Source organism: Roseburia rectibacter (genome assembly GCF_014287515.2).
Classification (GTDB): domain Bacteria; phylum Bacillota; class Clostridia; order Lachnospirales; family Lachnospiraceae; genus Roseburia; species Roseburia rectibacter.
The window spans coordinates 540,001-597,671 of the sequence record NZ_CP092473.1 but is presented as its reverse complement, the minus strand read 5'-3'; the positions used below and the strand labels follow the sequence as shown (position 1 = coordinate 597,671).

Annotated in this window: 43 protein-coding genes, 9 tRNA genes, 1 rRNA gene and 2 pseudogenes (2 of these 55 only partly in view); 9 read left to right on the top strand and 46 right to left on the bottom strand. The window is 43.5% G+C overall.

The window, feature by feature from the left end; translation table 11 throughout:
- A protein-coding gene (secA, locus tag H8S51_RS02830; RefSeq protein ID WP_186900049.1) for a preprotein translocase subunit SecA crosses the window boundary here: on the bottom strand, positions 1–381 show its 5' portion. Its footprint begins 2,190 nt before the window's first position; 381 of the gene's 2,571 nt are visible here — the first part of the coding sequence; the start codon lies at positions 379–381; its stop codon lies beyond the left edge, outside the window.
- A 313-nt stretch (positions 382–694) separates the two neighbouring features.
- Here secA and H8S51_RS02825 point away from each other — a divergent pair, with 313 nt between their 5' ends.
- The gene (locus H8S51_RS02825; RefSeq protein ID WP_117920732.1) at positions 695–955 is read left to right on the top strand and encodes a TIGR03905 family TSCPD domain-containing protein; all 261 of its coding nucleotides are present in this window, start codon (positions 695–697) and stop codon (positions 953–955) included.
- 129 nt (positions 956–1,084) lie between these two features.
- Here the strand turns inward: H8S51_RS02825 and H8S51_RS02820 are convergent, their stop codons facing one another.
- The 6 genes from H8S51_RS02820 to H8S51_RS02795 form a co-directional block, all read right to left on the bottom strand.
- Positions 1,085–1,669, bottom strand: coding sequence for a dipicolinate synthase subunit B (locus tag H8S51_RS02820; protein WP_117920731.1), 585 nt, complete (start codon positions 1,667–1,669; stop codon positions 1,085–1,087).
- Positions 1,669–2,520 carry a dipicolinate synthase subunit DpsA gene (locus H8S51_RS02815; protein ID WP_117920730.1) on the bottom strand — a complete coding sequence of 284 codons (852 nt, stop codon included), beginning with the start codon at positions 2,518–2,520 and terminating at the stop codon, positions 1,669–1,671. The genes H8S51_RS02820 and H8S51_RS02815 overlap by 1 nt, the downstream gene beginning before the upstream one ends.
- A gap of 788 nt (positions 2,521–3,308) precedes the next feature.
- Entirely contained in the window at positions 3,309–4,628 is a 1,320-nt protein-coding gene (locus H8S51_RS02810) for an aspartate kinase (RefSeq protein WP_022112681.1), read from the bottom strand.
- A 193-nt stretch (positions 4,629–4,821) separates the two neighbouring features.
- Positions 4,822–5,646, bottom strand: a complete 825-nt coding sequence (locus tag H8S51_RS02805; protein ID WP_022112682.1) for a metallophosphoesterase family protein — start codon at positions 5,644–5,646, stop codon at positions 4,822–4,824.
- Positions 5,636–6,541, bottom strand: a complete 906-nt coding sequence (locus H8S51_RS02800) for a DUF4474 domain-containing protein (RefSeq protein ID WP_241070866.1) — start codon at positions 6,539–6,541, stop codon at positions 5,636–5,638. The genes H8S51_RS02805 and H8S51_RS02800 overlap by 11 nt, the downstream gene beginning before the upstream one ends.
- A gap of 87 nt (positions 6,542–6,628) precedes the next feature.
- Positions 6,629–8,236: a mannitol dehydrogenase family protein gene (locus H8S51_RS02795; protein ID WP_117920726.1), complete on the bottom strand. Its 1,608-nt coding sequence runs from the start codon at positions 8,234–8,236 to the stop codon at positions 6,629–6,631.
- Between the two features lie 179 nt (positions 8,237–8,415).
- On the opposite strand from H8S51_RS02795, the gene H8S51_RS02790 reads away from it, so the two are divergent.
- Complete coding sequence (locus tag H8S51_RS02790) at positions 8,416–9,291, top strand: helix-turn-helix transcriptional regulator (RefSeq protein WP_006856715.1); 876 nt, start codon at positions 8,416–8,418, stop codon at positions 9,289–9,291.
- A 3-nt stretch (positions 9,292–9,294) separates the two neighbouring features.
- On the opposite strand, the gene H8S51_RS02785 is transcribed toward H8S51_RS02790, so the two are convergent.
- Genes H8S51_RS02785 through H8S51_RS02775 form a run of 3 tightly spaced genes read right to left on the bottom strand, consistent with a single transcriptional unit; the run spans position 9,295 to position 12,447 of the window.
- A complete protein-coding gene (locus H8S51_RS02785) occupies positions 9,295–10,131 on the bottom strand; it encodes a creatininase family protein (protein WP_117920725.1) in 837 nt (278 codons plus the stop codon).
- 56 nt (positions 10,132–10,187) lie between these two features.
- Positions 10,188–11,057 (bottom strand): amidohydrolase family protein, encoded by an 870-nt coding sequence (locus tag H8S51_RS02780; RefSeq protein ID WP_117920724.1) that lies wholly within the window; start codon positions 11,055–11,057, stop codon positions 10,188–10,190.
- A gap of 16 nt (positions 11,058–11,073) precedes the next feature.
- Positions 11,074–12,447 carry an MFS transporter gene (locus H8S51_RS02775; RefSeq protein ID WP_186900052.1) on the bottom strand — a complete coding sequence of 458 codons (1,374 nt, stop codon included), beginning with the start codon at positions 12,445–12,447 and terminating at the stop codon, positions 11,074–11,076.
- A gap of 200 nt (positions 12,448–12,647) precedes the next feature.
- On the opposite strand from H8S51_RS02775, the gene H8S51_RS02770 reads away from it, so the two are divergent.
- On the top strand, positions 12,648–13,619 hold the full coding sequence (locus H8S51_RS02770; RefSeq protein WP_241070865.1) for an AraC family transcriptional regulator: 972 nt from the start codon (positions 12,648–12,650) through the stop codon (positions 13,617–13,619).
- Between the two features lie 164 nt (positions 13,620–13,783).
- Here the strand turns inward: H8S51_RS02770 and uxuA are convergent, their stop codons facing one another.
- From uxuA to H8S51_RS02740, 6 genes are all read right to left on the bottom strand, one after another.
- Positions 13,784–14,863, bottom strand: coding sequence for a mannonate dehydratase (gene uxuA / locus H8S51_RS02765; protein WP_334294387.1), 1,080 nt, complete (start codon positions 14,861–14,863; stop codon positions 13,784–13,786).
- 283 nt (positions 14,864–15,146) lie between these two features.
- Positions 15,147–15,959 (bottom strand): LysM peptidoglycan-binding domain-containing protein, encoded by an 813-nt coding sequence (locus H8S51_RS02760; RefSeq protein WP_241070864.1) that lies wholly within the window; start codon positions 15,957–15,959, stop codon positions 15,147–15,149.
- A gap of 137 nt (positions 15,960–16,096) precedes the next feature.
- Positions 16,097–16,789, bottom strand: a complete 693-nt coding sequence (locus H8S51_RS02755; RefSeq protein WP_118210553.1) for an LrgB family protein — start codon at positions 16,787–16,789, stop codon at positions 16,097–16,099.
- Complete coding sequence (locus H8S51_RS02750; RefSeq protein WP_118210552.1) at positions 16,786–17,151, bottom strand: CidA/LrgA family protein; 366 nt, start codon at positions 17,149–17,151, stop codon at positions 16,786–16,788. The genes H8S51_RS02755 and H8S51_RS02750 overlap by 4 nt, the downstream gene beginning before the upstream one ends.
- Before the next feature lie 144 nt (positions 17,152–17,295).
- Complete coding sequence (locus H8S51_RS02745; RefSeq protein ID WP_117920717.1) at positions 17,296–17,952, bottom strand: YkgJ family cysteine cluster protein; 657 nt, start codon at positions 17,950–17,952, stop codon at positions 17,296–17,298.
- A 103-nt stretch (positions 17,953–18,055) separates the two neighbouring features.
- The gene (locus H8S51_RS02740; RefSeq protein WP_186900053.1) at positions 18,056–19,237 is read right to left on the bottom strand and encodes an alpha/beta hydrolase; all 1,182 of its coding nucleotides are present in this window, start codon (positions 19,235–19,237) and stop codon (positions 18,056–18,058) included.
- Positions 19,238–19,883: 646 nt separating this feature from the next.
- Between H8S51_RS02740 and trkA the strand changes: the two genes are divergently transcribed.
- The 3 genes from trkA (at position 19,884) to H8S51_RS02725 (ending at position 23,612) form a co-directional block, all read left to right on the top strand.
- On the top strand, positions 19,884–21,242 hold the full coding sequence (gene trkA / locus H8S51_RS02735; RefSeq protein ID WP_117920715.1) for a Trk system potassium transporter TrkA: 1,359 nt from the start codon (positions 19,884–19,886) through the stop codon (positions 21,240–21,242).
- Between the two features lie 6 nt (positions 21,243–21,248).
- Positions 21,249–22,688: a TrkH family potassium uptake protein gene (locus H8S51_RS02730; RefSeq protein ID WP_117920714.1), complete on the top strand. Its 1,440-nt coding sequence runs from the start codon at positions 21,249–21,251 to the stop codon at positions 22,686–22,688.
- 63 nt (positions 22,689–22,751) lie between these two features.
- Positions 22,752–23,612 carry a class I SAM-dependent methyltransferase gene (locus H8S51_RS02725; protein WP_117920713.1) on the top strand — a complete coding sequence of 287 codons (861 nt, stop codon included), beginning with the start codon at positions 22,752–22,754 and terminating at the stop codon, positions 23,610–23,612.
- Positions 23,613–23,703: 91 nt separating this feature from the next.
- Here H8S51_RS02725 and H8S51_RS02720 read toward each other — a convergent pair whose 3' ends face one another.
- The 9 genes from H8S51_RS02720 to H8S51_RS02680 form a co-directional block, all read right to left on the bottom strand.
- The gene (locus H8S51_RS02720) at positions 23,704–24,645 is read right to left on the bottom strand and encodes a magnesium transporter CorA family protein (RefSeq protein WP_186900054.1); all 942 of its coding nucleotides are present in this window, start codon (positions 24,643–24,645) and stop codon (positions 23,704–23,706) included.
- Positions 24,646–24,723: 78 nt separating this feature from the next.
- Complete coding sequence (locus H8S51_RS02715; protein WP_241070863.1) at positions 24,724–25,224, bottom strand: GNAT family N-acetyltransferase; 501 nt, start codon at positions 25,222–25,224, stop codon at positions 24,724–24,726.
- A 128-nt stretch (positions 25,225–25,352) separates the two neighbouring features.
- On the bottom strand, positions 25,353–26,015 hold the full coding sequence (locus H8S51_RS02710; protein WP_186900055.1) for an HAD family hydrolase: 663 nt from the start codon (positions 26,013–26,015) through the stop codon (positions 25,353–25,355).
- Positions 26,006–26,644 (bottom strand): thiamine phosphate synthase, encoded by a 639-nt coding sequence (gene thiE / locus H8S51_RS02705; protein WP_186900056.1) that lies wholly within the window; start codon positions 26,642–26,644, stop codon positions 26,006–26,008. The genes H8S51_RS02710 and thiE overlap by 10 nt, the downstream gene beginning before the upstream one ends.
- A complete protein-coding gene (thiM, locus tag H8S51_RS02700) occupies positions 26,631–27,458 on the bottom strand; it encodes a hydroxyethylthiazole kinase (RefSeq protein WP_118210548.1) in 828 nt (275 codons plus the stop codon). The genes thiE and thiM overlap by 14 nt, the downstream gene beginning before the upstream one ends.
- 542 nt (positions 27,459–28,000) lie before the next feature.
- Positions 28,001–28,729: a TraX family protein gene (locus H8S51_RS02695; protein WP_186900057.1), complete on the bottom strand. Its 729-nt coding sequence runs from the start codon at positions 28,727–28,729 to the stop codon at positions 28,001–28,003.
- A gap of 83 nt (positions 28,730–28,812) precedes the next feature.
- Positions 28,813–29,511 carry an orotidine-5'-phosphate decarboxylase gene (gene pyrF / locus H8S51_RS02690; RefSeq protein ID WP_117920785.1) on the bottom strand — a complete coding sequence of 233 codons (699 nt, stop codon included), beginning with the start codon at positions 29,509–29,511 and terminating at the stop codon, positions 28,813–28,815.
- Positions 29,512–29,643: 132 nt separating this feature from the next.
- Entirely contained in the window at positions 29,644–31,761 is a 2,118-nt protein-coding gene (locus H8S51_RS02685) for a methyl-accepting chemotaxis protein (RefSeq protein ID WP_186900058.1), read from the bottom strand.
- Between the two features lie 177 nt (positions 31,762–31,938).
- A tRNA-Pro gene (locus H8S51_RS02680) sits at positions 31,939–32,012 on the bottom strand.
- A gap of 246 nt (positions 32,013–32,258) precedes the next feature.
- Here H8S51_RS02680 and ymfI point away from each other — a divergent pair.
- Positions 32,259–32,990: an elongation factor P 5-aminopentanone reductase gene (gene ymfI / locus H8S51_RS02675; RefSeq protein WP_186900059.1), complete on the top strand. Its 732-nt coding sequence runs from the start codon at positions 32,259–32,261 to the stop codon at positions 32,988–32,990.
- A gap of 65 nt (positions 32,991–33,055) precedes the next feature.
- Here ymfI and H8S51_RS02670 read toward each other — a convergent pair whose 3' ends face one another.
- The gene (locus H8S51_RS02670; protein WP_118210543.1) at positions 33,056–35,170 is read right to left on the bottom strand and encodes a glycogen debranching protein; all 2,115 of its coding nucleotides are present in this window, start codon (positions 35,168–35,170) and stop codon (positions 33,056–33,058) included.
- Complete coding sequence (locus H8S51_RS02665) at positions 35,167–35,913, bottom strand: class II aldolase/adducin family protein (RefSeq protein ID WP_118210542.1); 747 nt, start codon at positions 35,911–35,913, stop codon at positions 35,167–35,169. Before H8S51_RS02665 ends, H8S51_RS02670 begins: the two co-directional genes overlap by 4 nt.
- A gap of 142 nt (positions 35,914–36,055) precedes the next feature.
- Between H8S51_RS02665 and H8S51_RS02660 the strand changes: the two genes are divergently transcribed.
- Both H8S51_RS02660 and H8S51_RS02655 read left to right on the top strand, forming a co-directional pair.
- Entirely contained in the window at positions 36,056–37,090 is a 1,035-nt protein-coding gene (locus H8S51_RS02660; RefSeq protein ID WP_186900060.1) for a pectinesterase family protein, read from the top strand.
- Between the two features lie 104 nt (positions 37,091–37,194).
- The gene (locus H8S51_RS02655) at positions 37,195–37,347 is read left to right on the top strand and encodes a hypothetical protein (RefSeq protein WP_186900061.1); all 153 of its coding nucleotides are present in this window, start codon (positions 37,195–37,197) and stop codon (positions 37,345–37,347) included.
- A gap of 145 nt (positions 37,348–37,492) precedes the next feature.
- Here H8S51_RS02655 and H8S51_RS02650 read toward each other — a convergent pair whose 3' ends face one another.
- The 19 genes and pseudogenes from H8S51_RS02650 to H8S51_RS02560 all read right to left on the bottom strand — a co-directional run.
- Positions 37,493–38,554 (bottom strand): CPBP family intramembrane glutamic endopeptidase, encoded by a 1,062-nt coding sequence (locus H8S51_RS02650; protein WP_186900062.1) that lies wholly within the window; start codon positions 38,552–38,554, stop codon positions 37,493–37,495.
- Positions 38,555–38,643: 89 nt separating this feature from the next.
- A complete protein-coding gene (locus H8S51_RS02645) occupies positions 38,644–39,174 on the bottom strand; it encodes a helix-turn-helix domain-containing protein (protein ID WP_186900063.1) in 531 nt (176 codons plus the stop codon).
- Positions 39,175–39,302: 128 nt separating this feature from the next.
- Positions 39,303–39,965 (bottom strand): annotated as a pseudogene (locus H8S51_RS18365) (endo alpha-1,4 polygalactosaminidase); the annotation flags it as partial.
- Between the two features lie 204 nt (positions 39,966–40,169).
- Positions 40,170–41,084 (bottom strand): annotated as a pseudogene (locus H8S51_RS18360) (DMT family transporter); the annotation flags it as partial.
- Positions 41,085–41,220: 136 nt separating this feature from the next.
- Positions 41,221–42,408, bottom strand: coding sequence for an elongation factor Tu (tuf, locus tag H8S51_RS02630; protein WP_006859046.1), 1,188 nt, complete (start codon positions 42,406–42,408; stop codon positions 41,221–41,223).
- 179 nt (positions 42,409–42,587) lie between these two features.
- Complete coding sequence (gene fusA / locus H8S51_RS02625; RefSeq protein WP_055195251.1) at positions 42,588–44,705, bottom strand: elongation factor G; 2,118 nt, start codon at positions 44,703–44,705, stop codon at positions 42,588–42,590.
- Positions 44,706–44,876: 171 nt separating this feature from the next.
- Positions 44,877–45,347, bottom strand: a complete 471-nt coding sequence (gene rpsG / locus H8S51_RS02620) for a 30S ribosomal protein S7 (protein WP_207635613.1) — start codon at positions 45,345–45,347, stop codon at positions 44,877–44,879.
- Between the two features lie 339 nt (positions 45,348–45,686).
- Positions 45,687–46,106, bottom strand: coding sequence for a 30S ribosomal protein S12 (rpsL, locus tag H8S51_RS02615; RefSeq protein ID WP_006859047.1), 420 nt, complete (start codon positions 46,104–46,106; stop codon positions 45,687–45,689).
- A gap of 295 nt (positions 46,107–46,401) precedes the next feature.
- The gene (rpoC, locus tag H8S51_RS02610; RefSeq protein ID WP_006859048.1) at positions 46,402–50,073 is read right to left on the bottom strand and encodes a DNA-directed RNA polymerase subunit beta'; all 3,672 of its coding nucleotides are present in this window, start codon (positions 50,071–50,073) and stop codon (positions 46,402–46,404) included.
- A gap of 19 nt (positions 50,074–50,092) precedes the next feature.
- Entirely contained in the window at positions 50,093–53,989 is a 3,897-nt protein-coding gene (gene rpoB / locus H8S51_RS02605) for a DNA-directed RNA polymerase subunit beta (RefSeq protein WP_186900064.1), read from the bottom strand.
- 204 nt (positions 53,990–54,193) lie between these two features.
- Positions 54,194–54,267, bottom strand: a tRNA-Arg gene (locus tag H8S51_RS02600).
- Positions 54,268–54,301: 34 nt separating this feature from the next.
- A tRNA-Leu gene (locus H8S51_RS02595) sits at positions 54,302–54,385 on the bottom strand.
- A 22-nt stretch (positions 54,386–54,407) separates the two neighbouring features.
- Positions 54,408–54,480 (bottom strand) — tRNA-Val (locus H8S51_RS02590).
- Positions 54,481–54,635: 155 nt separating this feature from the next.
- Positions 54,636–54,709: transfer RNA gene (locus tag H8S51_RS02585), tRNA-Asp, on the bottom strand.
- 12 nt (positions 54,710–54,721) lie between these two features.
- Positions 54,722–54,795, bottom strand: a tRNA-Ile gene (locus H8S51_RS02580).
- A 10-nt stretch (positions 54,796–54,805) separates the two neighbouring features.
- Positions 54,806–54,878, bottom strand: a tRNA-Thr gene (locus tag H8S51_RS02575).
- A gap of 101 nt (positions 54,879–54,979) precedes the next feature.
- Positions 54,980–55,051: transfer RNA gene (locus tag H8S51_RS02570), tRNA-Glu, on the bottom strand.
- A gap of 26 nt (positions 55,052–55,077) precedes the next feature.
- A tRNA-Asn gene (locus H8S51_RS02565) sits at positions 55,078–55,150 on the bottom strand.
- A gap of 112 nt (positions 55,151–55,262) precedes the next feature.
- A 23S ribosomal RNA gene (locus tag H8S51_RS02560) occupies positions 55,263–57,671 on the bottom strand; it runs 484 nt beyond the window's last position.

Sequence of the window (57,671 nt, the reverse complement as noted above, 5' to 3'; positions counted from 1 at the left end):
TACGATGCACACACCCTTGCCCTCTAAGGCGTTCAAGTATGCAGGAAGCGTAGAAACAAGTGTCTTACCTTCACCAGTCTTCATCTCTGCGATACGACCCTGATGTAAGATAATACCACCAATGATCTGTACACGGTAGTGTTCCATTCCAAGTACACGCTTTGCTGCTTCACGGACAGTTGCATATGCCTCCGGAAGAAGATCATCAAGTGTCTCTCCTTTTTCCAGTCTCTCTTTATATTCTTTCGTCTTGTCTCTTAATTCTTCATCGGACAGCGCTCCCATAGCGTCACGGTATGACTCCACTTTATCAACGAGTGGATAAATTCTTTTTAACTCGCGTTCGCTGTGCGTTCCGAATAACTTTGTAAATGCGCTCATAAAAACTCCTATTCCTGGCTATTTCTCAAATTTGCAAGTCCTTTTGCAGGCTAAACCTTGCACAATATTGTCATTGTAACACTTTTCCCGTATTACCACAACCAAAATAGGGGTAAACGTTTTGTGAATTTTTTATTAACGTAAGAAAGAATCCTGCCTGAAGGGCTTTTTTATGTAAGCGGGAATTTCAACGAATTTTCCGCTTACATAAAAAAGTCCTTGCACTGCTGCACACTTGTGTTTATACTCTTACTGAATCGCAGTTTCTGCGACGGCACACAGACTATGATCTATAACAAAGGAGGAATCTGATATGACTTATTCTTATAAAACAAAAGGAACCTGCTCCACACAGATCGACTTAGAACTTGATGGAAATGTTGTCCACAACGTAAAGTTTACCGGAGGATGCAACGGTAATCTGCAGGCAATCCCAAAATTAGTGGAAGGTCTTACCGTTGAACAGGTAGAAGAAAAAATCGGCGGCATCCGCTGTGGCGGACGTCCTACTTCCTGTGGCGACCAGCTTGCAAAAGCATGCCGTGAGGCATTAGAGGCATCCAAAAACGCATAAGACCTCCGATATACCTTTCTGTTATCTGGTATGAATATAAGAGAATGCCACAAATATTCTATAGTCATGAATAAGCTGGCACTTTTATGATGAAACAACTCATAAATGTGCCAGTTTTTTTATATTCTTTTACGGCTCCTGCAGCACCGGCTGGATCTGTCTGCCCTGCAATGCCGCCTCAATTGTTTCCGGAAGCAGTTCCATCTTCGCAACCATGGAATTTGGTTTGCTCTTATAATTATCCTGTCCAAACGGCACAAAATAAATATTTTTCATATTCATCAACATACCGATATTTTTAAAACCTGCTCCAAGGGCATCATTTGTGGAAATCGCAATGACAAGCGGTTTTCCGTTCCGCATATGTGCCTTTGCCGCCATCAGTACCGGTGTATCAATGATTCCTCCGGTCAGTTTTGCTGCGGTATTGCCGGTACAGGGTGCGATCACCATAATATCGAGAAAATTGTTCGGTCCGATCGGCTCTGCGGCACAGATAGAGCGTATCCCTTCATTTCCGGTAATCTCACATATTTCTTCCACATATTCTTTTGCACTTCCAAATCTGGTATCACAGGTCTGTGCCTGAAATGAGAAAATCGGGATCACATTTGCTCCCATCCCGCAAAGAAACTCCACCTCTTTTTTCGCTTTTGCAAATGTACAGAAGGAACCTGTGATCCCAAAACCAATATTATATTTATCAAAATCCATCAAATCTTTTCCCCCTGTTTTTGCTGTAAAATAAAACGTTCCACAGAACGCTCTAATATATATGCACTCTCTTTTGGCGCATATTTTCCTGGGATTCCAAGCACATGATCTGCATGGATACCATATTCCCTTGCACAAGCAAAATCCGTGCCGCCCTCCCCCGATGCAATATCCACAATATAAGCATCTCTTGGAAGTTCTTTTATGATCTTTTCTGTGATGACAAGCGCCGGAACCGTATTGACAACCATTGCAGCTCCCATTGCCTCCTCCGGCCCAAATGCAAAATCTACCGCATAGAAACCATCTTCTTTTGCTGCCTTTCGTACTTCCCTCCTTCTTGCAAGCACCGTCACACGCGCTCTGAGTGCTCCTAGTCTTTTCGCGATCGCCTTTCCGCAATATCCGTACCCGGTCACAAGCACTTTTGCCTCATCAATATTATACGGACTTTTTTCCACCAGTTGTGCGATCGTTCCCTCTGCTGTTGCCACGGCATTCTCCTCTGTCACAACTGTATCTTCCATAAAATCCAGAAAATGAATATCTCTTCCTGTTAATAGCGCTCTCTGCTCTTTCGAAAAACATCCTCCCATCACAAGTGTTTTCTTTTGCAGATTTTTATTTAATATATCATAAAAAAGTTCCTGTTCCGGTACCTTCTGCACCGGGATTGGAAGAATCAGTACATCTGCCTTATCCAGAAAACGTTTCAGCTTCTCTAACTGCTGCAATGCCGTCTCACGATTTCTGATATCAAGGCAGCGCACGTTATAACCCTTTTTTGTCAATATCTCAGCAAGATAAACCTGACGCATATCACTGATCAGAAGAATTGTCTGTCCGTCCATGCAAACTCCTTTACGCTCCCTTTACATTATTATATGAACCATTTGTTCCTGCTGTTCCTTGTTGTTTTCTTTCTTCTGTTATTCTTTCTATTTTTATCCAGATATTCATTCCCGCCTTTGTTTCTTTTGTTGTAATATTCTGAATTTTTCTTTATTTTTACGCAATTATTTCTTAGTTTTTATTTTTTTTACTTTTTTTCTATTTTTTTATTGACAAATATATTTTTATCAGATATAATCAAATTACAAAATAACAAAAGAGATAAGAAAAAAACAAAACGATTGCAGAAGAAACAATCAGAAAGGAAGGTACAGACCACCGGAAACATAATGATTTACCTCAAACGATACTAAAAGAAAAGAGGTACAGACCACCAGAAAGATAACGATTTACACCAAACGATACTAAGAAAGAGAGGTACGGACCACCAAAAACGTAAACGCATTCGTTTTTTCATTCAAAAGAGGAAAGAAAACATGACGATCCTAAGAAAGGATTTATGAATCAGTATCAGACAAGATTCTCAGATATGATACGATGTCAGAAGTCATAAGAATAACAGATCCGGATTGAAGAGAAAGCGAAGAAGTACAGACAAATCTGAGACAAGCTCAGAAAAATACAAATGAATCGAGGTAGAGTCCCATGGACGAGATATCTTAGAAGGCGGCATCGCATGAATGAATTCCATACGGTGTCGCCTTCATTGTGTGTCACAGCAGTTCTGGCTTTACGCTGCATATACTCTCCTGCAGCCGGAAATAAAGTTCCGCCGCAGGTTTCTTTTTTATAACTGGGTCACTACAAAAATATCATAGATCGCACGGATCGCATTTTCAAAATCTGCATTGCTGACACCAATGATAATGTTCAACTCAGAAGATCCCTGATCGATCATCTTAACATTGATGTTTGCATGTGCCAGTGCGGAGAAAATTCTTCCTGCTGTTCCACGGGTAGATTTCATACCGCGTCCAACGACTGCGATCAATGCCAGATCTCCCTCTAACTCAATGCTGTCCGGTTTTGCAAGACGATGGATCGCAGAAATCACAGACTGCTCTTTGCCCTCAAATTCCGGCTGATGCACAAAGATCGTCATCGTATCGATACCGGATGGCATATGCTCAAATGAAATTCCATTTTCCTCAAATGCGGATAAAACTTTTCTTCCAAAACCAACTTCGGAGTTCATCATATCCTTATCAATATTGACAGAAACAAAACCTTTCTTTCCGGCGATACCCGTGATCGTGTATTTCGACTGATGACAGGTACTCTCAACAATCCAGGTTCCTGCATCTTCCGGCGCATTGGTGTTACGGATATTGATTGGAATACCGGCTTTGCGGACCGGGAATACCGCATCCTCATGCAGTACGCTTGCTCCCATGTAAGAAAGCTCTCTTAACTCGCGGTAAGTGATCGTCTTGATCGTTTCCGGATGGTCGATGATCCTTGGATCTGCAACCAGGAAACCGGATACGTCTGTCCAGTTCTCATAACAGGTTGCATGTACGGCTCTTGATACGATAGATCCGGTGATATCAGAACCGCCTCTTGAAAATGTGCGGACACTTCCGTCCGGATTAGCACCGTAAAATCCTGGAATTACTGCGCGCTCGATCTTTGCAAGACGTTTACTGAGTACCTTATCTGTCTTTTCTGCATCAAAGTTTCCCTCTTTATCAAAGAAAATAACTTCTGCAGCATCTACAAACTCATAGCCAAGGTAATTCGCCATGATGATACCATTTAAATATTCTCCACGGGAAGCTGCGTAATCCACACCGGCTTTATTTTTAAAATTCTCTGCGATTTTCTTGAACTCATCTTCTAACGATAATTTCAAATTCAGACCATTGATAATTGTGTCATAGCGGTCCTTGATCTTCATGAGCGGCACACGGAAATCTTCATCTGCCTCCACCAGGTCATAACATGCGTATAACATATCAGTAACCTTGGTATCTTTGGAATTTCTTTTTCCCGGTGCACTCGGAACTACATATCTTCTCTCTTTATCTGCGTTGATAATTTTACCAACCTTTGCAAACTGTTCTGCACTTGCAAGAGAGCTGCCGCCAAATTTCACAACTTTAATCATTTTCTTCTGAACCTCCACTTACTTTCGCGTGTAAGAAAACACCCGATACTATCCATATAATGAATATATATTATCATAAATGCAGTTTCCGTCAAATGATTTTTCCGATTTTTAGTTCCATGGAATCAAAAATTTTTGTATTTTTCTATATTATGTCAACTTTTCATTACCTGTACTTATAAGTACTTTAAATTCAGGTAATACCAACCGGTCCTATCAGCACTTCGCGCGCTACAAAAAGCGACAGATCCGGTCTCGTCGCCATCTTCCATTTCACCAGTGTAAGCTGCATATCTGTGATTTCAATTCCGGTAATGCCATACGGATGCACGCAGCTCCCGGCATTCAGGTACAGACTGCCGTCTGCCGGCAGCCTTGGACGGTGGGAATGTCCGGCCGCCAGATAGCAGTCATGATCTTTTGTCCAGTTATCTAAACATTTTTCATATTTTAAGGTCTTTTTATAATTCCGCGCCGCACTCGTCGGATCACTGACGCCAAAACGCTCTAACGGTTTCCAGAAATACCGCACCAGAAAACGGGATAATTTCCAGCAGACTGAGTTAAAAAAATCTGCCTGATGCCCGTGGATCATGCAGATATCCCTGCCTCCCTCACAGTTATCTAAGATCATTGCTTCCCCTAACATGCCTTTCATTTCCATATTGTGATTTCCGTAAATGCGGTATATCCGGCACTGTTTCTGCAGTGTTTCAAACCGGCAGTAGACATCCTGATGACTCTCCTCAATGCGGGAAAGATGCCTGTTTTCCCACAATTCCTCCCCGTCACCGAGTTCAAAATAGGTGAAACCATGCGCGATATAGTAGTTTAACGCCGCCATATACAGATGCTGGTTTCTCAAGAAATTATCATTTGCCCCTCCCTCTCCCCGGTGGCAGTCGCTGATGATGATATAACGGCTGCAACTGTTAAGCGGAAGATGGACTGCTTCTGAAAGCGCTTTATCGATCCGCATCTGACAGGAAAAGGGCGGATATCTTTTCTTATTTTCCATGCTTCCATCCCCGCATCCGAAACGCATGTTTCAAACACCACGGAAGCTGATAGTATAAAAATAAAAGACGGTCAGGTGCAGCAATAAATGGATGTGTGAACAGACGGTAAAGGAAACAGCAGAAACAGTTCCAAGCCTGCACCATGCAGCGCCAAACGGACGCACAGAATTTGTGTTTCATACAGAAATCCATTCTGACATAAACTTCATTGCGGCAGATCCGGTATTTATTCCCCGGTATTTTTCCTTTCGCCCGCTTTAATCCCTCAAAAAATGCTTCTGCCATGCATTCATTCTGAAACCGTATTGTCGTCACCAATATCAGATCCGATGGTCTCGAAAATGTCCCCATCCCAAATCCGGTCAGCCACCAGTGCCGCTTCTGCAGGAAATAAACTTTTTTCCGCCTGCGGTCTAGCCTGCACTGGATAAACGGCATATCCTGATCTTCCACCGCCTCAAAATGGGCGATCCTGTAATATCGTTCCGGGACGACCTTTCCCGCATGATATACGCCAACCTCTCCTCCGGTATTGATGCCATACTGCCCCTTCCAGAATTCGATCAGCCAGGTTTCGCCAGCATAATCAAAATAGATAGGCAGTGCATCAAACACCATGCCTGCTCCCACTGCTGCCCTGTCGTAAAGCGCCTCATACCCCTGTTTTCTCTGCCACGCATCTTCCCTCGACGTGAACACGTCTTCACACGGCACATAACAAAAGCCGAATGGTTCTGCGAGTTCATTCAGAAGCTGAATTTTCTCTGCAGCACACATCCGGCGTATTTTTCTCTTACTTTTTTCTCTTTTTACCGTGATGATCACTGCTGCAATCAGTAAAACAAGCAGGATCACCACAATACATCCAATTTTTATCACATTAAAATCTGGCATTTTTCCCTCCTGCATATTTTTTTCAGGAATTCACATCCTGTACTATAAGATATGCAGGGAAAAATGGTTTGGCATCAGAATCAGCGCCTATACATACTTCTTTAAAGTAGCACGCACTGCGCCCACCCCGGCGATCAGTTCTTTAAAATACTGCACCGTCAGTCCGGCAAGACCGGCCTCATAAAGATCCACACCAAAGATAGTACGGTTTGTCAGCAATGGCCGGATCATTCCTTCCACATCTGTATCACCAAATTTGATACCGGCAACGACCGGACAGACGGTCTCAAGCAGTGGATCCGGGCTTAACTCAAATTTTTCGCCATTATCATCAACTGCCATGAGATACCGAAGCCATCCAGCAAATACCAGTGGGATCAGTTTTAAGTTTTTGATATCCTTATCTTTTGATGCAAGATAATTTTTCACAGTTTCTCCAAAGCGGATCGCAAGTTTCTGTGAAGTATCTGTGGCAATACGCTGTGGTGTATCCGGCATAAACGGATTTGGTATGCGGACATTTAACACGGTATCAATAAACTCTTTCGGATCAAGGATACCCGGATCCACAACGACCGGAAGTCCCTCGGTATATCCGATTCTCTCCACCATTTTCCGAAGCTCTGCATCTTTCATTTCATCGGAGATCTTTGTGTAGCCAAGCAGACAGCCAAACACTGCAAGAGCCGTGTGAAGCGGATTCAAGCAGGTGCAGACTTTCATTTTTTCCACCTTGTCAACGGTTGCGCGGTCGGTAAACATGATGCCGCCCTTTTCCAGCTCCGGGCGTCCGTTCGGGAACCAGTCCTCAATCACTAAATATTCACATTCCTCTGCATTCACAAATGGAGCTACATAGGTGTTTTTGGATGTAACGACCGGATCAAGCCCATCGATCTCATCTTTCTTTAAGATCTCTTCCACGGAAGCATCCGGTCTCGGCGTGATCTTATCGATCATAGACCATGGGAACGAAACCTTTTCCCTTTCATTGATATAGTTTACAAAATCTTTCTCTGCAAGACCGTTTTCTGCCCATTTTTCGGCAAATGTATGGATTGCCGCATATAATTTATCCCCGTTATGGGAGCAGTTGTCCATGGATACCATGGCGATCGGAAGCTGTCCGTTTTTAAAACGTGTGTATAAAAGAGATGCAACTTTTCCGATATAGCTTGCAGGTTTCTCCGGGCCGGCTGCAAAATCGGCAGCGACTGCCGGAAGCAGTTCTCCTTTTCCGTTTACCAGACTGTATCCCTTTTCTGTGATGGTAAAGGATACCATCTGCAAGGACTGTTTGCAGAAAATCTCTTTTAATCTGCCATACTCGCCCTCATTTTCCGAATCGAGGATACAGGACTCCACAACAGAACCGACAACTGTTTTTTCGACGCTTCCATCTGCCTTTAATGTGACAAGAATGGAATAATCATCATGCGGACGGTTCATTTTTTCAATGATCTCATAATCAAAACCTTCCGCTACGATCAGGCCTGTTTCCATTTCCCCTCTGTTTAAGATATTCTGCATTACATTTGCCTGAAATGCACGGAAAATATTTCCTGCACCAAAGTGAATCCAGCACGGATTTTCTCTGGTTGCCTCTGTTACTGCTGCACGGTCAAACTGCGGAAGCTGATATCCCTTTGCTTCCCACTGTGCCCTGTCTTTTAAACCAAGTGTACTTAATTCCATAGCTTTTCCTTTCTCCATTGTTCAACGTTTTTTGATATGTTTATTATAAGTGAATCCCCTTAAGACATCCAATAGAGTTGCTTGTTGTTCACATTGCAAAAATTGCGATTCTGTGGTAAATTTTTTATATCAGATCGTCACTTTTTCCTTATATTTGAAATATTTCAGAGGATTTTACCATGCGCAGACAGTTACAGTCTCCTTTTAATGAACGACAGTATATGCTGTCCAAAGATTTTGAAATTTACTATTATAATGACAACCACTTTTATGGCGTGACAGATCACACTCACGATTACTATGAATTCTATTTTTTTCTGGAGGGAAATGTAACGATCTCCATTGAAAAGGAACATCACCATCTGAAACCGGGGGATATGGTCTTCATTCCCCCTGGTATTCACCACCATGTGTCCAGTGTGGGGGAAACACTTCCCTATCAGCGTTTTGTTTTCTGGATCAGTCAGGATTACTGTCAGAAACTGAAAGAATTATCCAAAGACTATGTTTATCTGATCGAACATGCACAGGATACCCATCATTTTATTTATCACTATGATGTCGTGGCTTTCAATGCGCTTTCCGCAAAGATTTTCCGGCTGATCGAGGAGATCCATGCGGACCGTTTTGGAAAAGCTGCCAAGATCGAGCTCTGCGTGAACGATCTGATGCTCCACATCAACCGGGCTGTCTATGAGGCAGAACATCCTGCAGCCCGCAAAGATGCCTCTGGTCTGTATGACGGCATCCTGCAATACATTGAATCTCATCTGGATGAGGATCTCTCCTTAGACAGCCTCTCCAAAGCTTTTTTTGTGAGCAAATACCATATTTCCCATATTTTTAAGGATAACTTTGGAATATCCGTCCATCAGTATATTACTAAAAAAAGGTTATCCATGTGCAGGGATGCCATTCTCAGCAATGAAAATATCACAAAAATCTACCTGATGTACGGATTCAAAGATTACACCAGTTTTTTTCGTGCATTCAAAAAAGAGTATGGCATCTCACCCAAAGAATATAAAGAACTTTATGCGCAGAAACCGCAGTAGAATCTACCGCTCTGTTTTAGTGTTAGAGGGAACCCATGGGCATTTTTTTGCAACTTCGCTGTTATAATGCTCCAATTCCCTCATCTGTGCTACGATATGGTTCATATCCATGCGCTCCACCAATTTTTCAATGATTTCCACACCCTCTTTTGCAAGTGTTTCCCTCGCTGCTTCATCTGCAATGACCGATGTACTCATGTGGTCTTTTTTCTCGCCAAAATAATAACCGATCGCAGCACTCTGATATGCCAGTCCGAAAATATCCTCAAATCCGGCACAGGACTGCGGCTCGTTATGCGCATACTCCGTTGTGAGCGGCACGTCACTTAATCGGTTCATTTTCTGATAAGCTCCCACTGTAATTGCGTGGAAACTGTCCATTGATGTAAAAATATCCCTTGCATTTTTCATCATCTGCATGGTGAGGTCCATATATAAAATCGGCACTCCGGTCTCATCAAAGAAATCCCGCACCATCGGACTGCATGTCATATGTGCCGGGCCGTGAAAACTGATGTAGATCTGGCGTTTGAATCCCTGGCGCAACAGGCTTTTTGCCACCGCCATCAAATAGTCGATTCCTTCCCGCACACTCACCTGGACGGTTCCCCTGCCGCTTGCCGTTGCGCCTGCGTAAAAATACGGAAGTCCTGTCAATACCAGCCCGTCACACGCCTCTGCCATCTCCAGTGCAAATGCCTCACTGATGGTGGTTTCTGAATCCAGTGGAAATCCCCCGTGCATCTCTACCGTTCCGACCGGTACAATGATAATGTCATTTCTGGAAAGATATTCTTCCACCTCATCATTTAACATTCTAGGTAATATTCTTGTTCTCATATGTTTCCTCCTGTTTTTGAGGGATGTGGTATGTTTTCGGCTCTCCCTCTTTTTTCTTATAAGTGAAATAATTTTTCTGCATTTGTACGGCAGATTTTTTCATAGGCACTCCGGCTGAGTCTTCCTGCGTGTTCCTGCTCATCCAGCCAGTTTCCAAGCGGAAATGTCATTTCACAATTTGCCATATCTGTTCCAAACAGCAACCGGTCCTGATATTTTTCCAGAAAAGCCAGCCCAAATTCTTCGTCACGCATGATTGCACATCCGCCACTGTTTGCGGACAGATCTCCATATAAATTTTCATAGGTTTCAAACAGATATGGCAGTCTGCCGCCGGGACATACAGCTTCCTCTCCCCATTTCATCCGTTCCTTTGGGGTCGCCGGTGCATCTTTTGAAATTTCATGCCAGAATGGCTGACTGTGCCCGATGAACTTTAATCCTTTATAACGCTTTAAATTTTCCTCCAGCAGCGGGAGCCCCGGCCCGTCCACAACCCCATACTGAAAGCCCTCTTTCGGACTCATGTGAAAAAGAACAGGTAATTTTAATTCTTCTGCCACCTCAAATACACTCTGTAAAAATGGAGCATCCAGCCTCTGGTTTACCATCAGTTCCCCGATTCCGACCGCACCGCTCTCTTTACAGGCTAAGATCCGTTTATACACATCTGTCTGGTTTTTTGCATCCACATTGCACATCCAGTGGAACTTCTTGGGGAACTGTTCACAGATGCGTTTACACTCCTCATTTGCTGCAACCAGGATCTGCTCATTTTCCTGTTCGCCGGAAGATAACACGATTCCCTGTTCAATTCCAAGTTCCTCTAAGTGCGGCAGCATCTGTGCCGCACTGGAAAGGAACATGGTATCTGTTTTCGGATACTGCTGTAATGTCAGATGAAGATGAATATCAATTTTTTTCAATCTAATCTCCTCTTTACTATTCACGTCTTTGTTTTAATTCCGCATACATTTCTTTGGTCTGTTCCTTATCCAGATTAAAGATTGCGCCGATACCAATGAGTTCCAGCACACAGGTCAGCACCGGGATCAATGCCACTAACATGTAGATATTGTTTATGGTTGCATCTGACTGCACCACATTATTTCCAGAAATATATCCGATCGCCTGGAGTCCGAAGGAAACACCTGCGGAAGCAATGGTGGAACCGATTTTACGGCTGAACGTATAAAGGGAATACATCGAGCCATCACTTCTCTCATGGAACTTCCACTCACTGTAATCCAGACAGTCTGTGACAAGCGCCCAGATCAGCATGGTAAATACGGTCTGTCCGATCATTGCCAGTACATTCAGTACCGAATAAACATAAACGTTTGGTATTTTTACGGCAAAAATGATTACACTGAGCACGGTACTGCTGATTACGCCAAACATCAATGTCGTTTTCTTTCCAAACTTTGCAACCAGTTTTGGCACAAGCGGGAAACAGATGATAATGATCGGCACACTTGCAAGACTAAGCAGAGTCATTGCAGAGGTATTTCCATAGTACTCTTTGAATACATAACTTCTAATCTGGTTTGAACCGGTGATATAGAGCATACTTCCAATGGTTGCAACCATGACACCGATCAGTGGCCTATTTTTTACGACTGCTTTCAACACATTTCCATAATTGAACTTTTCTGTATTCTGTTTCTTTTCCTCACGCACACGCTCTGTCGTTAAATGTAACAGCAGGCAGTAGCAGACCACACTTAAAATTCCAAAAATAACTGCCAGAAGTGTAAATCTTTCCGGGATAATGTTGCTTTCGCTGTCAAAACAGACTACCGGCACAAAGGATAACGCTGCAATTCCCACAAATGTTCCGCCAAGACTTCTTGCCCTTGAGAGTTTACTCCGGTCAATCGGATCTGTGCTGACCACACTTGCCATCGCACCAAACGGCATGGAAGTTCCGGTATAGCTCATTCCATATAAGACATACACAAAAGCGACCCACGCATGAAGTGCAACACCTTCAAACGGCACTTTGGAAAAACAAAGCACACCTGACAACGCCAGCGGTATCATAAAAATTTTAATCCACGGTTTGAATTTATCTCCTGATTTTCCAAGCATCCAACGGTCCGGAAAAGAACCCATGATCGGGTCATTTACTGCATCCCAGAGTCTCGCTGCAAGGAACAGGGAACCCATCCACGCCGGACTGATTCCCAGCACATAAGTACAAAACGTCAAAAAATATGCGTCTACAAATAAATTGACAAAACTGCCCGCCATATCTCCAAACACATATCCGATCTCATCCCTTTTTGAAAAGGGTCTTACATTTCTTTTATTCATAAATTTTTCTCCTTCTGGTATTTGTACGCGCGCATTGGTTTTGTGTCTGTACATTTCACAAGAACCGATATCCTTATGATACATTTGCTTTATTGCAATTTAAATTGTATTTATACCAAAATACATTGCATATCTTACATTTATTGTGCTACAATATTTGTAGGATTGTATAAATATAACAAATCAGAACAGGAGTTTTTATGAAATATAGCCAAATGAAACGTTTTTTAATGGAACATAAGGATTCGATGAAGCCTCCGTATATTTCCACGCTCGATGGCATCCTGACTGCCGGTGGGGAATTGATCGGATACCAGGAACTGGAAATGGACAGCCCCTATCTGGATGTACATGAGGATACCAGTTACACGAAAGACTATGTAACCCTCCACAGCCACGAGTTTTACGAACTTCTTTTCTGCCGCAGTGGAAACTTGCAATATCTCATTGGAAACACCCGTTACCAGATCCGCAAAAATGATATCATCCTCGTTCCCCCCGGCACCAGCCACCGCCCTTTATTTTTAGAGCAGCTTCGGGAACCCTATCAGAGAACCGTACTCTGGATCAACAACGATTTTTTTGAGACCTGTAAGCAGAACTTCTTTGCGGATGCAGGCTCCTCCCAATATGCACCACAAAAGCAGCTCCCCTATGTCATCCGCCCGGAAGGAACACTCTTAAACCAGATCGACCAGCTTCTGGCTGCACTGTTGTACGAGGGTTCCACCATGCGTCTTGGAAGCGAGCTCTACCGCATGGGGCTTTTTCTGCAGTTGTTCTGTCTGTTTTACCGTATGAACGACCATCCGCAGTCAGACATCCCCAAACCGGAGAATACAGGCCTGTTAGACCAGATTCTCAACTACATTGAATTGCATTTATCCGAAGACCTCAGCCTCGCATCTATTTCAGCGCAGTTTATGGTAAGCCAGTCGACAGTAAGCCAGCTTTTTAAAAAGCAGCTTGACACCGGCTTTTACAAAATCGTTACCCAGCGGAGACTGATCGAATCTAAAAATCTGATCAATTCCGGCATTCCATTGAAAGAAGTTGCCGAACAGTGCGGCTTTTGTGATTATTCTGTTTTTTACAAAGCGTTTGTGAAAGAATATGGCATCTCTCCACGCAGCTTCCGGACCCGTGAAAAAGAAACGCATGATTTTTACTGATGTGGATTCAGGTGTCAAAAGGTAACTTCAGATTTTTTGACTGGCAAATAATGCCCTTTTGATAACCAGAGATAAGCATACAAAAATCCGCGGCATATGCCACGGACTTTTCCATAATACAAGGGACTGCCATACGGCAGTCCCTAATTATGCATATTTTATGCTTATTTATTTTCATCCAGCTTATCGAGCATATCCCACACGCCGAGCATATACATAATACCCAGTGCACGATCGTATAAGCCATAACCCGGACGGACATTGCCCGGCTTTTCATCCCAGAGGTGGCGTCCGTGATCCGGACGGATATAACCCTCAAATCCGCAGTCATGGTATGCTTTTAAAATGTCAAGGATTCCGGTATCACCATCACAGTCACGATGGGAAGCCTCCGAAAAATCTCCATTCGGAAAATGTTTTACATTGCGGATGTGCGCAAACGCAATGCGGTCACAATGCTTGCGGACAATATCTGCCACATTGTTTCCCGGGTCGGCATTCAAAGACCCTGAGCACAGTGTCAGACAGTTGTACGGGCTGTCAACCATCTTTAAGAAACGGTCAATATTTTCCTCGCAGGTCAGAAGACGTGGAAGTCCGAAAATATCCCATGGCGGATCATCCATGTGGATTGCCATTTTGATATCGCATTCTTTACAGGTCGGCATAAGCGCCTCAAGAAAATATTTTAAGTTTTCCCACAATACTTCTTTTGTCACCGGCTTGTAAGCTGCAAAAAGCTCGTCCAGTTTCTCCATACGTTCCGGCTCCCAGCCTGGAAATGTCATTCCATGTAAATTATTTAAAATATAGTCTGCCATTTCCTTCGGATCATCATGGATCTTGCTTGCTTCGTAATAAAGTGCTGTCGAACCATCTCCTACCGGATGAAATAAATCCGTGCGCGTCCAGTCAAAGATCGGCATAAAATTATAGCAGATAACCTTGACACCGAATTTGGAAAGGTTCTTAATTGTCTGGATATAGTTTTCAATATACTGGTCACGGCTCGGAAGTCCGATCTTGATATCATCATGTACATTGACTGATTCCACAACGTCCATATTAAAACCATATGGCTCAAGCTGTTTCTGCACTTCTGCAATCTCTTCTACTGTCCACACTTCTCCCGGCAGTTTATGATGCAGTGCCCACACGATGCTCGTCACACCCGGAATCTGTTTGATATCAGCAAGGCTGATCTTGTCATTGCCCTCGCCATACCAGCGGAAACCCATCTGCATTGGCATATCTTTTTCCCCCTTAATCTTGATAATTGCATTATAGCATGTACATTTTTTTACTGGCAATTCAAGTTAATTGCTGTTTTTATTGCAAATCTTGCGATTCCGTTACTTTTGGCATTTTTCGAATCGTCCGGAATACCCCTGTGTATTTCTGCTGTTCCACCATGCGGTCTGAAAACATACTCTACCGCATGGGGCTTTTTCTGCAGCTGTTCTATCTGCTTTAACGAATGAATGATCCGTTGAATTGCATTTAGCAGAAGGCTTCAATCTATACGTTTTATCTTGCCAGCAGTCCTCTCGCAAAGTAATCCGCCATCGCAAGTGCCTGCTGCTCTACGTCCCGAAACACATCAATGCTCTGCTCATACTCTCCATTGACCTGTTGCTCAATCTCCTCCCTGGTCAGATCCAGATGATTTAACAGCATATTTCTGGTTTCCCTGCTCTCAAAATACGGATTGTGACTGGCAAAAAGAGCTGCCATCTGATTGGCATTGCGGTACCACTCCTTCACCAGCGCATCATAATCAGACATATTTTTTGCCTTCAATGCCTGAATAATCTGTCCTGCGATCTCAATATGCTCCGTCAGAAGATTGCGGAGCTGTCTGGTCGTTGCGATCGGAAGATACCTTGCAAACACATCCGTGATCTCGTCTGCAGTCTCAAGCAGCCGTTCTTCCACCGCCTGCTGGTCTGCATTGTCTGCGACTGCACTCATCAGATACATCCTGGTCCAGTAAACATGATTTAACCACGCAAGACGCATATCCTCGTTGAGGCGGAGGATGGAATCCTCACGCTCCGATTCGGTCTCGTTGTTACTTCCCGGATTGCCTGTTCCTCCTCCCATGTTTCCGCCTCCCGGATTGCCTGTTCCTCCTCCCATGTTTCCGCCTCCCGGATTCTGCTGAGGCACATATCCCTCTCCCGGGCAGATAAAAAGCTGCATCCCGATCTGGAGATTATATGGATTGACTCCCGGATTTCCAAGAATCAGTTCCGTCACTGTCGTGTGATACTGTCTCGATAATTTATACAGGGAATCGCCTGCCTGTATCGTATGCACAATTTTGTTCTGACAATACATATCTTTATTTCCAACCATAACTTTTTCATATTATGATATGTAAATCGAAAAAAAATGTGAAATACCATCTCTGATATTTCACATTCTACATTTGGCTTAATATTAATAATCACCTTAATAAAATCACGGCATTATATTTACAACATCGTTGCAAAAATCGGTGCAGCGATTACCGTCAGAATACCTGCCACCGCAATGGAAAGACTGCTCATCGCGCCCTCGATTTCACCAAGTTCCAGTGCTTTCGCCGTTCCGAGTGCATGTGAAGATGATCCGATCGCAATTCCTTTTGCCACCGGTTCTTCGATCTTAAAAACCCGGCAGATTGTCTCTGCTAACACATTTCCGATGATACCGGTGATAATGATGACCGCAACCGTGATCGTGACATAACCGCCAAGTTCTTCCGAGATTCCCATTCCGATCGCCGTTGTGATCGATTTTGGAAGAAGCGTGACATACTGCGCATGGTCAAAATGGAATAACAGTGATAAGACCAGAACACAGATCACACTCGTCAGAACACCGGAAATCAATCCAGCAAAAATCGCGGCAACATTCTGTTTCAGCAGTTCAAACTGCTCATAAAGCGGGATTGCCAGACATACCGTTGCCGGAGTCAGAAGATAGCTTAAATATTTTGCGCCCTCGTTGTAACGCTCATACGGAATATGGAACACAACCAGAAAAATGATCACGGCAACGATCGATATCAGAAGCGGGTTAAATACCGCAAGTTTTAATTTCTTCTTTAAAAACACGCCAAGCTCATATGCAAGTATGCTGATCGCAACGCCCAAAAATACGGAATCACATAAAAACTCTCTCATTTCTGTTCTCCTTTCTTTTTCCCTCTGCGCATGACAAATTGTGTCACATGACCGGACACGATCATAACCACGATCGTTGATACCACCATGATCACCACGATCTGTACACAAATTGGGCGTAGTGCATCCCATGCATCAATGAGTCCTGCACCGGCCGGAATAAACATTAACGGCATGATCTCGATCATGAACTTTCCGGCATCTTTGACTGCTGCAAGCGGAAGGAGTCTTGTTTCCAGTGCAATAAATAAAAGAACCAGGCCATAGATGCTTGCCGGTACCGGAAACGGGAGCACATATTTTAACAGCTCTCCCAGAAAGGTAAACAACAGAATGATCATAAATTGTCTCAAATACTTCATAAAATATCCTTTTCTTCAGAGGCTTCTCTGAAATTTCAATTTTCAGCCGGATATTATCATAGCACTTTTTGTTAGAATATCAACCTTTTCTGTTACTAATTACCCACTTGTATTTTTAAAAAAACATCAGAATCACACAACATTTTATTCTGGCAGGAGCGAATGAAGCTGTTTTCTCCGCTCCCCCCATTCCTCATAAAAATCCCGCCTGCTATCGTATGGACGGAAAAAGAAAATCTGCAAAAACATCATACAGACTGTTTTCTTTTCTTCCTCTTTCGTCATACGGCTTAAATATTCCTGCATGTTCTTTTTCAGACTATGCCACTCTGTCAAAAACTGCTGATATCGTTTTAACTGCGGCGTATCTAACCATTTTTCCACTTTGATTTTCGTTTTACCGCGTTCACAGGCACCACTCTGCAGAAAATAGGAAACACCCTGCTCCTCATAAATTCTTCCCAGAGGAAATAATCTGCAGATGCCCGGACGGTATGCATGGATACTGCACCTTCCCTCCTCATTTAAAAATACACATGTGCCCGTCTGCTCCTGCATTTTCAAATGAGGAATGATCAGACCATCTTCCACATGAAGTCCGACATAAGACTGCATCAGTCCTTCAAAGCCCATCCCCAGCTCTTTTTCTAATCTTTTGCAATCGTATGGATCAACTAAAACGGTATCCCCCATCTGCTCACAGCAGCTATGGCAGCCTGCACAGTCACTGCAGCCAACACGTACCATATCATGTATGCCATATATTTTTCCATCTGAAATCTCATTGATATCCTGTAACATATACGATATTCCTCTCTTATGTTTTCTGCCCAGAATACACAGACTGATCTATACATTAGTTCAAAACACTGATTGATCTATACATTTAACTGAAAGCCCTGTTTTACAAATTTTTATCGAAAAAAGCAAGCATATTTTCACTCCACATTTTTGCGGAAGTATGGTATCCAAGCCCGATTCCATGATCTCCGGTCGGATATACCTCACACAGATGCTTTACACCTGCTTTTTCAAGTGCTTCATTTAAACGCACGGTATTGCTCGCCGGTACACAGCCGTCATCCGCATTTGCATAGGCATAGGTCATTGGATAATCCGGTGTGATATGGAACTCTACCGATAATTTTTCACGCAGTCCTGTTTCCTCATTGGTATTATAAAGATAACTTCCCTCGTGATATTCCGAAGTAAAACTGATAACAGGATACAAAAGTCCTATGGCATCCGGTCTGGCAGAAATTTTTCTGTATTGTTCTACCATATCAGCTTTCTGGAATTTTGCAAGGTTTTCCAGTACATTTTCCTTTAATTCCTCATGGAGCAGCGCTTCACTTGCACAGAGATGACCGCCTGCAGACGCACCCATGATCACGATCCGTTCCGGGTCTACCTGATATTCCGCTGCATGTGCCCGCACATACATAACTGCTCTTGCAAGATCCATCTGTGGCAGCGGATAATAGTTCGGACGAATCCGATAACATAAAACAAATGCCTTGTAGCCGCCATCACGCTCCATACGCTGTGCAGGCTGAAGTCCCTCATTATAAAAGGACACCATCTCGTAACCACCGCCGGGACAGAGAATTACCGCCGGCTTTAAGTCTGTTTTAATTTTTTTCTCCTCTGCGACCGCCGTGGATTCATAAGGAGGAATAGAATCGCTGCCTGCTGTATGCGCAAATGCTTCATTATCTACTGCTGGATCACCGGTAAATAACCAGACGCCTTCCTCTGTATTTAAATCCGACTGTGGAATACCATTTTCCCAGTGCGGCATCTTAGCGCCTGCAGACGCGTCATCTGTTTCGCCCCAGAGCGGAATATATTTGAATTTCTTTGTCTCCGCTGTTTCTTTGATCAGATTCGCACACTCTAAAAAAGCATCCGCCAAAAACGGGGCTCCCCATTCCATTGTTTCTTCTTTTTCGATCTGCGCCATCGTATGATCTCTGTGTTCCAGCGGCACACGGTTTAAAAAACAGGTTGGAAATAAATTGCCGATCGCACGGCTGACTGGTTCTGTGTTTAAAATTTCATTCATGGTATTGTTTTTTGTAAACATGTATTTTCCCCTCTTTACACTATTTTTTCAATGCATCGATTCCTGTTTCACATATTATAATGTGTTCTCTGTATTTATCAAAACACTATTATTACGCAAAAATCTGATGATACTTTTAATATACATCAGATTTCTTATCCCCGGTACCGGAAAAACTGTATGATTTTTACATGGAGAATAAGTTGCACAACAAATGATGGTGTGTTTATGACATGAGTCTCCCGTCCAAATGGTATTTCGTAGGCTTGTGAGTGGCATCTTGCGCAAAGCCCCTTCGCTGGGGAACTCATAGTCCAACAAACCAGGGTATATATTCCTTTTACGCACCTATTTCGCACTAAGCGCATACACATCCATGATATCTCCGCTAATGTTTCTAAATTTAGTAGCATTTCTGCACGCATATGGTATAATGTGCGTATGCAATGAGCAGTGCCAAACATGGAAATGACAAAAAAAGACTGCTTGCAGGCTCTTTTTTGTTATTTTTATGTTTGATAGGGCGAATGCCCGTCAGTCCGGAAAATCTTTGATTTTACGGACGTGCACTGCGGACTACAGTTTCACTTGAAACTAACAAAAAGACTGCTTGCAGACTATAGTTTCACATAATCCAGAATATTATCAATAGAGGAGTTATCATATCATGAAGATCATTATCGTAGGCTGTGGCAAGGTGGGCTACACGCTCGTAGAACAGCTTGGCAGCGAAGACCACGATATCGTAGTCATTGACGAGAAACCGGAAAAGGTTTCCGCCATCACAAATAATCTCGATGCGATGGGCATCGTAGGAAACGGAATCAATCACCAGACACTGATCGATGCCGGCATCACGACCGCCGATCTTCTGATTGCTGTAACCGGTGACGATGAGAAGAATCTTCTCTGCTGTGTGATCGCAAGAAAGACTGGCCACTGTCAGACGATTGCACGTGTGCGCAATCCTATATATAATAAGGAAATAGAATTTTTAAAAAAAGAATTCGGGCTTGCAATGATCATAAATCCAGAGCTTGCCGCTGCAAATGAAATCGCACGTATTTTCCAGTTTCCATCTGCGATCCGCGTGGATACATTTGCCAAAGGTCACGTGGAACTGCTGCATTTTAAAGTTACCAAAGGTTCCCCGCTTATCGCCTTAAAGTTGTTTAACCTGCATCAGACACTGCACAGTAATGTCTTAGTCTGCACGGTTATCCGTGGCGATCAGGTGATCATTCCAAATGGTGATTTTGAATTTCAGGAAAACGATGTGGTTGCGATAGCATCAGAACGCCGCAATGCGATCGACTTTTTCCGCAAGATCGGTATTGTAAAAAACCGTGTTGGAAATGCCATTCTTGCCGGTGGCGGTAAAGTATCCTTTTATCTGGCAAAAAGTCTGCTTGCTTCGGGTATCCGCGTGACGATCATTGAGATAGACCGTGAACGCTGCGATGTATTAAGTGAACTGCTGCCGCATGCCACTGTAATCTGCGGCGACGCAACCGATCAGAATCTCCTTTTGCAGGAAGGTCTTGAACATGCACAGGGTTTTGCAGCCTTAACGGGCTTAGACGAAGAGAACATCCTTCTCTCCCTCTATGCAAATGATGTCTCCAATGCCAAGACTGTAACAAAGATCAACCGGATCAATTTTCATTCCGTCATTAATGAGCTGAATCTTGGAAGCATTATTTATCCGCGTATTATTACCTCTGACTATATTTTAAAATATGTACGCTCAACTTATAATTCCAAGGACAGCAATGTGGAAACACTTTATAAATTAGCAAACGGTAAAGCAGAAGCATTAGAATTTATCATCAAGGCAGATTCCGCCGTTGCCGGCATCCCGCTTGCCGATCTGCATTTCCGCAAAAACACTCTGATCTGCTGTATTTACCGTAACGGCAAAGTCATCATCCCAAGTGGTCAGGATATCATGATGGCTGGTGACTCCGTTTTAGTCGTTCTTTCCGGTTATCGTATTTCCGATATCAAAGAGATTCTGGAGGAGTAGACGGCAATGAATTATTCGATCGTTTTATATATTTTAGGCTGTGTTTTGAAATTCGAAAGCGCGTTTTTAGTCCTTCCCGCATTGGTCGGGCTGATATACCAGGAAAAAGCCTCTGTCTCTTATCTTGCAGTTGCTGTTTTATGTCTGGTACTTGGTATGCTTCTGACACATAAAAAGCCTCATTCTACAAACCTTTACACCAGGGAGGGGTTTGTGACGGTTGCCTTAAGCTGGATCATCATGAGTATTTTTGGTGCTATTCCTTTTGTACTGACCGGAGATATTCCATTTTATGTAGATGCACTGTTTGAGACGATTTCCGGTTTTACCACAACAGGTTCAAGCATCCTGTCCGATGTGGAGAGTATATCAAAAGCCAGCCTGTTCTGGCGCAGTTTTTCACACTGGATCGGCGGTATGGGAGTATTTGTTTTTATCATGGCGATTCTCCCTCTGATGGGCGGTTCTTCGATGAACCTCATGAAAGCCGAAAGCCCTGGTCCTTCTGTAAGTAAACTGGTTCCACATGTGAAAGACACTGCAAAAATCCTCTACGGTATTTATATTGCCATCACGATCTGTGAAGCAACGATTCTGCGGGCGCTTGGCATGCCCCTATTCGATTCGCTGACTACTACATTTGGTACCGTAGGCACTGGTGGATTTGGAATAAAAAATGACAGTATTGCCAGCTATTCCCCTGCAATACAGATTACGATCACCGTATTTATGATTTTAAGCGGCATCAACTACACTGCGTATTTTTATATTCTGACAGGCAAATTAAAAGACTTCTTTAAAATAGAAGAAGTCCGCTGGTACCTTGCCATTATACTTGGATCGGTGTGTATTATTACCTGGAATATCCGTTCGTTTTACCCAACGTTAGGTGACACTGTGCGTCATGCTTTTTTCCAGGTCGGCTCCATTATCACAACAACCGGATATGCGACTACAGACTTTGATCTCTGGCCGGCTTTATCAAAAACTTTGCTGGTTACACTAATGTTTATCGGTGCCTGTGCCGGCAGTACAAGCGGTGGTATTAAGGTGTCCCGTATCCTGATCTTATTAAAAACGATCCGTAAGGAGCTTTCCCTGATCATCCATCCGCGTCAGGTGAAAAAAATCCGTATGGACGGACACCCGGTCGATCATGAGACTTTACGTTCTGCAAATGTTTTTCTGGTCGTTTATTTTGTACTGCTGTTAACTTCCATGCTTCTTATCAGTGTGGATGAATTTGACTTCACAACAAATTTTACTTCCGTTGTCACAATGTTAAACAATATCGGTCCGGGCTTAAATCTGGTCGGTCCGACACAGAATTTTTCAATTTTCTCTCCGTTTTCCAAGTTTATCCTGATGTTTGACATGCTTGCCGGAAGACTCGAACTGTTTCCGATGATGATTCTTCTGATGCCGTCAACCTGGAAACGTAAATAATAGAATACGCTTCGCGAATATTCTATTGTCATGAATAGTAGAATGATTATGAAAGGATTTTTTATGTGGATTGCAAATAACTGGAAAGATTATGAAGTAATAGACTGCTCCTGTGGTGAAAAATTAGAACGATGGGGCAATTATACACTTGTGCGTCCTGACCCACAGGTCATCTGGGACACACCAAAAAAAGAAAAAGGCTGGAAACATATGAATGCCCACTACCACCGCAGTAAAAAAGGCGGTGGCGAATGGGAGTTTTTTGATCTGCCGGAACAGTGGAGTATTCGTTATGGATCTTTAACATTCCAACTGAAACCATTCAGCTTTAAGCACACCGGACTTTTTCCGGAACAGGCAGTAAACTGGGACTGGTTTTCAGATAAGATCCGCTCTGCAAAACGTCCGGTCAAGGTCTTAAACCTTTTTGCCTACACCGGCGGTGCAACACTTGCAGCTGCCGCAGCCGGAGCTTCTGTCACACATGTGGATGCCTCAAAAGGTATGGTTACCTGGGCAAAAGAAAATGCTGCATCCTCCGGTCTTTCGGACGCACCGATCCGCTGGATCGTAGATGACTGTGTGAAATTCGTAGAACGTGAGATCCGCCGTGGCAATCACTATGATGCGATCATTATGGACCCGCCATCCTACGGCAGAGGTCCTAAGGGTGAGATCTGGAAGATCGAGGAATCTGTGTATCCGCTGATCAAGCTCTGTGCACAGTTACTGACAGATACGCCATTGTTCTTTCTGGTAAACTCTTACACTACCGGACTTCAGCCAGCAGTGCTGCGTTATATGATCGCAACTGCATTAGAAAAATATGACGGAACCGTCACCGCAGATGAGATCGGTCTGCCGGTATCCTCCAATGGACTGGTGCTGCCTTGTGGCGCAAGCGGACGCTTTGAAGGAAACTAAAGACTGTCTGGATTTTACTTTTTAGCATAATGTTCTCCAAAAAAGGAGTTCTGCATCAACCAAAATTGTTGTTGCAGAACTCCTTAATATTTTACAGCATCTTCTTCTTCCGAAGCACCAGCATCGTGACTAAACAGATCAGCAGTGTCAGAACACAGATGATCAAAAATCCATGCGGTGTATTTGCAAACGGCATCCATTTTTCATTGACGTTCATTCCGTAAATACCGGATATAACGGTCGGAATCGCCATAACGATCGTGATGGATGTCAGATATTTCATAACGTTGTTCAATCGGTTGTCGATCACAGATGACATCAGTTCCCTGGTACCATTGATGATATCACGGTAAATCGATGTCATCTCGATTGCCTGCCGGTTTTCGACGATCACATCTCCTAACAGTTCCTTATCCTCCGGGTACTGCTCTAATCGTTTATATCTGGTCAACCGGTCTAAGACAACGCCGTTGGCACGCAGGGACGTTGCAAAGTAGACCAATGTAGACTCTAATTCATGAAGATCGATCAGATCGATATCTTCTGTATTTTTTCCGATCCGTTCCTCAATCTCTGTTCTTTTCTTATCAATCACGCGCAGATTCATCTGGTAATTTGTCGCCGTACGGAATAATATCTGATATACAAAACGCAGTTTTTTCTTTGTGCTGAACTCTTTCACACGGTTGTTTACAAAATTCTGCAGCACCGGTGTATCATCCGTACAGACCGTCACGATCACATCCTGTGTTAAAATGATACCTAACGGGATTGTCGTATAACTCTGTTTTTCATGACGTATCTCAACGGTTGGGATATCGACTAAGATCAGTGTATAACCATCCTGAAGTTCGATACGGGAACTCTCCTCTTCATCGAGTGCGGCCTGGATGTCCTCAATATCTACATTCAATACTTCTGCGATCTCGGCACATTCCTGATGCGTCGGCTGGAGCATCTGCACCCATACGCCATCACCGATTTTTTCCTCCTCATGAATCCTCTGGTTATCTGTCTTAAAATATCTTATCATGGCATTTTCCTCAATTTCCCGGGATACTGCCATGTATTATGCCAGATTTTTACACACTACATCTTTCCGGGAATCTTTCTATTCAATTTCTCTGTCATAAATGATCTGATATGCGTTTAAGCCCAGTTTTTTCCCAAACTTAACGCCTGCCTGTCTGATCTGACCACAGTAAGAAAAACCAAAACGTTCATGCAGATGGATACTGACTTCATTTTCACTTGTGATCAGTGAAATAACCGTTCCGATCTGCGGACATTCTTTTGCATATTGCAATGTTTTCTCCATAAGACTGCAGCCAATGCCACGCCCTCGATAACCCGCATGAATATAGATAGAGATCTCAACTGCAGGGTCAAAAGCCTTCCTTTCCCTGTAACGCGAAAGAGAGGCATAACCCGCGACTGTTCCTGCCTCTTCATATACAAAGATCACATATTGTCCCGTGTGCGCATGGAACCATGCCAGACGATCCTCATAATCTTTGACTTCCGTATCAAATGTTGCTGTTGTATGTAAAATGGCATCGTTATAAATATCCATCAATGCCGGAATGTCTTTTAACTCTGCTCTGCGAATCATAATAATCCTCATTCCTGCATGTGAAAATCTTATTTTCACACTGTACCTCAATATTATCTATCATAGCACAGTTTTTTATACGACGCCACGTAAAATTTGTAAATTCCATGTAAATGAAACTTTTTATGTTACTGTTGCAGACTTTCCACAGCACTCACAAATCCTTCCAGATAAATATCTGCCTGCTCCTTTATCTTTCCCTGCTCTTTTCTGCTCGCATCATCATAAACCCCGACTGTCACAAATCCTGCTTTCTTTGCCGTCCCGATCGCATACAGTGCATCCTCAAACACCAGCGTATTTTTCGGCTCTGTCCCAAGAATATCAGCCGCTGCATAATATATATCCGGAGCCACTTTTCCCTTGCCAACTTCCGTACATGTGAATATCTGTTCAAAATAGGAAAACAGTCCGGTACGTTTCAATGCTGCTTCCACCATAGGACGGTCAGTCGAAGTTGCCACCGCCATCTTTATCCCATTTACCTGCAAAGTGTCTAACAGCTCTCTTACACCTTCTTTGGGCTGCACCTCTTTTTCATATGCAGTATAGACAATGTTATTCACGCCCGCCACAATCTCATCAACTGACTCTGCGAGATGATAATTTTCTTTCACATATTCTGCGCCCTTTTGCATGCTCATGGAAAATAAGATATCCGAAAGTCTTTCCCTTACCTTGATTCCTTTGTTCTGCAGATAGCGCTCACTCGCATGTTCCCATACCGGCATGGAATCAAGCAGTGTTCCATCCATATCAAAGATTGCCCCCTGTATGTTCCTTATCTGCATATTTCTTCCGACAGCCCCCTCAGTTCCTTTGATGCCGCACGGATATCTTTCTGTGCAAAAATAGCGCTGATCACTGCCACTCCGTCAATCCCCGTGCCCTTTAACTGTAAAATGTTATCCCGGCTGATCCCTCCGATCGCAACTACCGGGATCTGCACTGCTGCACAGATTTCTTTTAGCACTTCATGGTCTAATGTTCCGACATCTTTCTTGGTTCCGCTTCCAAACACTGCCCCGGAACCAAGGTAAGTTGCCCCGCATTTTTCAGCGCGCAGTGCTTCTTCCACCGAGTGTGCCGAAACACCAATGATCTTATCTGCGCCAAGCCGCCTGCGTACTTCCCCGGCTTCCATATCATCCTGACCAACATGCACGCCGTCCGAATCGATCTCTAATGCAAGATCTACATTATCATTGATGATAAATGGAACCTGATACTCCCTGCACAGTTTTTGTATTTCTCTTGCTTCCTCTAAGAATGCCTGTTCTGAAATATTTTTCTCACGAAGCTGTAAAAAAGAAACTCCACCCTCCAATGCCTGTCTGACCTGCTCATACAAGGTCTGGCCATTTAACCAGGTTCGATCCGTTACCCCATATAATAATAACTGCTTTTTATCGAATCTCATAACGTGCTCCTCTCTCTAACATATCTCCATCCATACATGACACTGCATCCATCAGGCTCACACGGTAAGTCCCACTGCCTGACTGCCCGCTTTTTTCCGCCGCAAGCTCCCCTGCATATCCCATCATACACACTGCTGCCGCTGCCGCCTGTAACTTATCCTCTGGATTTGCTGCAAGGAAAGCCGTTAAAATACCAGAAAGCTGGCACCCGGCTCCGGTGATCCGGCTCATCTGTGGATTGCCGTTTTTTATCACATAACATTTACTGCCATCCGTTACAAGGTCAATAGCTCCGGTAATCACAATGATCGTTTTCAACTGTTGTGACAGCATCTTTGCCGCTGCGATATTCTGTGCTAAATTTTCTTCTGTCACTCTGTCTGTATTGTCTGCATCCACGCCTTTTCCGCTATTTTCTTCTGATTCACATAATGATGCCAGCACCCTGATCTCAGAAATATTTCCACGGACTGCATCAAAATGTATTTCTTTTAACAGTTGTTCTGCTGCCTGTCTGCGAAAACTGCCTGCCCCCACTCCAACCGGGTCTAACACCACCACATGCTTCCGTTTGTTTGCCATCTTCCCCGCTTTTAACATAGTCTGAATTTTCTTTTGATTTGGCGTACCAAGGTTTAAATTAAGTCCCATGCATTGTGCCGTAATCTCCTCTGCCTCTGCTTCCTCGTCTGCCATGATAGGACTTGCTCCGCATGCCAAAAGAACATTTGCGACATCATTTGCCGTCACATAGTTTGTTATATTATGAATTAACGGCGCTATACGCCGCACATTATCAAGATACTTTTTCATAAATCTTTCTGCTCCATACTGTTTACTTCTATGCACATTATATCATGCGCAAAAGCAGCACATGATCGTGATCTACACTCGCTTCGCTCGGCAGTCTTATTATATCATAAATACTTCAAACTGCAGTGCACGTCCGAAAAATCAGAGATTTTCCGGACTGACGGACATTCGCCCTATCAAACATAAAAATAACAAAAAAGCGCCTGCAAGCAGTCTTTTTTGTCATTTCCATGTTTGGCACTGCTCATTGCTTATGCACATTATACCCTATTTCTGCCCTCCCGCATATGTGACTTTATAATTTTCTTATCTGTTTTTAAGATTTCCTTCATTTTCCAGTCAAGAAATGGTCACAATTATCCCGTACCATTAATAACATCAAAAGGAGCTGTTGAGTTTCGACTCGGGGGTTGGGGTTCTGTCAGTTCCGTCAAAAAACAATCCTGCCAGATATTCCGGCAGGTTTACATATAAAGAGGGCTTTAGAAAACATCCCCTCCGTTTTCTAAAGTCCTTTTCTATGAATCCTTATATTAAAATTTTCAGATTGCAGATACAGCACCATATCCCATTTTATATACGATAAAATACAAGATCAGCAGATGTACCGGATAAAATGCGTAAAAGAAATATTTCATGCCAAAACCACGTTTTCCATTATAGAAATAGATCGGAATAAATGCAAATACTGCCGCCCATTCCCACCAGACAAACGCCAGACATCCAAATACGACCTGCTGCATCCTGCTTCTTCGAAACAGATAAAACACCATGATACAAATCACTCCAAGCGCACCATAATCCGTCGATAAAAACTCTGCTGCGAACATCCCGACGAGGATTGCAAGTGTGGAAAGTCCTGTCCTTTTCCAGACGCTAAAACGGCTCTGTTTCATCACAGAATCATATGCCATCATGGTAAGCAGACCAAGCAGCAATGTAAAAAACACATTCTGATATCCGACTTCTAAAATTTTTCCGTTAAATGCAAGATCAAATGGTATCTCGGATATTGCAGCAAAACACCCTAGACGCAACGCATATTTTTCCCGGTCTCTCGTGTGCATAAATCCTTCCACCAGAAGGAAGCAGAAAATCGGGAACGCAATTCTTCCGATATTCCGCATCACACGGTATAACTGATACAGGCTGTCATTATAGCCTCCGAATTTTAATACACGAATGATCACAGTCGCTGCAATATGGTCAATAAGCATTGTGGCGATCGCGATCATCTTTAATGCACTTCCACTGAGTCCTTTTCTTTCCATGAAATCCCCTATCTGTTCCAATCCTCTCTTTTAACCGAAAAAAGAGAAAGACCGTTCATCTTTCTCTTTTTCCTGTTTTTCATCTAGCCTACAAATTCTTCTACACATCTGCGGTATGCAGCTACCGGATCATCTGCCTGTGTGATCGGTCTTCCGACTACGATATAGTCAGATCCAAGCTCTTTTGCTTTCGCCGGCGTTGTCACACGCTTCTGATCACCGACATCGCCGTCCGCAAAACGTACTCCCGGTGTGATGGTAAGGAATTTGTCTCCACATACTTCATGTACTTTTCCGGCTTCCAATGGAGAACATACCACACCGTCTAATCCTGCTTCCATTGTATTTTTTGCATAATGCATAACCGTCTGGTCGATCGGTTTTTCGATCCACAGTTCCTGCTGCATTACCTCTTCACTGGTGGAAGTAAGCTGTGTGACTGCGATCAGAAGTGGTCTCGTTCCATCCTCTCTCGTAAGTCCCTCGATAGCAGCCTGCATCATCGCTTTAGTGCCTGCCGCATGTACATTACACATGTCTACATCCAGTCCCGATAATACAGACATTGCTTTTTTTACGGTATTTGGAATATCATGTAATTTCAGGTCAAGAAAAATCTTGTGCCCCATCTGTTTGATTGTACGGACAATCTCCGGTCCCTCTGCGTAAAATAACTCCATACCAATCTTTACAAAAGGTTTTTCCTCTTTAAATTTTCCAAGAAAACTGATCACTTCTTCTTTGCTGTTAAAATCACACGCAATAATAACGTCTCTTCCCATCTCTTCCTCCTGCTTCATCCCATCCGGTTTGTTTTTCAATTCTCAAATGCAATAGATTGCACGCTTTGATGCAACCCCATTGTCATGAATTATACCTGTATAGAATGTGTTTTGCAAGTCATTTTACATGACTTAAGAGAGTTTGAATCGATTAATCGTCTCCATCAGATCTTTGGCAATTGCCTGTAGTGTGCCGGTATGTTCACTGATCTCTGCCATTGTAACATTAACCTGCTCCGTGGAAGCATTAACCTCTTCGGTTGCCGCTGCTGACTGCTCGGATACCGATGCGATCGTTCCCATCTTATCCACAACAAGATCTTTATTGGCAGACATATTTTCATTTAATGTATTGATTCGTTCCATGCCAGATCCTAACATTTCGATCTGTTTCATAATCTCACCAAAGATCTCTTCCGTACGGTTGATTGCTTCCTGCTGCTCACTCTGCAGTACCTCATTCTCCTGCATGGTTGCCTCAACCAGTTTTGATTTCTCTGTGATCTCCGTGATGATCTTTTTGATCTCATCCGTTGACTCTTTCGACTCATCTGCCAGTTTACGGATCTCATCTGCAACAACTGCAAAACCTTTTCCCATCTCTCCGGCTCTTGCTGCCTCAATACTTGCATTTAATGATAACAGATTCGTCTGGGAAGTGATATCTGCGATCGTATCTGATATATAGAAAATTTTATCAATACTCTCGACCATCTCGTTCATGACCTCTAACGAAACTTTGGATTTTTCGGCTGTTTTTCCGGATTTTTCAATCAGGTCTTTTACGCTTTCAATTCCCTCGGTGCTGACCTCATTTGCCTTCTCCGTCATGCCATTCATGCCGGAAACATATTCTTTGGTCTCATCTAAGCTATTCTTCAAATGCTCCACCTGGGTATTGGCTTCCTGTGTGCTTTCTGCCTGTTTTACTGCCCCCTGCGCAACACTGTCAATTGCCTGTGTTACCTGTTCGATCGTCGTTTTCGTATTGCCTGCGACCTCAGAGATACCACCTGCAACTTCAAGAATATGATTCGACTTATCCTCAACTGCATGAATCAGTCCGGACACATCATCCATCATACCGTTAAAGTTTGTCTCAAGTACACCAAATTCATCGCTTCTGGTAACTTTGATCTTTTCGGAGAAATCACCGCCTGCAACACGATGTGTCGCATTCTGAAGTTTTTTGATCTCACGGTTAAAACTGAATGCTGTCACAACTGCGATCACACAGCCAAATACCAGTCCGATCATTCCCGCTGCAAGTGTTCCAATATTAATATTGATGAGATTTTTCTGATTTTCCTGATCACTGATGCATCCTATCATTCTCCATCCGGTCACGCGGTCTGTCATCGCTGTGATCGCGCAGTTTCTTCCTTCGGCACGCATATTATAGGATGCCTGTAATACAATATCATCTGCTGCAGGATCTTCACTTTCCTCCAGCTGTGCTTTCTGTTCTTCAAGATTATCTAATTCTTCTGTCAAAGGAGCGAAAAATTCAAGGTCTGCAACTGTACCATCTGCAAAAGTATTGCTTTCGCTGTCAACCATGATATTTCCCTGTTCATCTACCAGCATGACAAATCCTGTATTTAAAAGCCTGATGTTTTCCACATAATCTGCCAGTGCAGATGCCTCGATATCCATGGCAACAACACCCTGGACAACATCTTTGTATTTTACTTCCTGACAGACTGTGATAATCTGTTCTCCGGTCTCCTCATCTGTATAAGGTGCTGTAATATAACTGAAAATAGAATTTACTTTTGCCTTTCTTCCCTGACATGCAGTGTACCATTCTTTTCCGGAAAGATCCTTATTTTCTACTGTATTCATCGCTGTCTTTGAACCGTCAGCTTCATATTTTACCCATCCGGTGATCGTTCTGCCGTCATTTAAAGCATAATATGCACGCACAGATCCATTCACGACTTTACAGGCTGCAACCAGTTCGTCATTTACATTGTCGATATATTTATCATAGTTTTCCGGCTCGATCAAAAGCTGTTTGATACTGTCTTTTCTAGTCAGAAGATCGACCGGCAGACTGATCGTTTTCTCATATGTCTGCAGACTCGTCATTGCACTGCTTAATGTCTGCTCGCTCGTAAGCTGCATGTTACTGTTTAACACGCTTTTTACCTTACTGTGTGTAAGAAGTGCACAGATCAAAACACTTCCAAGGATCGCAACCATAAAAGCTGCGATCAGCTTTACACTAAGACTTGTTTTTTTCTTCATTTGTGAAATTCCCCCTTCTTTTTTTGCAATGTAAACGGTTACATTTTTGTATTATATCACATATTCAGAAAATAGGGAATCATTTTTAATAGCATTGTTAGTCAGACCACAAAAAAAAACTTTCCATCTTGGAAAGTCCTTTTTCATTCTCCCTTTATTCTCAAAGGTTTCATATAGTCGGCGCGACAGGATTCGAACCTGCGACCTCTGCGTCCCGAACGCAGCGCTCTACCAAGCTGAGCCACGCGCCGTAATCAAGTTGTCTTGAATCGTGCTTGATTATATTATCACATCTTTCTGAAAATGTCCATACCTAATTTTTACTTTTTTATTTAAATTTCATCATTTTTCAAAAATTGTCTTCTGATTTTTTTCATGATACAATGAGCGCAAGAGAGTCAACATGCTTGCATGATTGACGGACAACGAATTGGATCATGTGCTGATTTTACACACAATATACTAAAACAACAAATTATTAAGAAATGGAGATTTTTATGAATAGAACTGTATTAGTCACCGGAGCTTCCCGCGGGATCGGACGCGCGATCGCAACTGCATTTGCAGCAGAAGGCGACCGCCTGATCATTACCTGTTCGAAATCCACACAGGAACTTATGAGTTTAAAAACAGAACTGGAAGATACTTATCATACCGAGGTACTCGCCAGTATCGGCGATATTTCCTCCTTTGAATATGTCGAGCAATTATTTACCCAGATCACAGAGCATTTTGGTGGCATAGATATCCTGATCAATAATGCTGGAATTTCCTATATAGGTCTGCTGACAGATATGTCAATTGATGACTGGAATCATATCGTTTCCACAAATCTTACCTCTGTTTTTTCTACCAGCCGGCTCGCCATCCCGCATATGGTGCATGAAAAAAAAGGTAAGATCATCAATATTTCTTCCGTCTGGGGCATCGCCGGCGCCTCCTGCGAGGTTGCATACTCCGCATGCAAAGGCGGAATCAATTCTTTTACAAAAGCACTTGCAAAGGAACTTGCTCCGAGTAATATCCAGGTCAATGCGATCGCATGTGGTGTGATCGATACACAGATGAATGCCTGCTTTTCTGAAGAAGAACGTAAAGAACTTGCCGATGAGATTCCTGCCGGAAGATTTGGAACACCGGAAGAAGTTGCACATCTTGCCGTGCAGCTTGCTAATGGAAATGACTATCTGACTGGACAGATCATCACACTTGATGGCGGCTGGCTATAGATGTTTCTGCAAAATCAGCCAGTTTCATGCACGATCGCATGTCACTGGCTGATTTTGTTATATATCTATTCTGCCACTAAAATAACCACACTTCTCGGCGGGATTTTTAACGATTTTTTATAATAAAATTCCGTCTGTGATTCTACATCTTTTCCGTCCTCATACTCTACATTCGTATTGACACAAATTTTCCACTGCAGATTATTCGGTAATTCCGGAAGCTGCATGACAAGCGTTTCCCAGTACGCATTCATTCCATAGAAAATAATATCATCTCTGGTATTTGCATCATCCCTGCCGGCATACATAATACCAATCAGTTTGCTGGTAAAATCAGTTCCTCCATTCCATGGAAAACCATTGTGAATGCTGATCTCCGGGAGTCCGCAAAGCGCTTTTTTTGTCGAGCGGCGCAGAACCGGATATTTTTTACGAAAAGCGATCATATAACGGAAAAAATCATGGATCTCCCGATATTTTTCCAACCTGCTCCAGTCAAGCCAGGATATGATATTATCCTGACAATAAGCGTTATTATTGCCAAACTGTGTGTTACAAAATTCGTCTCCAGCATAAAACATGGCAGGTCCCCTGCTGCACATCAGTGTCGCAAATGCATTTTTGACCATTCTAAGGCGCAGGCCTTCGATCTGCGGATCATCCGTCTCACCCTCTGCTCCACAGTTCCAGCTATTTCCGTTGTTATCTCCGTCAGAATTATTCCAGCCATTTTTTTCATTGTGCTTTGTATTATAGGCATATAGATCGTACAATGTAAATCCATCATGACAGGTGATGAAATTGACAGATGCACTGTCACCACGGTGCTTCGGGTAAAGGTCTTTCGAGCCTGTGATACGTGTGATCGCTGTTCCTGCCATTCCATCCGTGCCTTTTAAAAACTGTCTTATATCATCACGGTATCTTCCATTCCATTCTGCCCAACGGTTCCATGACGGAAAACTTCCAACCTGATAAAGTCCGCCTGCATCCCATGCCTCTGCGATCAGTTTAACCTTTCCAAGGATCGCATCACATGCGATAGCCTGGAGTAATGGTGGATCCGCCATCGGTGCTCCTTTTTCATCACGCGTCAGAATAGATGCAAGATCAAAACGGAAACCATCCACACGATACTCCGTTACCCAGTAGCGCAGACAGTCAATGATAAAACGTCTTACTGCCGGATGATTACAGTTCATGACATTACCGCAGCCGCTGAAATTATAATAGTAGCCATCCGGTGTCAGAATATAATAAGTATTATTATCAATTCCTTTAAAAGAAAAACACGGTCCCTGTTCATTTCCCTCCGCTGTATGGTTAAACACAACATCCAAAATGACCTCAATACCGTTTTCCTTTAACTCATAGATCAGTTCTTTTAACTCATCACCTTCATGATTATGCTCTACAACTGATGTATAACTGGTATTCGGAGCAAAAAAGCAGACAGTATTGTACCCCCAGTAATTATACAGACGTTCTCCATCCACTACTCTGGTGCTTTCCATCTCGTCAAATTCAAAAATCGGCATCAGTTCAACTGCATTTACCCCAAGATCTTTTAAATATGGGATTTTCTGCCGCAGTCCCTCATAGGTGCCTTCTGCTCCAGGTGTCACACCGGACGATGCATCTTTTGTAAATCCCCTTACATGCATCTCGTAGATGACAAGATCTTCAAACGGATGCTCAGTCGGGCGGATATCTCCCCAGTCAAAGTTATTTTCCACAACTCTGGCATGATAAATAAAATCTGCTCCGCCTTCCGGACGCTCTCCCCAGTTCCGCTGTCCTGTCACCGCCCTCGCATACGGATCAAGCAAAATGTTTTCTTTATTGAACAATAAACCTTTTTTCTCATCATAAGGTCCGTCCAACTGAAATGCATATTCAAACTCTTCGATTTTCAATCCAAAAACGAACATGGAATATGTGTTTCCAATATGATAAGCCTCCGGATATTTTAGGGTCACATATGGCTCTTTTTCCTGCGGCTGGAACAACAGAAGATAACATGCTGTCGCACCAAAGGAATGGATCGTAAAGCTGACACCTCTTGTGGTTGCTGTCGCACCATCCCTGTTATAAAAACCCGGACGTACCTGATATCCATTGATCTCATCCAATGGCTGCAGCCCAACGCCGCGTTCCTGTTTATGTCTGCCTGTACTCATTTTAATCCTCCTTTCTTTTTGGGAGTATTTTCCTCCTTGTTTTGCGGAGCAAAATGCCTGCTATATTTCTTATACCCCGGATGTTTTCCACTCATTTTATAATAATTATTTCTAAGGTCCACAAGTCTGTCGATATTTTCCCGGTCGATCTCTTCTGCACCACCAAGCAGATGTGCCGTCAGCGTGATCTTTGCAAACTGCTCTAATGTTTCCATCCTATAGTATGCCGTATAGACATCAGCACCTACCGTCACAGCTCCGTGATTTTTCAGCAGGATCGCATCATGCTCTGGCAGATACGGAGTAATGGCATCCGGCACTTCATCCGTGGAAGGTGTCGCATAAGGCGCAACTGGCACCGAACCAAGTGCGAGCACAGTCTCAATCATGGAATATTCATCAAGAGGGATATCTGCCACGGCAAACCCTGTCGCAACCGGAGGATGTGCATGCAAAACTGCGCCAACATCCTCACGTTCCTCATAGCATCTGAAATGCATCCTCATTTCAGACGACGGACGATAACCGTCCATGGCTTCAATAATCTCCCCTGTTTTATCTATATGCACGATCATTTCCGGGGTTACCATACTTTTTGACACGCCTGTCGGTGTTGCCAAAAATGTACCATCCGAAAGTTTTACCGACACATTTCCATCATTTGACGCAACCCATCCCAGCTGCCACATCTTATGGCATACATCACAGATCTGTGCCCTGATTTCCTTATAACTTAGTTCCATAATAATCTCCACACCTTTCAATACTGTACCTTTTTCCTATTTTATATTCTATTATAAACATCCTCTTTCCCAATTTCAACCAGACAATATCTGTGTTATACTATCCTCAGAAAATATTAAGAAACAAAGAAAGGATTTTCCCATGCAAAAAATACTCCATGTTTCCAGCAATCCGGATCATTTTTCCACTATCAGTGCTGCAATAGCACATATTCCTGCCGCTGATCAGACACCAACTGTCATTGAAATCGAACCGGGCATTTATCATGAAAAACTGACTATAGATAAACCCTATGTTACACTGCGTGGTATGGGTAAAAACAATTCCGATACTGTCATCACCTATGATGATTATGCCCTGGATCTGATGCCCGATGGAAGTAAGCGTGGTACCTTCCGCACATATACACTGTTTATAGATACACATGATGTAACGCTTCAAAATCTCACCGTTGAAAACGCTTCGGGAGATTCTGCCACACATGGACAGGCGATCGCTCTCTATGCTGACGGTGACCGCCTTACGATCGATTCCTGCCGCCTTCTCGGACATCAGGACACACTTTTTACCGGACCGCTTCCTGAAACAGAACGACAGCCCGGAGGATTCATCGGTCCAAAACAGTTTGCCCCGCGTATCAACGGCAGACATTATTATAAAAACTGCTATATCTGCGGCGATATTGACTTTATTTTTGGCAGTGCCACAGCATATTTTGAACATTGCACCATAGAATCCCTGCTGCGCACAAAAACATCAGCCCTGTCCGATGCGCTTTCCGATACATCTGCATTTCCTCTTATCCAGGGCTATGTAACTGCCGCCTCCACACCAAAAGGTCAGACATACGGCTACGTTTTTTCCGACTGCCGGTTCATCTCCAAAGACTGCCCTGCCGGATCTGTCTATCTTGGCAGACCATGGCGCGACTATGCAAAAACGATCCTGATTTCCTGTGAACTTGGCGCGCATATCCATCCTGCCGGTTTTCATGACTGGAACCGCAAAAATACACATGAAACGGTATGTTATGCCGAATACGCAAGTTACCCCGCAACCTCTGACTGCCGTCCACTTTCTGACCAGGCTGATTTTGTTCAAAATCTGGATGAACAACAGGCCAGACACTTTGCAAGAAAACTGGTTCTCGGTGACTGGACACCCGATGAACTGTAATTTTTATCAGATATTTTTTAATCTAGGTTTGTATATTCATGAGAATAATGATAGAATAATATACATTAAGAATATGAGAAATCCAAACAAAGGGGGCATATAAGATGGACGAAAAAATTTATAAGACAATGGGTTCTACCGGGGCTTGTACACTGGCAGTTGGTATCTGTGTCCTTGCGGGTGGAATCACCGCCGGGATTCTTCTGATCGTAAATGGTGCCAGACTGTTAAAAAATAAATCAAAAATCATGTTTTAAAATAGAATTCACGTTTTGCAGGCTTTCTATTGTCATGAACCAAAAGCGCATATGCAGTAAAATCATCTTTCTGACAATCTTTTTTACTGTACATGCGCTTTTTCATATGACACCATATGCTTTTTACAGGTAATTTTTCTTCAAATTAATCCTCTTTTTGAACTTCTTTCTTTTTGAACACATCTGACAGCAGAAAAAATCCAAAGCACAATCCATTTAGCACCAGCGCAGCCGGAAGTTCTTTCCAGCTTACAGTCTGATTTTCCAGAACATCTGCGGAAAATGTACCTGAAATGATCGGTATCAGGTTGTTATTCAGATAATGCAGGCAGACCGGCACCCAGATATTTTTTGTTTTCATATAAGCATATGCAAAAAAGATTCCAAGTGCAATACAGGTGATCTGCTGTGCAAAAATCATCTGGATTCCCGATGTCTGTGTATAATAAAACAGATCATCCGGAATATGCCACAGTCCCCATACCACACCAAGCACGATCACACCTGCACGAAGACCGAACTTTTTCTGTAAAATGGGTTGCAGATAATATCTCCAGCCATATTCTTCTCCGAAAAATGCAATAAATACAAAAAAATAATTGATCGGAAGTGCAACGATATTCAGCCACATCACAGGATCTTTAAACATTGCCGCCCATTCTTTTACATACTGCATTCCATTGCCGTCAGACACGCCCTGTCCTGCCATCGACACTACAGTTCTTACAATATAAATACCCACAAATAAAAGTACAATAAACACAGCACTTTTCCAGTTTTGTCTGGTCAGTCCCGCAGCTGCCCTCTTTTCATTTCCTGTAACCGCAAGAAAAATGAATGCCACGATACTCCCAATGATAAGTACATACTGTGAGATCAGATTATAAACGGACATCGTCATTCCTGCAATATTCAGATCATTTACCGGAGAAAATACGGATAAAAGTGCAAGTACAATCAGGACTCCAGTTGTTGCCAGAACCGTAATAAAAAAACCTGTCGGCAGAATCTTTTCTCCTTTGTGTGCCAGAAAAAGTCCAATAATCACGCCTGTGGCCGGATACATCATCTGCGCCGTTGGAAATGCCGTAAGATCATATCCTTTTGTACTGCCATACCACATCAGAATTCCCATGAGATAGGTCAGACCATAGGCAATAAGCACATAAATAATTAACCTCTTTTTTGCCATCTCTTTTTGTTCCATTCCAAAACTCCTCCCCTTACAATCAATAAATGTTACCTTTTTATTATAAGGATTTTGTTCTGCACTGTCAATTGCAGTAACTGCTGTTTCTATCTCCGTCCACGGATGATTCGGATGATTCCTCCTGCGATCGCAGCTACACCGACCATTCCCCAGATGTATGGTTTTACATCACCAAGTTTTCCCGCATAAAATACTGCAGTCGGTCCATCTGCGCTATTCGGCAATATCGCACTGAATGTTACGCTGGCATGCAGATATACTGCATTAAAAATTACAAATGAACCTGCTACAATCAGTCCAAAACCCTGCATCATCTTTTTTCTCTGCATCTTCTGCTGATATTTTGCGATATCAATGCCCGCCTCGATCACCGCATCAGTATCCTGCACACTTACCTCCTGCTGCTGCATCTTCTGACATTTCATCAGCTCTGTCAAAGTAATGCCCAGTGCCTCTGCCAACGGTTCTAGTGTCTGGATATCCGGAAATCCCATTCCCCTCTCCCAACGGCTGACAGCTTTGTCTGTGACTTTCAGGCAGACTGCTAGCTGTGCCTGTGTCATTTGATTTTCCTTGCGTATCTGTGCGATAAATGCTCCTAATTCTTTTGCTTCCATAGTTTTCCTTTCCTGTCATGTCTGACATCCATAGCCTTTTTACCCAAAAGATATCAAAAAGGCACCGAATTTTCAACCGATGCCTTGTTTACCAGACTCTATCCATCGTTTACACGCTGCAAAATGCACTAATCAAGTTCGATCGAATCTGAGATATAATAATGAAATTTATTTTTTTTGCAATACTCTTTGATCTGTCTGATCAGCTTTTTATCTTTTGTATATTCCAGCAGATAAACTTTCATTCCGTCCTTTTTACATTTCTTAACATAATCAGTAAAATATCCGCGCGCTGCTTTGGTCTGTTTTCCAAACGAACCTGTTTTAAATTGAATACTGCTCCACACACATTCCTGATTAACTGCAGTCATAATGTCTTTTGCTGAACCATATGTTTTTCTGTATTTCGTGACAAAAACATCCCCACCATTGATTACGACATCTTTTCCAAGGCGCTTAACATTTTTCAGTATCTTTGCAAGCCCTGTAAAATTCTGCTTTGTCTTTGCGTAATCATAAACGTCACAATTATCAATAAAGAAACCATCCACGCCTTTTTTCAACAGCTTCTTTGACAAATTTCCGATAAACTTCTGCCAATTCTTATTGGAAACATCTACCCACTTTTCCTCTTCCCAGTTCTCATAACTCCCAATCGTAAGATGTTCATATTTTTTATAATAATCACGAAATTTTTCAATGGACCCGACATTTAAGTAGGTATAAACTTTTACACCTCTCTTATGCAGGGCGCGTATCTCTTTTGCCGAAAAATACTGTGCATCAATGACCACAAGTTTGTATGCGTATAATTTCTGCATCTTAGACGAATCAATGCTTAAAAATACACCATAGTCTTTTTTCTTTTGATCCGCCTTTGCATTGATCGCACATGGATCTGCAAATAACCCTAGAAATACGGCAAACAATAATATTAATGTTAAATTCTGTTTACCAGAATATTTTGTTTTTTTCATTTTTCTCCTATTTTTCCCTTTCACCGGAAGCTGCGCCAGAATAATTGCTGCAAAAATCAGACAACAGCCAAATATCTCTTTCGTACTAAGTTTCTGATTCAAAATCAGCCATCCAAACACGGCTGAAAACACGGCTTCCAGACTCATGATAAGAGATGCCACTGTTGGATTCAGCCCATTCTGACCAATGATCTGCAATGTATATCCAACCCCACAGGACATAATTCCTGCATATAAAATCGGAACCCATGCCGACCATGATAAAAAAGCTTGCGCCCACACCTCAATCCCTGGGATTGAATGCTGCATATCAACCACAAACATTGGAACTGAAGTCAGCACCCCGGTTACAAGAAATTGGATCATGGAAAGACGTACCCCATCCACCTTCGGTGAAAAATAATCGACAAATAAAATCTGAATAGAAAACCCAAACGCACAGCAAAGAAGTAACAAATCTGCCGGGTGAAATCCATTCTTATCCTGCATACACAAAAAATACAGTCCCACCAGTGCAAGCGCAACTGCAAACCATATATTCATACCACATTTTTTATGTAAAAATAAACCTAAGATCGGCACGAGCAAAATATAAACTGCTGTCAGGAAACCTGCTTTTCCAGCACTGGCTCCCATCAGGATTCCAACCTGCTGTAAATTCGTAGAAATGCAGAGTGCCACTCCACAACAGATTCCGCCTTTTATCAAAAGTTTGTAATCTTCCTTTGTCTTTGGTCTTTTCGGTGATAAATTTTTTTTGTCCAAAAACTTCATAACCGGAATCAACACCAATGCACCGATAATGCTGCGGATACAATTAAATGAATACGCTCCGATCGCCTGTCCGCCAACTGTCTGCGCCACAAAAGCTGCCCCCCAGACAGCTGCCGTCACTAATAGTAGTAAACTGTTTCTGGTTGTTTTGTTGTTCATCTTCTGCCTCTTTTCAAATTATTAAAATAACAAATAACAGTTTACCATTTTTTCACTAAAATTACATTATAGTTTCAAAATAATATCAAAAAAGGGCTCCCATCACTGGGAACCCTTAATTTTAAGCAATTATAAATTACTCGATAACTGTAGCAACACGACCTGATCCAACAGTACGTCCACCCTCACGGATAGCGAATGTAAGACCCTGCTCCATAGCTACTGGGTGAATTAACTCGATAGTCATCTCGATGTTATCACCAGGCATGCACATCTCTGTACCAGCTGGTAAGTTACATACACCAGTTACGTCTGTTGTTCTGAAGTAGAACTGTGGACGGTAGTTGTTGAAGAATGGAGTATGACGACCACCCTCATCTTTTGTTAATACGTAAACCTGAGCTGTAAATTTACGATGGCATGTAACTGTACCTGGTTTAGCAAGAACCTGACCACGAACAATCTGATCACGGTTGATACCACGAAGTAATGCACCGATGTTATCACCAGCCTGAGCCTCGTCTAACTGTTTACGGAACATCTCGATACCAGTTACAACTGTTGTCTGAACGTCCTCTTTAACACCAAGGATCTCAAGGTTATCATTTAAGTGTAATGTACCTCTCTCAACACGTCCGGTAGCAACTGTACCACGACCTGTGATTGTGAATACGTCCTCAACTGGCATTAAGAATGGTTTATCTGTATCACGCTGTGGATCTGGGATGTACTCATCAACAGTATCCATTAACTCCATGATCTTGTCGCCCCACTCGCCGTTTGGATCTTCAAGAGCTTTTAAAGCAGAACCTTTGATGATCGGGCATCCTTCGAAGCCGTACTCTTCAAGCTGCTCTGTAACTTCCATCTCTACTAACTCGATTAACTCCGGATCGTCTACCATATCGCATTTGTTTAAGAAAACAACGATGTAAGGTACACCTACCTGACGGGATAATAAGATGTGCTCTTTTGTCTGAGCCATAACACCGTCAGTAGCAGCTACAACGAGGATAGCACCATCCATCTGAGCAGCACCAGTGATCATGTTCTTAACGTAATCGGCATGACCTGGGCAGTCAACGTGTGCGTAATGTCTCTTCTCTGTCTCATACTCGATATGAGCAGTAGAAATTGTGATACCACGCTCTCTCTCTTCTGGAGCTTTATCGATGTTATCGAAATCTGTAGCTGTGTTACCAGCAACTCTTGCAGCTAATACTTTAGAAATAGCAGCTGTTAAAGTTGTTTTACCATGGTCAACGTGTCCAATGGTACCAATATTACAATGTGGTTTTGTTCTTTCAAACTTAGCTTTTGCCATTTTTGAATATCCTCCTTAAAATGATGCCCTATGGGCTATAGTTGTTATTTTCAATAACTCGGCTAACTCTGATTATATAAAATAATCAATCGTTTTTCAAGCTATTTCTTACCGGATTTCCTATATTTTATAGGAAATCCGGATGTTTTAGTATTATTCACAGAAAAACAGATGGTGCATTATTTAGATTTGTCTGCTAATACCTTTTCCTGTACATTCTTTGGTACTGGCTCATATTTCTCGAAGAACATAGAGTAGTTACCACGTCCCTGTGTCTTAGAACGTAAGTCTGTAGAATATCCGAACATCTCAGCAAGCGGAACATAAGCTTTTACAAGCTTACCGCCACCGATATCATCCATTCCCTCGATACGTCCACGACGGGAGTTGATATCACCGATAACATCACCCATGTATTCCTCTGGCATAGTTACTTCAACCTTCATGATCGGCTCAAGTAATACCGGACTTGCCTTCTGCATAGCTTCCTTGAAAGCCATAGATCCGGCAATGTGGAATGCCATCTCGGATGAATCGACTTCATGGTAAGATCCGTCGTATACGTTAGCATGTACACCAAGTACCGGGAATCCTCCAAGAATACCAGCCTGAGCTGCTTCTTCGATACCTTCACCTACTGCCGGGATGTATTCCTTCGGAATAGCACCACCAACTACGCTAGACTCGAACTTGAATGTCTCTTCGCCGTTCGGATCCATCGGCTCGAATTTAACTTTACAGTGTCCGTACTGTCCACGTCCACCAGACTGTTTTGCATATTTGTACTCAACATCTACAGGTTTTGTAAATGTCTCTTTGTAAGCAACCTGAGGTGCACCAACGTTTGCCTCTACCTTAAATTCACGAAGGAGACGGTCAACGATGATCTCCAGATGAAGCTCACCCATACCAGCGATGATTGTCTGACCTGTTTCCTGATCAGTATGCGCACGGAATGTAGGATCCTCTTCTGCAAGTTTTGCAAGAGCCTCACCCATCTTACCCTGTCCAGCCTTTGTTTTCGGCTCAATAGCAAGCTCGATAACCGGCTCTGGGAATTCCATGGACTCTAAGATTACAGGATGCTGCTCATCACAGATGGTATCACCTGTTGTGGTGAACTTAAATCCAACTGCTGCTGCGATATCACCAGAGTAAACTCTGTCGAGCTCCTGTCTCTTATTCGCATGCATCTGAAGGATACGTCCAACACGCTCTTTTTTATCTTTTGTTGCATTGAGAACGTAAGAACCTGCTGCCATGCTACCGGAGTATACACGGAAGAATGCAAGTTTACCTACGAATGGGTCAGCCATGATCTTGAATGCTAAAGCTGAGAACGGCTCATCATCAGATGAATGTCTCTCTACTTCGTTTCCATCCAGATCTACACCCTTGATTGAAGGGATGTCTGTTGGAGCCGGCATGTACTCGATAATTGCATCAAGAAGCTTCTGTACACCCTTGTTTCTGTAAGCAGAACCACAGCAAACAGGTACAGCTGTACATTCACAGGTAGCTTTTCTCAATACTTTTTTCATTTCCTCTACGGATGGTTCTTCACCCTCAAGGTACATCATCATTAAGTCATCATCTAACTCGCAGATTTTCTCGATTAACTCAGAACGGTAAAGCTCTGCATCATCTTTCATATCACCTAAATCATCGGTAACAGTGATATTATCACCCTTATCGTCGTTGTAGATGTATGCTTTCATCTCGAATAAATCAATGACACCTTTGAAATCATCCTCTTTACCAATCGGTAACTGAAGAACGATTGCATTTTTTCCTAATCTTGTACGGATCTGATCAACAGCACCGTAGAAGTTTGCACCTAAGATATCCATCTTATTGATGAATGCCATACGCGGTACATTGTAGGTATCAGCCTGACGCCATACGTTCTCGGACTGAGGCTCAACACCACCCTTTGCACAGAAGACGCCGACAGCGCCGTCAAGTACACGGAGTGAACGCTCTACCTCTACTGTAAAGTCAACGTGACCAGGGGTATCAATGATATTGATACGATGCTCTAAAGCACCTGCCTTTGGTTTTGTGAACTCTTCCAATGTCCAGTGACATGTTGTAGCGGCTGATGTAATCGTGATACCTCTTTCCTGCTCCTGCTCCATCCAGTCCATGGTAGCAGTACCTTCATGAGTATCACCAATCTTATAGTTAACACCGGTATAGTAAAGAATACGCTCTGTTAATGTTGTTTTACCAGCATCAATGTGAGCCATAATACCAATGTTTCTGGTTCTCTCTAATGGATATTCTCTTCCAGCCAAGGTATTTCCTCCTTAATTTACTAACGATATGCTATCGCCGCGAAAGCAAAAGCTCACGCAGCGATCAAAAATTCCATATTTAAAAGCAACAGCTTTGCGGAAACATTTTGGATTCTATTAGAATCTGTAATGCACGAAAGCTGAAGCATCGCGGAGATATTCTGAATTCTTTTAGAATCTGTAGTGCGCGAAAGCCTTGTTTGCCTCTGCCATTTTGTGCATATCTTCTTTTTTCTTAACAGATGCACCAGTATTGTTTGCTGCATCCATAATCTCGTTCGCAAGTCTTTCTTCCATCGTCTTCTCTCCTCTGTTACGAGAGTAAGTGGTCAGCCAGCGAAGTGCTAACGCCTGACGACGATCCGGTCTTACTTCGATCGGTACCTGATATGTTGCACCACCGATACGTCTTGCCTTTACTTCAAGAACAGGCATAACGTTATTCATTGCTGCTTCAAATACCTCAAGAGCTGGTTTCTCTGTTTTCTCCTCAACTCTTGTGAAAGCTCCGTATACAATTTTCTGAGCAACACCTTTCTTACCATCTAACATGATGTTGTTGATAAGTTTGGTAACCACTTTGTTGTTGTATAACGGATCTGCTAATACGTCTCTTTTCTGAGTATGTCCTTTACGTGGCACGGTTCTTCCCTCCTTAATCATAATTTACTATACAGAAAAAACTTCTGCATTTACTGAGTGCGGCAGCGCCGCCATTTACAGCCTTATAACCTGACAGCATACCGCTATCCGGCAGGCTGTTTCAGTGAACTTCATTTCGATTAATTCAACGGTACTCACAATGTGTAAAATATCGGTCAAAGACCACCTATTTCGCCATAATGTTCGTGCGGAAATCTATCGTTTGTGATAATAATCCCAACACCAACCTATAGTCCATCCGGCAGAAGATGCCGGATACAACAAATGTGATACTATGGTTCGCTAAATTATCAAGCAACTTCGGTCCAATACCTGAAATTACTTAGAAGCCTTTGGTCTCTTAGCGCCGTATTTGGAACGAGCCTGCTTTCTGTTAGCGACTCCTGCTGTATCAAGTGTACCACGGATGATGTGATATCTTGTACCTGGTAAGTCCTTAACACGACCACCACGGATCAGAACAACGCTGTGCTCCTGTAAGTTGTGTCCCTCACCTGGGATGTAGCTTGTTACCTCGATTCCGTTGGAAAGACGAACTCTGGCGATCTTTCTAAGAGCTGAGTTAGGTTTTTTAGGAGTTGCTGTCTTAACAGCGGTACATACACCTCTCTTCTGCGGAGAAGAAGTATTTGTAGGTCTCTTCTGCAGGGAGTTGTAACCCTTCTGAAGTGCAGGTGCAGTAGACTTCTTAACAGATGTCTGACGTCCTTTTCTTACTAACTGGTTAAATGTTGGCATTATTTTCACCTCCTGTTATATTAAATATGCATCCCTAAATATGCATGCTAAATTATTATATAAGTGCAATTCCTGTATGTCAAGCCTTTTTTCTATTTTCAGACTTTCTTCTATAATAATCTGTTTTTTTTGCACCCTTATCTATTTTTTCCAGTTTCTTGTGAATTATACATATTTTTTCCAGCTGCCAGAAAAAAGAATCCTATGAATCAAAAAAATCCTATAAATTAAAAAAAGAACCGTGCACCACTGACTTTTATCAGCTGGTGCGACAGTTCTTCTCATAAATATTATTTTATTCTTCCTCTACCGGAGCTTCTTCGATTTCATTTTCTTCGTCCCTCGGAATCTCTTCCTCATAATCGTCGAAGTCATCAAAATCATCAAACATCAGCTCGTCATCCTCATTGATATCAGAATCCAGTTTAATGTTGCGGTATCTCTTCATACCTGTTCCTGCAGGAATCAGTTTACCGATGATAACATTCTCTTTCATACCGATCAATGGATCGACTTTACCTTTGATTGCAGCTTCCGTAAGAACTTTTGTTGTCTCCTGGAAGGATGCTGCTGATAAGAAGGAGTTCGTTGCAAGGGAAGCCTTGGTAATACCAAGTAATACCTGTTTGCCCTCTGCCGGCTCTTTTCCTTCTTCTACCAGTTTCTCATTGGTATCTTCGAAATCAAGTGCATCTACCAATACACCCGGAAGCATCTCTGAATCACCGTTTGTCTCAACGCGTACTTTCTGTAACATCTGACGCACAATAACCTCGATATGCTTATCGTTGATTTCTACACCCTGCAGACGGTATACACGCTGTACCTCGCGGAGCATGTAATCCTGAACTGCACGGACACCTTTGATCTTTAAGATATCGTGTGGATTTACAGAACCTTCTGTCAGCTCATCACCGGCTTCAAGTACTGCGCCATCCATAACCTTAATTCTGGAACCATAAGGGATCAGATATGCCTTTGATTCTCCGGTCTCATTATTGGTAACGATGATCTCACGTTTCTTCTTGGTATCCTTAATCGTTGCTACGCCGCCAAACTCTGTGATGATAGCAAGACCCTTAGGCTTTCTTGCCTCAAAAATCTCCTCGACACGAGGAAGACCCTGTGTAATATCGTTTCCGGCAACACCACCGGTATGGAACGTACGCATGGTAAGCTGTGTACCAGGCTCACCGATAGACTGTGCTGCGATAATACCGATTGCCTCACCAACCTGTACAGCCTGGCCGGTAGCCATGTTTGCACCGTAACATTTTGCACAGACACCCATATGGGAGCGGCAGGATAATACGGTACGGATCTTAACTTTCTTAAGCGGCTCGCCATTCTCATCAACCCCCTGGCTCATAACTGCAGCTGCACGCTTCGGTGTGATCATATGGTTTGCTTTTACAATGACATTTCCATCTTTGTCACAGATCGTATTGCAGGAGAAACGTCCTGTGATACGCTCCTGAAGACTCTCGATCTCTTCTTTTCCATCCATGAATGCAGTTACCCACATTCCCGGAATCTCTCTGCCTGTACCCTCACAGCAGTCAGACTCACGAACGATCATGTGCTGTGAAACATCAACAAGACGTCTGGTCAGGTAACCGGAGTCAGCCGTACGAAGTGCGGTATCGGAAAGACCTTTACGGGCACCATGTGCGGACATGAAGTATTCGAGTACGTCAAGACCTTCACGGAAGTTTGACTTGATCGGCAGCTCGATCGTACGACCGGTTGTATCTGCCATAAGTCCACGCATACCGGCAAGCTGTTTGATCTGTTTATCGGAACCACGGGCTCCGGAGTCAGCCATCATGAAGATGTTGTTGTATTTATCAAGTCCGGAAAGAAGTGCATGTGTCAGCTCCTCATCGGTCTCTTTCCAGGTTTCAACAACCTCTTTGTAACGCTCTTCCTCAGTGATAAGACCACGTTTATACTGTTTCATGATACGGTCAACAGTATCCTGTGCATCTTTGATCATCTGCGGTTTCTGAGGCGGTACGGTCATATCGGAAATGGATACGGTCATAGCTGCTCTTGTGGAATATTTGTAACCCATAGCTTTTACGGCATCAAGAACTTCTGCTGTCTTTGTTGCACCATGGATATTGATTACTTTTTCCAGAATCTGTTTATTCTGTTTCTTTGCAACGAGGAAATCTACTTCCAGTTTTAATTCATTGCCCGGAATGCTTCTGTCTACAAATCCAAGATCCTGTGGAATGATCTCATTAAAAATGAAGCGTCCCAATGTAGATTCTACATTTCCGGTAAGTGTTGTTCCATCCGGCATGGTCTTTGTCATGCGGACAGTGATTCTTGAGTGAAGTGTTACTACACCATTCTCGTATGCAAGAATTGCTTCGTTTACACTCTTGAAGAATTTACCTTCTCCTTTTGCTCCCGGTCTCTCCTGTGTCAGATAGTAGATACCAAGTACCATATCCTGTGAAGGAACGGCAACAAGACCACCATCAGACGGTTTTAACAGGTTATTCGGTGAAAGTAACATAAAACGGCACTCTGCCTGTGCTTCTACAGAAAGTGGAAGATGCACAGCCATCTGGTCACCATCGAAGTCGGCGTTGAACGCGGTACATACCAATGGATGTAACTTAATTGCCTTACCTTCTACGAGGATCGGCTCGAATGCCTGAATACCAAGACGATGCAGTGTAGGAGCACGGTTTAACATAACCGGATGCTCTTTGATAACGTCTTCGAGAACATCCCAAACCTCTGTCTGGAGTCTCTCAACCATCTTTTTCGCACTCTTGATATTGTGTGCAGTTCCGTTTGCAACAAGCTCTTTCATTACGAACGGTTTGAACAGCTCAATTGCCATCTCTTTTGGCAGACCGCACTGATAAATCTTTAACTTCGGCTCTACACAGATAACGGAACGTCCGGAGTAGTCAACACGTTTTCCAAGTAAGTTCTGACGGAAACGTCCGGATTTACCTTTTAACATATCTGAAAGAGATTTTAATGCACGGTTACCAGGACCTGTAACAGGACGGCCACGACGACCATTATCGATCAGGGCATCAACAGCTTCCTGAAGCATACGTTTCTCGTTGCGGACGATGATATCCGGTGCTCCTAACTCTAAGAGTCTTCTTAAACGATTGTTACGGTTGATGATACGTCTGTATAAATCATTCAGATCGGATGTTGCAAAACGTCCACCATCCAGCTGAACCATAGGACGTAAATCTGGCGGGATAACCGGGATCACTGTCATGATCATCCACTCCGGTTTGTTGCCGGACTCACGGAAAGCCTCTACAACTTCCAGTCTCTTGATGATTCTTGCACGTTTCTGGCCGGTTGCATCCTCAAGCTCTGCCTTTAATTCTGCGGAATCTTTCTCCAGATCGATTGCCTGTAATAATTCCTGAATAGCCTCAGCACCCATTCCAACACGGAAAGAACTGCCGTACTGCTCTCTTGCTTCCTGGTATTCGCTCTCGGAAAGTACCTGTTTGTACTGCAATGCGGTGTTGCCCGCATCCAGTACGATATAAGAAGCAAAGTAAAGAACTTTTTCAAGAGTTCTTGGGGATAAGTCAAGGATTAATCCCATACGTGACGGAATACCCTTAAAGTACCAGATATGGGATACCGGAGCAGCAAGCTCAATGTGTCCCATACGCTCTCTACGAACGCTTGCTTTTGTAATCTCAACGCCGCATCGGTCGCAGACAACGCCTTTGTAACGGATTTTCTTATATTTACCACAATGACATTCCCAGTCTTTGCTCGGTCCAAATATCTTTTCACAGAACAGACCATCTTTTTCCGGTTTTAAAGTTCTATAGTTAATGGTCTCCGGTTTCTTTACCTCGCCTCTGGACCATTCCCGGATCTTTTCCGGAGACGCCAATCCAATTTTAATGGCATCAAATGAGATAGACTGACCTGTGGTTTCTTTACTCATTGTTTCTGGCATTATGACACTCCCTTTCTATTTATTCTTCGTCAAGAGTATTTTCTTCTGCATCGTCGAAAAAGTCGGAATCATCCTCATCTTCCTCCGGTTCCTCATCCACATCTACGAGTTCTTCATTTTCCGCATTGAACTCTTTCTGTGAGAATCCCATCTTTGCAAAGGAATCACTGTCCTCAAATGCAAAATCCTTATCTCCGGAAATAATGGAATTCAGATCTGTATTGCCGTATTCGCTTGTCTCCATCAGCTCTACTTCGTTTCTGTCCTCATCTAAGACTTTGACATCCAGACCAAGTGACTGAAGCTCTTTTAACAGAACCTTGAAAGACTCTGGGATACCCGGTTCAGGGATATTATCACCCTTAATAATTGCTTCGTAAGTCTTAACACGTCCGACAACATCATCGGATTTTACTGTTAAGATCTCCTGTAAGGTATAGGATGCACCGTATGCTTCCAGTGCCCAAACCTCCATCTCTCCGAAACGCTGACCACCGAACTGTGCTTTACCACCTAACGGCTGCTGCGTTACTAAGGAGTAAGGACCAGTAGAACGTGCATGGATCTTATCATCTACCAGATGGTGGAGTTTCAGATAATGCATGTGTCCAATGGTAACCGGTGAATCAAACGGCTCTCCGGTACGTCCGTCACGAAGCTGAACCTTTCCGTCGCGGGAGATCGGAACGCCTTTCCACAGTGCACGGTGTGCACGGTTGTCAGAAAGATACTTCATAACGTCTTCTCTTAATATATCTTTATATTTTTCTTCAAAGCTCTCTGTTTTGCCTTCTTTTTCTGCTTCTGCAGCATCAAACGGCATATTTACATAGTCATTTGCAAGCTCAAGTGTATCCTGGATATCAATCTCTTTCGCACCATCGAATACCGGTGTCTCGATGTTAAATCCAAGTGCTTTTGCAGCAAGACTTAAGTGAATCTCAAGGACCTGACCAATGTTCATACGGGACGGCACACCAAGAGGATTTAATACGATATCAAGCGGACGTCCGTTTGGCAGGAATGGCATATCCTCAACAGGAAGTACACGGGAAACGACACCCTTGTTACCATGACGACCAGCCATCTTATCACCGACAGAGATCTTTCTCTTCTGTGCAATATAAATGCGGACTGCCTGATTTACACCAGGAGATAACTCATCACCGTTTTCTCTTGTAAATACCTTTGCATCAACTACGATACCATATTCACCATGTGGTACCTTTAAGGAAGTATCACGTACTTCTCTTGCCTTCTCACCGAAAATCGCACGAAGCAGTCTCTCCTCAGCAGTCAGTTCTGTCTCTCCCTTCGGAGTAACTTTTCCGACTAAGATATCACCGGCACGAACCTCTGCACCGATACGGATGATACCCCTCTCATCAAGATCTTTTAACGCATCATCACCGACACCAGGAACATCTCTTGTGATCTCTTCCGGTCCGAGTTTTGTATCACGTGCTTCTGCTTCGTATTCCTCGATATGGATAGATGTATAAACATCATCCTGTACCAGTCTCTCACTTAACAGAACGGCATCCTCGTAGTTGTAACCTTCCCAGGTCATGAATCCGATCAGTGGGTTTTTACCAAGTGCTAACTCACCGTTTGAAGTAGACGGACCGTCTGCGATCACTTCTCCGGCTTCCACACGGTCACCTTTGAATACGATCGGTCTCTGGTTGTAGCAGTTAGACTGGTTACTTCTTGAGAATTTTGTCAGTTTATATACATCTCTGGTTCCCTCATCACTCTTAATGATGATCTGGTTTGACTCAGAGCTTTCTACAATACCGGATTTCTTTGCGATCACACATACACCGGAGTCAACCGCTGCCTTTGTCTCCATACCTGTTCCGACTACCGGAGCATCTGTGGTAAGAAGCGGCACTGCCTGACGCTGCATGTTAGATCCCATCAGCGCACGGTTTGCATCATCGTTCTGTAAGAACGGAATAAGTGCTGTTGCGACAGAGAATACCATCTTCGGAGATACATCCATGTAATCAAACATAGTCTTCTCATACTCCTGTGTTTCCTCTCTGTAACGACCAGATACGGAATTACGGACAAAATGTCCTTCTGCATCCAGTGCCTCATTCGCCTGCGCTACATGGTAATTATCCTCTTCATCTGCTGTCATATAAACTACTTCGTCTGTGACACGCGGATTCTTAGGATCTGATTTATCGATTTTACGGTATGGTGCCTCTACGAAACCATACTCGTTAATTCTTGCATAACTTGCCAGTGAGTTGATAAGACCGATGTTTGGTCCCTCAGGTGTCTCGATCGGGCACATTCTTCCGTAATGGGAATAATGTACATCTCGTACCTCGAATCCGGCACGGTCTCTGGAAAGACCACCAGGTCCTAATGCAGAAAGACGTCTCTTATGTGTCAGCTCACCTAATGGGTTGTTCTGATCCATAAACTGTGACAACTGGGAATAACCAAAGAACTCTTTTACCGCTGCTGTTACCGGTTTGATATTGATCAGACTCTGTGGAGAAATACCGTCTAAATCTAAAGTAGTCATTCTCTCACGAACAACTCTCTCTAATCTGGAAAGACCGATACGATACTGGTTCTGTAATAACTCACCAACTGCACGGATACGTCTGTTTCCAAGGTGATCGATATCATCATCATTACCGATACCATACTCTAAGTGCATATTGTAGTTAATGGATGCAAAAATATCATCCTTTGTAATATGCTTCGGAATCAGGTCATGCACATTCTTTTTGATCGCTTCTTTTAATTCATCAATATCTGTATGTTCTTCCATCAACTGAGCAAGTACCGGATAGTACACCAGCTCGGTGATACCAAGGTCTTTTGGATTGCAGTCCACATATGTTCTTAAATCAACCATCATGGAAGAAAGAACTTTGACATTTCTAGTCTCTGTCTGAATCCATACATATGGAACAGCTGCATTCTGGATATCATCTGCAAGACTTCTTGTCACTTCCGTACCAGCCTCTGCAATGATCTCACCAGTTGCAAGATTTACAACATCCTCTGCGAGAACCTGTCCGTTGATACGGTTCTTTAACATAAGTTTCTTATTAAATTTGTAACGGCCTACTTTTGCAAGATCATATCTTCGCGGATCAAAGAACATAGCAGAAATAAGGCTCTCCGCACTTTCAACTGTAAGCGGCTCGCCTGGTCTGATTTTCTTATATAACTCAAGAAGACCTTCCTCATAATTTGTTGCAACGTCTTTTCCAAAACTTGCAAGAATCTTCGGTTCCTCACCAAACAGATCGATGATTTCCTGATTGGTTCCGATACCAAGTGCACGGATCAATACTGTGATCGGCACCTTTCTCGTTCTATCAACACGAACATAGAATACGTCATTGGAGTCTGTCTCATACTCTAACCATGCACCACGGTTCGGGATCACGGTACAGGAATACAGCTTTTTACCCACTTTATCGTGAGCAATACCGTAATAGATACCCGGAGAACGTACCAACTGGCTGACGATAACACGCTCGGCTCCGTTGATTACGAAAGTACCTGTCTCGGTCATCAAAGGAAGATCACCCATGAAAATCTCATGTTCATTAATCTCATCTGTTTCTTTGTTGTGAAGTCTTACCTTTACCTTTAAAGGTGCTGCATAAGTTGCATCTCTCTCTTTGCACTCCGGAATTGTATATTTTACATCTGATTCACATAATGTAAAATCAACAAATTCCAGACTCAAGTGACCGCTGTAATCTGCGATTGGGGAGATATCGTCGAAAACTTCTTTTAAGCCTTCTTTTAAAAACCACTGATAGGAGTCTTTCTGAACCTCTATCAGATTCGGCATTTCCAATACCTCTTTCTGTCTTGAGTAACTCATACGCATGCCTTTACCGGCTTTGACTGGTCGTATTCTGTTTTTCTCCATTTGACGTTTCACCTCTCGTTTTTATTAACATAAGGGCAGAACCCGTTGTTTATAACGTTACCGGACTTCTGCGAATAAGCGCACTAAGTCCACTGCACCACAATAGTGCAACGTATATGATAGCACAAGAGAGGAGATTACGTCAAGAACTTTTTTAAATTATATATAGAAAAAGAGACATGATAAATCATGTCTCCATACATACGTGCGCGAGAAGATTCGAACTCCCGACACCTTGGTCCGTAGCCAAGTGCTCTATCCAGCTGAGCTACGCACACATATTTAATTCATTGTATCTGAAACCAGATACAATGCCGGCGACCGGAATCGAACCGGTACTGTATTTCTACAACAGGATTTTAAGTCCTGCGCGTCTGCCAGTTCCGCCACGCCGGCATAATGAGATAAACTCATTGAATGGGACCTATAGGGCTCGAACCTATGACCCTCTGCTTGTAAGGCAGATGCTCTCCCAGCTGAGCTAAGATCCCACGCGATTACTTGTAGTGAGTGCTAAAATAAAAGATTCTGAGTTGTGACATGCTTGCATGGCTAAGACTCAGAATCTTTTATTTTATCCGAGCGTTAGCGCGGGATGGCAGTTCGTAGAACTGGCATACACACTCACATTTTCCTCACTGCAAAACGACCCAAGCGGGACTCGAACCCGCGACCTCCGCCGTGACAGGGCGGCGCTCTAACCAACTGAGCCATTAGGCCTTATTTAGTTAGTGGACCATCGGGGACTCGAACCCAGGACCGACCGGTTATGAGCCGGTTGCTCTAACCAACTGAGCTAATGGTCCAAATGTTTAAAGCCGATGATCGGACTCGAACCGATAACCTGCTGATTACAAATCAGCTGCTCTGCCAATTGAGCCACATCGGCACGTATTCTATCAACAACATACTTTATGCTATTAATATTACTGCCTAAATATATACCAAGAATACAAATCTGTCAATACTTTATTTCTTTATATTCCTGAATGACTCCGACGGGAATCGAACCCGTGTTACCGCCGTGAAAGGGCGATGTCTTAACCGCTTGACCACGGAGCCTTATCTTTATTCTTTCATTAAAAAAACTCCCCGAGTAGGACTCGAACCTACGACAGCGCGGTTAACAGCCGCGTGCTCTACCAACTGAGCTATCGAGGAATAATCTAAAGGTATTTTCTTAGTACCTTCAAAACTTCATACAGAACACCATCAATAACATAATCTGTGAAGTTGCGAAGCAACTTCCAATGCGAACATCGTTCGCTATTATTTGGTCAAGCCCTCGATCGATTAGTAACAGTCAGCTCCACACGTTACCGTGCTTCCACCTCTGCCCTATCTACCTTGTACTCTTCAAGGGATCTTACTTCCTTATGGAAGGGATATCTCATCTTGAGGGGGGCTTCACGCTTAGATGCCTTCAGCGTTTATCCCTTCCGGACTTGGCTACTCTGCCATGCCGTTGGTCGACAGCAGATACACCAGTGGTCCGTCCATCCCGGTCCTCTCGTACTAAGGACAGCTCCTCTCAAATATCCTCCGCCCGCGCCGGATAGGGACCGAACTGTCTCACGACGTTCTGAACCCAGCTCGCGTACCGCTTTAATGGGCGAACAGCCCAACCCTTGGGACCTGCTACAGCCCCAGGATGCGATGAGCCGACATCGAGGTGCCAAACCACTCCGTCGATGTGAACTCTTGGGAGTGATAAGCCTGTTATCCCCAGGGTAGCTTTTATCCGTTGAGCGATGGCAATCCCACTTTATGCCACCGGATCACTAAGTCCTACTTTCGTACCTGCTCCACCCGTCGGTGTCGCAGTCAAGCTCCCTTCTGCCTTTGCACTCTTCAAATGGTTTCCGACCATTCTGAGGGAACCTTTGAGCGCCTCCGATACCCTTTCGGAGGCGACCGCCCCAGTCAAACTCCCCGCCTGGCATTGTCCCACCGCTGGATCACAGCGGCTGGTTAGAAACCCAATACTGCAGGGGTGGTATCCCAACAGCGACTCCCTTGAAACTGGCGTCCCAAGTTCTCAGTCTCCCACCTATCCTGTACGTGCAGTACCGAATCCCAGTACCAAACTGGAGTAAAGCTCCATGGGGTCTTTCCGTCCTGGCGCGGGTAACCAGCATCTTCACTGGTACTTCAATTTCACCGGATGCATTGTCGAGACAGTGCTCAAATCATTACGCCTTTCGTGCGGGTCGGAACTTACCCGACAAGGAATTTCGCTACCTTAGGACCGTTATAGTTACGGCCGCCGTTTACTGGGGCTTAAATTCAAAGCTTCATCTTGCGACTAACCTCTCCTCTTAACCTTCCAGCACCGGGCAGGCGTCAGCCCATATACTTCACCTTACGGTTTCGCATAGACCTGTGTTTTTGCTAAACAGTTGCTTGAGCCTATTCTCTGCGGCCCACCCTGAAGTGGGCACCCCTTCTCCCGAAGTTACGGGGTCATTTTGCCGAGTTCCTTAACAATGCTTCTTCCGTCGGCCTTAGGATTCTCTCCTCATCCACCTGTGTCGGTTTACGGTACGGGCACATATAAAACAATAGCGGCTTTTCTCGGCACATGGCTCACACACTTCGCTACTTTTATTTCGCTACACATCACGTCTTTGGCTTATCAGGCGGATTTGCCAGCCTGACACCTCTTCCGCTTGTACCGGTATTTCCATTCCCGGCTTATGCTTTCCACATGCGTCCCCACAGTTCTGTTTATATGTGGTACAGGAATCTAAACCTGTTGTCCATCGGATACGTCTTTCGACCTCTCCTTAGGCCCCGACTTACCCAGAGCAGATCAGCTTTACTCTGGAAACCTTAGATATTCGGCCGGAAGGATTCCCACCTTCCTCTCGCTACTCATTCCGGCATTCTCTCTTCTTATCCCTCCACTGCTCCTTCCGGTACAGCTTCGTCGGTCTTAAGAATGCTCCTCTACCAATCACTATGTGATTCCTAAGCTTCGGTGTCGTGTTTCAGCCCCGGACATTTTCGGCGCAGGACCTCTCGACCAGTGAGCTGTTACGCACTCTTTGAATGTATGGCTGCTTCTGAGCCAACATCCTGGTTGTCTTTGAAATCCCACATCCTTTTCCACTTAACACGCACTTTGGGACCTTAGCTGTAGGTCTGGGCTCTTTCCCTTTTGACCACCCAACTTATCTCGTGCAGTCTGACTCCCATTCATCATCTACATGGCATTCGGAGTTTGATATTCTTTGGTAAGCTTTGACGCCCCCGCGGAAATTCAGTGCTCTACCTCCATAAGACTAAAATGAGGCTAACCCTAAAGCTATTTCGAGGAGAACCAGCTATCTCCGGGTTCGATTGGAATTTCTCCCCTACCCACACCTCATCGCCACCCTTTTCAACGGATGTGCGTTCGGTCCTCCATTGCCTTTTACGGCAACTTCAACCTGGACATGGGTAGATCACCCGGTTTCGGGTCTACGCGTGCTGACTGAACGCCCTGTTCAGACTCGATTTCTCTTCGGCTCCACACCTTAAGTGCTTAACCTTGCCGGCACGCGTAACTCGCCGGACCGTTCTACAAAAAGTACGCGGTTCATCATATAAAGATGTTCCACAGCTTGTAAACACAGGGTTTCAGGTTCTCTTTCACTCCCCTCCCGGGGTCCTTTTCACCTTTCCTTCACAGTACTATGCG

Coding starts and splice junctions, on each gene's coding strand:
- H8S51_RS02825 (WP_117920732.1), top strand. CDS start 695: ATGACTTATTCTTATAAAACAAAAGGAACCTGCTCCACACAGATCGAC.
- H8S51_RS02820 (WP_117920731.1), bottom strand. CDS start 1,669: ATGGATTTTGATAAATATAATATTGGTTTTGGGATCACAGGTTCCTTC.
- H8S51_RS02815 (WP_117920730.1), bottom strand. CDS start 2,520: ATGGACGGACAGACAATTCTTCTGATCAGTGATATGCGTCAGGTTTAT.
- H8S51_RS02810 (WP_022112681.1), bottom strand. CDS start 4,628: ATGATTAAAGTTGTGAAATTTGGCGGCAGCTCTCTTGCAAGTGCAGAA.
- H8S51_RS02805 (WP_022112682.1), bottom strand. CDS start 5,646: ATGGAAAATAAGAAAAGATATCCGCCCTTTTCCTGTCAGATGCGGATC.
- H8S51_RS02800 (WP_241070866.1), bottom strand. CDS start 6,541: ATGCCAGATTTTAATGTGATAAAAATTGGATGTATTGTGGTGATCCTG.
- H8S51_RS02795 (WP_117920726.1), bottom strand. CDS start 8,236: ATGGAATTAAGTACACTTGGTTTAAAAGACAGGGCACAGTGGGAAGCA.
- H8S51_RS02790 (WP_006856715.1), top strand. CDS start 8,416: ATGCGCAGACAGTTACAGTCTCCTTTTAATGAACGACAGTATATGCTG.
- H8S51_RS02785 (WP_117920725.1), bottom strand. CDS start 10,131: ATGAGAACAAGAATATTACCTAGAATGTTAAATGATGAGGTGGAAGAA.
- H8S51_RS02775 (WP_186900052.1), bottom strand. CDS start 12,447: ATGAATAAAAGAAATGTAAGACCCTTTTCAAAAAGGGATGAGATCGGA.
- H8S51_RS02770 (WP_241070865.1), top strand. CDS start 12,648: ATGAAATATAGCCAAATGAAACGTTTTTTAATGGAACATAAGGATTCG.
- uxuA (WP_334294387.1), bottom strand. CDS start 14,863: ATGCAGATGGGTTTCCGCTGGTATGGCGAGGGCAATGACAAGATCAGC.
- H8S51_RS02760 (WP_241070864.1), bottom strand. CDS start 15,959: ATGTATTGTCAGAACAAAATTGTGCATACGATACAGGCAGGCGATTCC.
- H8S51_RS02755 (WP_118210553.1), bottom strand. CDS start 16,789: ATGAGAGAGTTTTTATGTGATTCCGTATTTTTGGGCGTTGCGATCAGC.
- H8S51_RS02750 (WP_118210552.1), bottom strand. CDS start 17,151: ATGAAGTATTTGAGACAATTTATGATCATTCTGTTGTTTACCTTTCTG.
- H8S51_RS02745 (WP_117920717.1), bottom strand. CDS start 17,952: ATGTTACAGGATATCAATGAGATTTCAGATGGAAAAATATATGGCATA.
- H8S51_RS02740 (WP_186900053.1), bottom strand. CDS start 19,237: ATGTTTACAAAAAACAATACCATGAATGAAATTTTAAACACAGAACCA.
- trkA (WP_117920715.1), top strand. CDS start 19,884: ATGAAGATCATTATCGTAGGCTGTGGCAAGGTGGGCTACACGCTCGTA.
- H8S51_RS02730 (WP_117920714.1), top strand. CDS start 21,249: ATGAATTATTCGATCGTTTTATATATTTTAGGCTGTGTTTTGAAATTC.
- H8S51_RS02725 (WP_117920713.1), top strand. CDS start 22,752: ATGTGGATTGCAAATAACTGGAAAGATTATGAAGTAATAGACTGCTCC.
- H8S51_RS02720 (WP_186900054.1), bottom strand. CDS start 24,645: ATGATAAGATATTTTAAGACAGATAACCAGAGGATTCATGAGGAGGAA.
- H8S51_RS02715 (WP_241070863.1), bottom strand. CDS start 25,224: ATGATTCGCAGAGCAGAGTTAAAAGACATTCCGGCATTGATGGATATT.
- H8S51_RS02710 (WP_186900055.1), bottom strand. CDS start 26,015: ATGCAGATAAGGAACATACAGGGGGCAATCTTTGATATGGATGGAACA.
- thiE (WP_186900056.1), bottom strand. CDS start 26,644: ATGAGATTCGATAAAAAGCAGTTATTATTATATGGGGTAACGGATCGA.
- thiM (WP_118210548.1), bottom strand. CDS start 27,458: ATGAAAAAGTATCTTGATAATGTGCGGCGTATAGCGCCGTTAATTCAT.
- H8S51_RS02695 (WP_186900057.1), bottom strand. CDS start 28,729: ATGGAAAGAAAAGGACTCAGTGGAAGTGCATTAAAGATGATCGCGATC.
- pyrF (WP_117920785.1), bottom strand. CDS start 29,511: ATGGGAAGAGACGTTATTATTGCGTGTGATTTTAACAGCAAAGAAGAA.
- H8S51_RS02685 (WP_186900058.1), bottom strand. CDS start 31,761: ATGAAGAAAAAAACAAGTCTTAGTGTAAAGCTGATCGCAGCTTTTATG.
- ymfI (WP_186900059.1), top strand. CDS start 32,259: ATGAATAGAACTGTATTAGTCACCGGAGCTTCCCGCGGGATCGGACGC.
- H8S51_RS02670 (WP_118210543.1), bottom strand. CDS start 35,170: ATGAGTACAGGCAGACATAAACAGGAACGCGGCGTTGGGCTGCAGCCA.
- H8S51_RS02665 (WP_118210542.1), bottom strand. CDS start 35,913: ATGGAACTAAGTTATAAGGAAATCAGGGCACAGATCTGTGATGTATGC.
- H8S51_RS02660 (WP_186900060.1), top strand. CDS start 36,056: ATGCAAAAAATACTCCATGTTTCCAGCAATCCGGATCATTTTTCCACT.
- H8S51_RS02655 (WP_186900061.1), top strand. CDS start 37,195: ATGGACGAAAAAATTTATAAGACAATGGGTTCTACCGGGGCTTGTACA.
- H8S51_RS02650 (WP_186900062.1), bottom strand. CDS start 38,554: ATGGAACAAAAAGAGATGGCAAAAAAGAGGTTAATTATTTATGTGCTT.
- H8S51_RS02645 (WP_186900063.1), bottom strand. CDS start 39,174: ATGGAAGCAAAAGAATTAGGAGCATTTATCGCACAGATACGCAAGGAA.
- tuf (WP_006859046.1), bottom strand. CDS start 42,408: ATGGCAAAAGCTAAGTTTGAAAGAACAAAACCACATTGTAATATTGGT.
- rpsL (WP_006859047.1), bottom strand. CDS start 46,106: ATGCCAACATTTAACCAGTTAGTAAGAAAAGGACGTCAGACATCTGTT.
- rpoC (WP_006859048.1), bottom strand. CDS start 50,073: ATGCCAGAAACAATGAGTAAAGAAACCACAGGTCAGTCTATCTCATTT.
- rpoB (WP_186900064.1), bottom strand. CDS start 53,989: ATGGAGAAAAACAGAATACGACCAGTCAAAGCCGGTAAAGGCATGCGT.